This window comes from Paratractidigestivibacter sp. (assembly GCF_963660155.1).
In the GTDB taxonomy this organism is placed as follows: Bacteria; Actinomycetota; Coriobacteriia; order Coriobacteriales; family Atopobiaceae; genus Paratractidigestivibacter.
Window position 1 is genome coordinate 110,852 of record NZ_CAVKWG010000048.1, and the last position, 57,671, is coordinate 168,522.

Below are 57,671 nucleotides of genomic sequence, written 5' to 3' on the forward strand. Positions count from 1 at the left end.
GCCGGTGGCCATCCACCTCGACCACGGCGACGGCTTCGACCGCTGCGTCCAGGCCATGCACGCCGGCTACACCTCCGTCATGATCGACGGCTCCCACGACACCTTCGAGGACAACATCGCGCTGACCGCCTCCGTGACCAAGGTCGCCGCTCCGCTGAACATCCCCGTCGAGGCCGAGCTCGGCAAGGTCGGCGGCAAGGAGGACGACGGCCCGGCCGTCGAGGGCGAGAACCCCTACACCGACCCGGACGAGGCCGAGGAGTTCGTGGCCCGCACCAACTGCAGCTCCCTTGCCGTCGGCGTCGGCACCGCGCACGGCGTCTACGTGGGCACCCCGCACATCGAGCAGGAGGTCCTGAAGGCCATCCGCAGCCGCCTCGAGATCCCCCTGGTCCTGCACGGCACTTCCGGCGTGCCCGACGACCAGGTCGCCGAGGCCATCAAGAACGGCATCTGCAAGGTCAACTACGCCACCGAGCTGCGCCAGGCCTTCATGAAGGGCTTCATGGGCCACATGGCCGCCAACCCCGGCTGCTTCGACCCCAAGAAGCCGAGCAAGCCCGGCATGGACGAGATCTACGCCGTCGTCGCCTCCCACATGGACAACCTCGGCTCCACCAACAAGGCCTAAAAGGAGCGCACGATGGACGTCACCATCTCCGACAACAAGCTCTCGGTCGGCCTCACCTCGGCCGGCGGCTCGCTCACCTCGCTCAAGCTCGGCGGCACCGAGTACCTCTGGCAGCCGGACGCCGCCGTCTGGAGCGGCCAGGCGCCGATCTGCTTCCCCATCTGCGGCGGGTTGCGCGACGGCCGCGCCACCACGGCCTCGGGCAAGAAGGTCGAGCTCGCCCGCCACGGGTTTGCCCGCAAGTCCGAGTTCGCCCTCGTGGCGAGCGACGAGACGAGCGCCACCTACCGCCTCGAGAGCAACCCCGAGACGCTCAAGCAGTACCCCTTCCCCTTCCGCCTCGACGCGACCTACAAGGTGGTCGGGGGCAAGCTGACGGTGTCCTACGCCGTTACCAACACCGGGGACGAGGACATGCCCTTCTTCATCGGCGGCCACCCCGGCTTTGCCTGCCCCGTCATGGAGGGCGAGTCCTACGACGACTACCTCATCCGCTTCGAGAAGCCCGAGACCTCGACGCTGTGCCGCGCCGTGCCCTCGACCGGCCTCATCGACGTGGGGACGCGCGAGGACTCCCCCACCGCCGGCACCGGCGAGTTGCCGCTCACCCATGAGCTCTTCGACTTCGCCGAGAAGATCTACGACGTGCTCGAGTCGCGCTCCGCGACCCTCGTAAACCGAGCCGACGACCGCGGCGTTCGCCTGGAGTTCGCCGACTTCGACTACCTCATCGTGTGGAGCAAACCCGCCGGCGACTTCGTGGCCATCGAGCCCTGGGGCGGCCTTTCCACCTGCTCGGACGAGGACGACGTCCTCGAGCACAAGCGCGGCTGCATCGTGGCCGCGCCCGGCCAGACCGTGGAGCGCAGCTTCACTATCGAGCCTTTTTAGCCGAACCGACCGCGCGGCGGGCTCATTTGGGGGAAGCCTGCCGCGGCGGCATTTAGAGAGACACGCGCCGACGATTCGCACAGGGTCGCCGACGCGTGTTTCTTTTTGCGCGCGGCCCCGTGTTACCCTTTTGCGCCCAAGGAGGGATATGAACAAACGATCGCTCGCCATAGTCCGCTCGCTCTGTGAAGGGGACGAGCTCACGCTCGACTCGCTCGCCGGCGCCCACGGCGTCTCGACGCGCACCATCCGCAAGGACCTCGACGCCATCGACGGCGCTCTGCGCGCCCGCGGCCTCGCCGGCATCATGCTCGAACGCGGCGGCCGCGTCGTCTGCGTCGACAGCCCCCTGCCGCTGCTCGAGTCCGACGAGGGCGAGAAGCCCGGGTCGTTCCACCTCGAGCAAGAGGCGCGCATTCTGCTAGCCGCCGCCCTCGTGGCAGGTGCCATGCAGCCCATCACCTTGGGCGACATCGCCGAGAAGCTCATGGTGAGTCGCGGCACCGTGATCAACGACCTCGACGAGATTAAGCAGGTGCTGGCGAACCACCGCCTCGAGACAGTCTCGCAGTCCGGGCGCGGGCTGCACGCCGAAGGCCGCGAGTACGACCGCCGCCGCATCGCGCTGCACGCCTTTCGCGCAGCCACCCCTTCCGAGCGGCGCTTCATTGAGCGCGAGCTCGATCTTCTGCACCCCGACTCCGACGCCATCGAAAAGATCTTCCTCGAGCAGCAGTATGCGCACGACCAGGTGCTCACCGACGTGTGCGAGGCCGACACCCTGGCCTTCGTCCGCATCAGCCTGGCGCGTATGGCAAAGGGTCGCCTCATCAGCTCCGAGGAGGGCCCGCGCCCGCCGGCGACCTCGCGCTACGTGCCCCTCGCGAGCGACCTCGTGGACCTCTTCGCCCAATACCTGCACGTGGAGACCACCGCGGCCGAGAAGGACGCCCTCTGCTACCGCCTGCGCCACCAGCAGTTCGCGCACCGCGGGGGCGAGAACGTGGATGCGGCCCGCATCCAGCTCCTCACCAGGAGATTCATCACCCAGCTCTCGCGCGAGCTCGGCATCGACCTCACCGACGACTTCACGTTCTTCGAGAGCCTCTCGACGCATCTCGGCAGCGTCCTTCAGCCCGTGCCCGTGGACTACCCCGGCACCGACGCCGTCGAGGAGGTCATGGCGGCAAACCCGGCCATCACCGCCGCGACCCGCACCTGCGACGCCCAGATCCGCGAGCAGGCCGGCCGCGACCTCACCGAAATCGAGCTGGGTTTCATCGTCTTGCACGTCTGCGCCGCCATAGAGCGCAAGAAGAGCCGCCAGGCTCCCCTGCGCGTCGTCGTGGCCTGCAACTCCGGCGTCGGCACCTCTCAGCTGCTCACGGTGCGCCTCCAGGCGCGCTTCAACATCACCGTGGTGCGCACCTGCACGGTCCGCGAGGCTATGTCGGTGGACACCAACGACGCGGACCTCATCGTGACGACGGTGCCGCTCAAGGGCTCGCCGGTCACGAGCGTCGTGGTCTCGCCGATGCTCAGCGATGCCGAGGCTCTGCGCGTCGGCGAGAAGCTCGCGGAGCTGCGCGCCAAGCGGGGCGCGGCGGCGCCCGCCAAGCAGGTGAAGCCCACGGCCCAAGAGCTCATCAGCCGCATCGGCGCCACGGTCTACGACCTCGCGCCCGACCAGGCCCCGCCGCTCATGCGCTCCATAAACCACCTGGTCACCGAATACTTCGCCGAGTTCGAGGAAGGCCACGACGTGCCCGCGGCCCTGGCCGCCTTCGAGCTCTTGCCGCCCTCGCATATCCGCCTCGACGTGGAGTGCACCGACTGGAGAGACGCCGTGCGCAGAAGCGCCGATGTGCTGCTCAAGGGCGGCTACATCGAGGAGCGCTACATCGACGCCATCGTACGCAACATCGAGGAGAACGGCCCCTACGTGGTGCTCACCCCCGGCTTCGCCATGCCCCACGAGGGCACGGACGCCGGCCCCCTCATGTGCGGCCTCTCGATGATTCGCCTCGCCCACCCCGTGGAGTTCGGCGAGCCCGACCTCGACCCGGTCGAGTTCGTCTGCTGCCTTTCGGCCGTGGACCACAGCTCGCACCTGCGCGCGCTCTTCAACCTGGTGAACCTCATGCGTCGCGAGGAGGTGCGCGCCGAGCTCCATGCGGCGGCCACCCCCGAAGAGTTCGCGGGCATCATCGAGCGGCTCGAGCTCGACATCAAGGAGGGCTGAGAAGGGCGCGAGGGGCCTCTCGCGAACGGTAGGGACATCTTCGGCAAACGGCGGGTATCCAAGCGCGGATGCCTGCCGTATTTTTATAAAATCGCAGGTCAGAACACAGGCACAATCGGCGTCACAAATCCGTGAACCACGCTGAACTGTTCTGCGGGGACGCCCGCCCATACCATTGAATCATCGAAAGGGGCGGCCACAGGGGCGGCCCCGAAGACCCAAAGAAAGGAGGGTGCAATGATTTGGGAAGAGCTCAACGAGAAGATCGTCATGCTCGGCCTCGAGGCCAATTCCAACGAGGAGGTCCTCGAGGCAGTGGGTGGTCGTCTCATCGAGGAGGGCTACGGCAAGGCCAACTACGTCCAGGGCCTGAAGGAGCGCGAAGTCGAGTTCCCGACCGGCCTCGACATCGACGGCGTCGGCGTGGCCATCCCGCACACAAGCGTCGACTACGTGGAGAAGGGGGCCATCGCCATCGCCACCTTGGCCGAGCCCGTGGAGTTCGAGGAGATGGGCATGCCCGAGGGCAGCATGGTCAACGTGAGCCTTGTGTTCATGCTCGCCGTCACCGACCCGCACGCCCACCTCGAGGACCTGCAGCGCATCATCGCCATCGTGCAGGACAAGAAGGTCCTCTCGCGCATCACCGCGTCCACCGACGTCCAGGAAGTAATCGAGATCATCAAAGAGAAGGAGCTCTCGCTATGAAGAAGAAGGTAATCGTGGCCTGCGGCGGCGCCGTCGCCACCTCCACCATCGCCGCCAACGCCGTCAAGGAGCTCGGCAAGAAGAACGGCATCGACATCGAGATCTGCCAGTGCCGCATCTCCGAGATCGAGTCCAACCTCGACAACGCCGCCCTCATCGTCCCGACCTCCCGCGTCAAGCGCGACTACGGCATCCCCTGCATCACCGGCATGCCATTTGTCTCCGGCGTCGGCGTCGAGAAGACCGAGAAGGCCATGCTCGAGGTCCTGCAGGCCTAAAAGAAACGGGGCACGTGCTGCAACACGAGCCCCGCAAGAGCCCACCGGCTCACCGAACCACAAGCTTCGACTTATAGGAAAGAGGAACCGATATGTGGACTGCCATCGCTGGCGGAATTCAATATATCATCGACATGGGCGCTTCCGTCATGCTGCCCATCTTCGTTGCCATTCTCTCCATCATCGTGGGCGTCAAGCCCGGTAAGGCCATCCGCTCCGGCCTGATCTTGGGCGTCGGCTTCGTCGGCCTCTCGCTCATCGTCAACCTCATGAACGACCAGCTCGGGCCCGCCGCCGAAGCAATGAGCCAGCGCTTCGGCCTGTCTCTGTCCATCGTCGACATCGGCTAGCCGGGCATGTCGCCCATCACCTGGGCCTCCGAGCTCGCCATCATCGCCATCCCGCTCGCCATCGCCATCAACGTCGTGATGCTGCTCACCAAGCTCACCCGCGTCGTGAACATCGACATCTGGAACATCTGGCACATGGCCTTCACCGGCGTCATGGCCTACGCCGTCACCGGCAACATCTGGATCGGCGTCCTCGGCACCGCTGTGCACGCCGTCATCGCCTACAAGCTCGGCGACCTGATGGCCCCCATGATGGTCGACTACTACGAGCTCGACGGCCTCACCGTGCCCCACGGCACCTCAAGCTACCTGGCCCCCGTCGCCGCCGTCGTCGACTTCATCATCGACAAGATCCCCGGCCTCAACAAGATCGACTTCAACGCCGATACCCTGCAGGAGAAGGTCGGCGTCCTCGGCGAGCCCGTCGTCATCGGCTTCATCCTCGGCGCTGCCATCGGCTTCCTCGGCGGCTACGCCCCCGACCAGGCCCTGCCCCTGGGCATCAACATGTCGGCCGTCATGGTCCTCATGCCCAAGGTCGTCAAGTGCATCATGGACGGCCTCATGCCCCTCTCCGAGCGCGCCAAGAAGATCATGAACGAGAAGTTCTCCGGTGAGTCCTTCTACATCGGCATGGACCCGGCTATCCTCCTCGGCGACTCCCAGGTCGTCACTGCCGGCCTCATCTTCATCCCCATCACGCTGCTCATCGCCGTGCTGGTCCCCGGCAACCGCGTCCTTCCCTTCGCCGACCTCGCCACCATCGGCTTCTTCATCGCCGGCGCCGTGGCCGTCCACAAGGGCAACCTGTTCCGCACCCTGATCTCCGGCATCCTGATCATGACCCTCACCATCTGGATCGCCAACCAGACCGTGGACTGGGTCACCGCCATCGGCGTGACCACGGGCTCCATCCAGGCCGGCTCCGTCATCGCCGCGCTCGACCAGGGCGGCTGCCCCATCTCCTACGTCTTCACGCAGCTCTTCACGATGCAGAACGTGACCGGTCTCGTGGTTATCGGCGTGCTCTACGCCATCTGCATGGTCTTCTACGTGAACCTCTCCAAGAAGCGCGCCGCCGCCCTCGAGGCCGAGGACGACGAGGAGTAGCGTCTCTCGCAAGCGCTTTCCCAGCACCTCTCCGGGGGCCGGTTGCATCCCTTGCCGGCCGGCCCCCTCTTTACACCAAAACAAACAAACAAAGCCCAGCTCAGAAGCACCGTCTTTGCGCGGCGCTCGGCGAAGCCTTACCCAAACCAAGGAGTTCAAGCCATGTGTGAGAATTGCGACAAGATGTGGGCCGGCGTCGTGCACGCCAAGGACGACATCCGCTACGAGCAGATCGACAAGCCCACGCCCAAGCCCGGCGAGGTCCTGATCAAGGTCAAGTACACCGGCATCTGCGGCTCCGACGTGCCCCGCGTTCTGGGAGACGCCTGTCACTTCTTCCCGAACGTCCTCGGCCACGAGTTCTCGGGCACCGTCGAGGCCCTGGGCGAGGGCGTCGAGTCCCTCGAGGTCGGCGACCGCGTCGCCGGCGTGCCGCTGGTCCCCTGCAGTGAGTGCGAAGACTGCAAGCGCGGCAACTTCAGCCTGTGCAAGCACTACGTCTTCATCGGCTCGCGCGTCTATGGCAGCTTCGCCGAATATGTTTGTGTGCCCGAGGCCAACGCCGTCAAGTTCGGCGACGACGTGACCTTCGAGCAGGGCGCCCTCTTCGAGCCCACCACCGTGGCCCTGCACGGCTTCGAGCGCCTCGACTTCCAGGGCGGCTCCACTGTGGCCGTCCTCGGCGGCGGCACCATCGGCATCCTCACCGCCATGTGGGCCAAGGCCTTCGGCGCCCGTGAGGTCACCGTCGTCGACATCCTGCCCGAGCGCCTCGAGTTCGCCAAGAAGATGGGCGCCACGAGCGCGCTCAACTCCATGGACGCCGACTTCAAGGAGCAGGCGCTCGCCCTCACCGACGGCCGCGGCTACGATTACGTGCTCGAGACCGCCGGCGCCGGCGCCACGATGAAGATGACCTTCGACCTCGTGGCCAACCGCGGCCAGGTGTGCTTGATCGGAACGCCCAAGAAGGAGCTCACCTTCTCCGTGGATGAGTGGGAGTGCCTGAACCGCAAGGAGTTCACGCTCACCGGCTCCTGGATGAGCTACTCGGCGCCTTTCCCCGGCCACGAGTGGACGCTTACCGCCAAGGCCTACGCCAACGGCATGCTCAAGTACGACCCGGGCCTGATCTTCGAGACCTACCCGCTGTCCAAGATCGACGAGGCCTTCGACGCTTACCGCACCCCGGGCAAGGTCAAGGGCAAGATCCTCATCGATTCTGAGGCTTAAGGCTCTGAGCTGCGCCGCGTTTGTCACAGGCGAAGCCTTTGATCGGACCACCCCTGCTATCGGCCCCGTCGCTGGCATGGCGGCGACGGGGCCCTTCTTCGTAGATAAGGACCGAAGATGATCACCACCGTTACCCTCAACGCGTCCATCGACAAGATGTACAAGCTGACGTGTGAATTCGAGACCGGCACCGTTATGCGCGTTGCCGAAGTCTCCAACAGCGCGGGCGGCAAGGGCCTGAACTCCGCGCGCGCCATCGCGACCTGCGGCGAGGACGTCTGCGCCACGGGATTTATCGGCGGCAACAACGGCAAGACCGTCTACGAGCTCGCGGAAGCCGACGGCCTAGCCTGCGACTTCGTAACCGTCGCCACCGAGACCCGCTGCTGCATCAACGCCATCGACGCCGCCGGCGTGTCCACCGAGCTGCTCGAGCCCGGCCAGCCCGTGAGCGAGGCCGAGGTCGCGGCCATGGAGGCCAAGATGGCCGAGCTCGCGAAGAAGAGCGACGTCGTCACCATCTCCGGCAGCGCGCCCGCGGGCTGCCCGGACAACATCTATCGCCGCCTCGTCGCGGCGGTAAAGGACGCCGGCAAGCCCGTCATCCTCGACACCTCGGGCAAGCTGCTGCTCGGCAGCCTTGCGGCGGCGCCCACGATGATCAAGCCGAATACCGATGAGATCCAGGTCATCCTCGGTCACAAGCCGAAGGGCGTCGAAGAGGTCGCTGCGGCCGCCCAGCAGGTCCGCGAGCAGCACGGCATCGAGTACGTGGTGGTCTCTCTCGGCGGCGACGGCTCCGTGATGGCGGCCGCCGACGGCACCTATCGCGTGACCCCAGCCAAGATCGAGTGCTTAAACCCGGTCGGCTCCGGCGACACCATGGTCGGCGCCTTCGCCGTGGCCATGAAGCGGGGCATGGGCTGCGAGGACATGCTGCGCTTCGCCTCCGCCTGCGCGACCGCCAACTGTCTCTCCCCCTACACCGGTCGCTTCGATATGTCCGTCGCCGAGGGCCTCATGGCCCAGACCCAGGTCGACAAGATCGCCTAAATAGGGCAGAGGGACAGTCCCTTTGTCTAATGCATGTTCGGTTCGGCTTCGGGTCTGCGGGCGGGGCCGCGCCGCAAAGAAAACGCGTCCGCTTGGTGCGATTGGGACCAAGCGGACGCGTTTTCTTTGCAGGGGACATAGGCTTGTCACCAATACAACGGGCCCTCTGCCCGCCTGCAGTTTGGGGACAGTCCCCTTTTTGCACACGAACCGCCGCTTCAAGCAACTCGCCCAATGGTTCGGCGACGGGGCCGAAGCGAACATACACGTGCAAAAAGGGGACTGTCCCCAAACTGCAGGCGCCCATAAGCCCCCGTGACAAGCAGCTTGACAAGAAAAGAGCAGGTCATCGACCCTAAAGTCATGACCTGCTCTTTGAATGGCAAGATGGGGTGGCTGGGAGCCTAGGGGCGCTGGCCCATGCCGCCCTCGAGGGTAACGGTCTCGCCGTTCATGTACTTGAAGTCGGGACCGCAGAGCTGGACCACGACGCGGCCGATCTCCTTCTCGACGTCGCCGTAGTGGCCGGCGGGCGGCATGTGGACGTTGGCCTTGAAGGCCTCGGGATAGGCGGCCTCGAAGTTCTCGAGCTGAGCGGTCCAAGCCAGCGGGCAGACGATGTTGACGTTGACGCCGTCCTTGCCCCACTCGTTGGCGGCGACGCGGGTAAGTCCGCGGATGCCCTCCTTGGCGGCGGCGTAGGAGCACTGGCCGTAGTTGCCGAAGAGGCCGGCGCCGGAGGCGAAGTTGACCACGGAGCCCTTGGTCTCCTTGAGGTGCGGGTAGGCCTTCTGCATGTACAGGAAGGTGGCATAGAGGCCGGAGTAGATGGCCAGGTTGAACTGGTCCATGGTGTGCTGCTCGATGGTCACGCCGGAAGCAGAGGCCTGGGCGTTGTTCACCACGGCGTCGATGCGGCCGAACTCGGCGATGGCCTTGTCGATGACGTTCTGGACAACGGCCTCGTTGTCCTGGCCGGCAGAGACGTCGGCCTGGACCGGCAGGACCTTGATGCCGTACTCGGCCTCGAGCGAAGCCTTGGCGTCCTCGAGCTTCTGGACGTTGCGGCCGGTGATGACGAGGTTCGCGCCCTCCTTGGCGAAGGCGATGTCGATGCCGTAGCCGATGGAGCCGGCGCTGCCGTCCTTCAGGGTGGCCTTGCCGCCGCCGGTGACGATTACGGTCTTGCCGTCGAACATACCCATGATTGTCTCCTTTTGACGAATGGGTTACTCAGCGAAACACAACGTAACAGTATCTACCCAAACAAGGCGCAGCGTGTCGGCGCGTGAGCGCAAAGATCTCGCGGGGGTCAGCAAGCGGCGGCTCGACGGTCCTCTCTTTGTCGCTTGCGCTCGTCTCTGGCCTCATGGCGCTCGATGGCCGCCTCGGCAGCCGAGAAACGACAGCCGCAATAGTTCTGCCGATACATCTCGAGCTCGCGGCTCTTGCGCGTGGCCTCGGGATAGAAGGGCCGGAAGTCCCGCCAGACAGGCTCGAGGCCGTGCGCGGCGGCAGTCTTCGCCAGAAGCTCCCCGCAGTCCTCGAAGAGCTGGTAGGGCGAGACCGCGAGCGTCGTCGAGATGCACGAGAAGCCGCGATCGGCCGCCGCGCGGCAGGCCTCGGCGAGCCGCAGCGCATAGCAGGCGCGGCAGCGCGCGCGGCGATCGAAGCCGTGCGGGGCGACGCCGCTCTCCCATGCCTCGCGGTCGTCTCCCGCGACGATCACATCCACATGCGCCACGTCGTCGGCCCAAGCCCGAAGCGTCGCCAGACGCAGGTCGTGCTCGGCTGCGGGCTGGATGTTGGGGTTCGTCCATATGATGGTGGGCTCGAAGCCCTGCTCGCGCAGAAGACGCAGGGGCTCGAGCGAGCAGGGGCCGCAGCACGCATGTAGCGCCAAGGGCCTGAGCTGGCCTTTATTTGCGCAAAAAGCGCCCATTCCCTACTGCTCGCCGCCCTGCGGGTTCGGCGTCACGTGGGCCGCGATGCTCTGCTCGTAGAAGCTGGAGGCCGCGTTGAAGTCGCCGGGCAGCACGACCGAGGACGACCCCTTGGCGGCGAAGGCCTCCATCATGCTCACCCACTGCGTGTACTCGAAGAGGCGGTTGGCCTCGGCGCTCGAGAGCTCGGAGCCCTTAATGGTATCGATGGACTCCTTGATGCCGCGGGCGATGGCGATGCGCTGGTCAGCGATGCCCTTGCCCTCGGCGGCCATGGCCTCGGCCTTGGCCTGCGCCGCGATGACGGTCTTTGCGCGGGCGGCGTTGGCATCGTTCTGGGCGGAGGCGAGGTTGTTCTTGGAGGCCACGATGCGGTTCATGGACTCCTGGACCTCCTTGGGCAGGCGGATCGAGGTGATGAGGGTCGTCACCAGGACGTAGCCGTAATCCAGCATCTTCTTTGCCACGACTTCGTCGATGGCGGTGGCGATGGCGTCCTTCTCGGAGAAGACCTCGTCGAGCGTGCGGTTGGGGATCTGGCTGCGCAGGGCGTCCGCCAGGTAATCCTTCATCTGCGCCACGGGATCGGTGAGGGTGTAGAAGCTCTTCCAGATGCCCGACTCCTCGCCGCCGTTCACGTTGGCCTGGTCAACGTGGTACTGGATGGAGACGTCGAGCTCGATAGTCACGTTGTCCTGGGTCTTGGCATCGAAGGTCATGTGCTCGTCCTCGGTCATGAGGTCGATGTCGTGGGTGGCGTCGATGAAGGGGACCTTCACGTGGAAACCGGGCCCGGCGATGCCGGTGAAGCGGCCGAGCCTCTCGACGATGGCGACATGCTGCTGGCGCACCACGTAACCGGTGGAGAGCACGACCCACGCGACGAGGACGACGAGGACGACGGGGATGATGATTCCTAACATATGCGGCGCCTTTCTACTCGGCACATATCGCGCACGGGGCGTGCGCTAGAAATGACTTTACCGTACGCGCCGGACAACAATCGCGAAGGCGGCAGAATCGCGCGTTCCCGCAGGCGAGCGGTTCGGCGCAGCCCTTTTAAGCCTCGCGCGAGAACTGCTCGAGGATGCGAGCGGCAGACCTCGTCATCTCGCGCGAGAAGCCCGAGTTCCACTTGCGCTCGCAGAAGGCGGAGATGTCGGCCTGCTTCTCGGCGAGCTGAGCCACCAACCCCTCGTCGGCGACGTCCTCGTACGCGTCCACGAAGACGACCTGCTCGAGCGCCCAGCGCATGGGTTTCTTACGGCGCATCTGCGCTTCCGTCGGCCGGCCGAAGACCACGACCGACACGGGCAAGACCCAGCGGGGGCAGCCGAGGATCCGCGCCTGCTCCTCGCACTTCTCGAGGATGTCGCCGATGTAGCAGGAGCCGATGCCGAGCGACTCGGCCGCCACCACGGCGTTCTGCGCGCAGATCATCGTGTCCTCCATGGCAAGAAGGAAGTCGCCGACGCCCGGCTCGCGCGGCGCGCACCCGGCGGCCGTAAAGCCGCGGTACCAGCGGCGCACATCGGCACAGAACGCGAGCACGAGCGGCGCCTTGGCTATGAACGGCTGATGGTCGCAGCTCTTGGCGAGCGCAGCCTTCTTGGCGGCGTCGCGCACGACGATGATGCTGTAGAGCTGCTGGTTTCCGGCCGTGGGCGCCTGGCAGGCGGCCTCGAGGATCGAGCGCTCCTCCTCGGCCGACACAGGCTCGTCGGTAAAGGCGCGCACCGACTTGCGGGCGCGCAACTGCTCGATGACCCCGCTCATTGCAAGTTACTCCTCTTTTAGCAGGTCGATGCCGTAATCTGTGTCGCGCACGTGGGTGCACGAGCGCTCGCGGAGAACCTCTGCGGCCATCAGCGCGTCGCCGGCGCAGCCCGACGCGTGGAGAGCTGCCTCGGCCACGGCAAGCGCCGGGCACCCGGCGGACGCGCAGCCGCAGGCGAGCGCCAGCGTGACCAGCACGAGGGGCGAGAGCAGCACGGCGAGCGCCGCGCCGCGCCCCATGAGCGCCCCGTGCGCGTTCGTGGCCACGCACCACGACCTCGCCTCGAAGCTCACGCGGCAGCCGGCAACCAGCAGCTTAAAGGCCGCGGCGTGCACGAGCTCATGCGCCGGCAGCACCGTCAGCGCGAGCGCGACCAGCGCGGCGAGCCACGCAAGCGAGGGCCTCTCGGCCGCGCCCGCGGCAAACAGCAGCGCGACGGCTGCCGCCCCGGCCGCCAGCGGCACGAGGCTCGCGTGCACCATCCGGCGCTGCAGCGACTTGTCGCCCAGGATGTCGATTTTCGCGAGCTCCGTCACGGGTCATCCGCCTCTGATATAGGATACTAGGGACGTTTGCGAACGTACCACAAAGGAGCTTGCACATGAGCGAGACCCGCCCCAGCTTCCCCGCGCGCGCCGTCATCACCGGCGGCATGCCCTACGGCAACAAGAACCTGCACTTCGGCCACATCGGCGGCGTCTTCGTGCCCGCCGACTTCTTCGCCCGGTTCCTCCGCGACCGCATCGGCAAGAGGAACGTGCTTTTTGTCTCCGGCACCGACTGCTACGGCTCCCCCATCATGGAGGGCTACCGCAAGAAGGTCGAGAACGAGGGGTACGAGGGCACCATCTACGACTACGTGGGCAAAAACCACGCTGCCCAGAAGGCCGCCCTCGACGCCTACGGGATCAGCCTGGACATCTTCGAGGGCTCCGGCCTCGAGCCCGCGCGCAGCTACCACCACAGCCTCACGGACGACCTGCTGCGGCGCCTCCACGAGAAGGGCTACCTCGTGAAGCGCTCCACGCGCCAGTTCTTTGACTCCGAGGCGGGCACCTTCTTGAACGGGCGGCAGGTCATCGGCCGCTGCCCCGTGCGCGGCTGCAAATCCGAGAAGGCCTACGCCGACGAGTGCGACCTCGGCCACCAGTTCGACCCCGAGGAGCTCATCGCCCCCGTCTCGCAGCTCACCGGCACCACTCCTGAGCTGCGCCCCGTTGACAACTGGTACTTCGACCTTCCGACCTTCCGCCCCGAGCTCGAGGCCCTCATGGACGAGTGGGACGCCGACCCGCAGGTGCGCGCCATCGTGACCAAGACCGTGCGCGAGTCGCTCGTCGACCCCGTGATCTATGTGCAGACCAAGTTCCGCGAGGCCTTCGACGCCGTCGAGGAGACGCTTCCCGCCCACACCCTGACCGAGGCCGAGGGCAACCAGCAGTCGTTCTCGGTGACCTTTGCCGATTGGGAGGCCCGCGACCGCGCCCGCGAGGTGCTCGACGCCGGCGGCGTGCGCTTCCGCACCGGCAAGTGCCTCTTGCCCTTCCGCATCACCGGCAACATCGAGTGGGGCGTGCCCGCGCCTGAGCTCGAGGGCACCCGCGACCTCACCGTCTGGTGCTGGCCCGAGAGCCTGTGGGCGCCCATCAGCTTCACGCAGGCGGCCCTCGGCGAGGACGAGAAGGCCGGCGGCGAGCGCTACTCCAGCTACGACTGGCGCGACTGGTGGTGCGCCGACGACGCACGCGTTTATCAGTTCATCGGCCAGGACAACATCTACTTCTACTGCGTGGCCCAGCCGGCCATGTGGGAGGCGCTGGACTGGGGTCTTTTCCAGGACACGCCGGTGGCCAACTACCACATCCTCTTCATGAACAAGAAGGCGAGCTCGTCGGGCGCCATCAAGCCGCCCATGGCCTCCGAGCTGCTCGACTTCTACACCCCCGAGCAGCTGCGCGCCCACTGGCTCTCGCTCGGACTCGACCAGAAGGCCGTCTCCTTCAACCCCAAGGCCTTCGACACGAGCGTCAGCCACGTGGACAAGAAGACCGGCGAGGAGATCCTCGTCAAGGACGACCCGCGCATCGTGGACCCCGCCCTCAAGGAGTCGGCCTTCCTCACCAACATCTTCAACCGCCTGGCCCGCAGCTGCTTCTACGGCGCGAACAACGTGTGCGGCGCGCATCTCCCCGCCGCCGCGCCGCACGCCGAGGTCGTCGAGGCCTGCCGCAAGGCGACGCTCGACTTCGAGGCCGCGGCCCACAAGTTCGACGCCCACGGGGCGCTTCTCATCGCCGAGGAGTTCTGCCGCGCCGAGAACAAGCGCTGGGACGACGCGAGCAAGGCCGCCAAGGGCGACGACGCCGCCTACGCGCAGGCGCTGGCCGATGCCTTTGCCGCGCTGCGCACGGTGACGCTGCTCATGCACCCCGCCGTTCCGTTCGGCTGCGAGAAGATCTGCGAGCACATGGGCTTCGACGCCGACGTGTTCTTTAGCTGGGAGCACGCCTTCGAGGGGCCGGCCGAGCTCGCCGCGCGTGCCGGGCAGACGCCCGCCGAGCACGCCATCGTGCCGCTGCCGCCGCGCTTCGACTTCTTCGAGAAGCACCCCTCGCAGGTCAAGGGCAAGTAGCAACCGAGAAATTCCCGCCGGGGCCGCAAGGCCCCGGCATTGTATGGAGGTACCAATGTCAGTCACTCCCCCGCCGGTACACGTGCCGCGCCCCTACGCGCGCCCGACCGCGAACCTCGTCGCCCGCGTCGACGTCCCCACCGAGGACGGGGCGAGCATAGCGGCTTTCGTCTACGCGCCGCACGGCGTGCGCGACGTGCCCGGCACGCCCTTCGGCATCGACTCCGCGTTCCCGCCCGTGCTGATGCTCCACGGCAACGGCGAGGAGCACGGCATCTTCGGGCCCGTCATCGACGCCGTCGTGGCTACGGGGCGCTCCGTCGTGGCCATCGACTCGCGCGCGCAGGGAGAGTCCACGCGCGGCGAGGCGCCGCTCACCTACGAGCTCATGGCAGCCGATGCACGCGAGGTCATGAGCCGTTTGGGCGTGTGGGACTGCCACGTGCTCGGCTTCTCCGACGGCGCCATCCTGGGGCTGCTCCTTGCCCGCGACTGGGGCGAGCACGTGCTCTCCGTCACCGCCTCGGGCGCGAACCTCACGCCCGCGGGCCTTCCGCAGGAGGACACGGACTTCATGGCCGAGGCCGCGGCGGCAAACGCCGCCTGGGCAGCCGAGGGCTGGGAAGGCGAGGTCGACGAGGAGGGCAACGCCGTCCCCTCCCCCGCCGAGGCGGCAAGAATCGCGGAGTTGCTGCAGCTCATGGTCGACCAGCCGCAGATAGACGCGGCGTCGCTCGGGGGCATCTCTTGCCCCGTCACGGTGATGGCCGGCGAGTTCGACTGCATCCTTCCCGAGGAGACCGAGCGCATCGCCGAGGCCATCGGAGGGGCCCAGACCTACATCGTGCCCGAGGCCGGACACACCATCCCCAAGGAAGCGCCCGAGGTCATGTCCAAGGTGCTCTTGGAGACCATCGGGCAAAACGACGCGCGGCATCCCACGCACGAGGTAAACGCCCCCTCCGACGTGCTCGTCGTTCCCATCGACGACTCATGGGCCGATGCTGTGGAGGACCTTTACGCCCACGTGTGCGCAGAACCCGGCACGAGCGGCTGGGCGCAAGGTCTCTGGCCGCCCGAGGGCCTTGCGGCCGAGCTTCTTTGCGCCGGCAAGACCCTCGCCGCGCTCGACCCGGCGACGGCCGAGGTGCTGGGCGCCGTTTCCGTCGACTTCGACGACGACATGGGCGACGGGTGGCTCGCGGGCCACGGCCGCGGGCAGGGCGGCCCCGATTGGGAGCCGAGGCCGACCGGCGAGGTTGCCTGCTATCACCTGCTCGCCGTCGACCCCGCCGCGCGCGGGCGCCACGTGGCGCGGGCGCTTCTTGCCGCCGCGGGGCAGCGCGCCCGCGACCTCGGCGCGAGCGTCGTCCGCATCAACACGAGCGTCGCGAACGTCGGGGCCAACAACCTCTACGCCGGCGCCGGCCTCACGCGCCACAAACCGATCTGGCTTCCCTACGAGGGCCTCGACCTGCCCGGATACACCAACCTCTGGGAACTCGCCCTTTAGAGCGAAGTGGACAAAGGGACTGTCTCTTTGTCCACTTCTGCGGTGCATGTTCGCAAATCGCGAGCAATACCAATGTCCGGCGGACGCCAATTGGTATTGCTCGCGATTTGTGAACATTCAGGCCAAAATGTTCCAAAAACCCGAGCAATCCCAATGGTCGTTGTTCAAGCATTGGTATTGCTCGAGATTTGCGAACACCTCACGCCGCGTATTCGGGACACTGACCACGCTGTTTGCCGGAAGCGGACAAAGGGACTGTCCCTTTGTCCGCTTCTGCTCGCGCTACTCGAAGACCGCGACGACACGCGCGGGAAGGCCGGTTGCCCCCTCGATGCGCGGCCAGCTCGCGAAGACGATCGCGCCCGTGGCCGGCACCTTGTCCAGGTTGTCCATGACCTCGACCTGGATGTGGCCGTTGTCGAGGACCCAGCGCTCGCAGGCGAGGTCGTCGGCCTCAACGGCCAAGTAACTCGCGTCGGTGTCGAAGGTCTCGTGGCCGTTCGCCTTGATGCCGCGCTCGTTGTAGAGGAACTGCAGCGCCGGCAGCGACCAACCGGGTGCGTGCTCGCCGCCCTCTTCGTCGAAATTGTTGAGGGCGTCGTTATCGGGCCAGCGCTTGCTCCAATCGGTGCGCAGCGCGACGAAGGCGCCCTCGGGGATGCGGCCATGCTCGGCCTCCCAGGCCTCGATATCGGCGACCGTGACCGCGGTGTCCGGGCCTTCGGCCGCGATCTTTCCCGTGAGGTCGATCACGACGAGCGGGAACGCCATGTAGTCGGTGCCGTACGCCTCGGCGCCCGCCTTGCCCGGCGAGAAGTGGCTCGGGAAGTCGACGTGCGTGCCGAACTGGCCCGGGAACTTATAGGTCTGGATGCGACACGAGAGAATCTCCTCCTCGTAGTCGAACACGGTGTTGCAGAGCTCAACCACACCGTCGGGCATACCGCCCCAGTACGGGCTCTCGTTGGTCAGAGGGTGGGAAAGCTCCACCCAGTGGCACTTCTTCAGCTTGTCAAGGTCTTCCCAAAGGCTCATAGCGGGCTCCTTATCGCCGGGCGCTTTTCTCGTTGACCAAGAGAATACAAGCAACAGCCGCCGCCGACCATCCGAATTCAAGACCTGCACCTGCGACAGTCCCTTTTGCAGGTCCAATGCAGGTCCAATGCAGGTCCCAATGCAGGTCCAGGTCGCGTAGGAAGCGACCTGCAAAAGGGACTGTCCCCAATGCAGGTCAGAAAGAAACGGTGATGGTCGTGCCCTCGCCGAGCTCGGACTCGAGGCTCACGTCGGCGTCGTGGAAGTTCGCAGCGTGCTTGACGATGGCGAGCCCCAGGCCCGTTCCGCCCATGTCGCGGCTGCGGCCTTTATCGACGCGGTAAAAGCGCTCGAAAACCTTCTCCTGCGATTCGGGCGGGATGCCGATGCCGGTGTCGCTCACGCGAAGAGTCGGTCGCCCGTCGATGGGCAGCACCCACACGAAGACGCGCCCGCCCTCCCGGTTGTAGCGGATCGCGTTCTCGACGAGGTTCTTCACGAGCTCGTCGAGCAGGTGCGCATTGCCCTCGATGTGCGTGCTCACGCCCTCGCACTTGAGCTTGACGCCGGATTTCTTTGCCTTGCGCTCGAGGCGCGAGCAGACGTCTTGGGCGACGCTCAGCAGGTCGACGCGCTCGAGCGGGCCGAAGAGCGACGAGCGCTCGCCGGCGCGCTCCGTCTCGTCGAGCTTCGAGAGCATGAGGATGTCGTTTACCAGCATCGAGAGGCGCTGCGCGTCTTTGTAGATCCTGCCGGCGAAATCCTGCACGTCGTCGGGCCTGCAGATGCCGTCGCGGATCAGCTCCGAGGCACCCGAGATCGCGGCGATGGGGGTCTTGAGCTCGTGGGTCACGTTGCTCGTGAACTCGCGGCGCATGTCGTTGGCGTCCTGGATGGCGCTCATACGGTCGACGAGCTGCTTGTGCTGGTCGTTCAGGCGGTTGACCAGGGGATCGAGCTCCTCGTAGGGGGCGTCGGCTTCCTCTGCCGCCGGGTCTATCTCGAGAATCGGCCGCGTGATGCCGGCCGAAAGGGCGCGCGCGACGAACCAGCTCACGCCCACGATGGCGCAGGCCAAGCACGTGAGCAGCAAGATGTCGCTCGAGAGAAACGACACGACGCTCGCCCGCTCGACCGAGATGCGCAGGACGTCGCCGGACCCCAGCCGCTGCGCATTGTAGAGGCTCACGTAGCCGAGCGTCTCGGAGCTGCGGTCGGATTGGCCGCGGCCCACGGCCAGGGCTGCCGCGACCTCGGGGCGGTCTGAGTGATTTGGCAGCGTGGAGGCCTCGGCCGAGCTGTCGTAGAGGACCCGACCGTCGGGCGCCACGAGCGTCGCGCGCAGCTCGCCCAAAGAGAGGCTCGCCAGCACGGAGGGGTCGTCCTCGGTCTGGTCGAGCAGCGAGCAGAGCGTCTCGCACTCCCCTGCCAGCTGCGAGTGCTCGTCGGCGAGAAACGCGTTCTGGAACACGAACGCCGAGGCAGCCGTGACCACGACGGCCACGACGGCGCAGGCGCACACAAACGCCAAGAAGACCTGGCCCGAGAGCGAGGTCTTCTTGGCTTTACCGGATTTGTTGAATAAACCCCAGGTCAACGGCACTCCTTAACCGCGCACGCGGTAGCCGACGCCGCGAACCGTCTCGATGAGGTCGCTCGCGTTGCCGAGCTTGGCGCGGACCTGCTGCACGTGGACGTCCACCGTGCGGCTTCCGCCGTCGAAGTCCCAGCCCCAGACGCGCTGCAGCAGCGACTCTCGCGAGAAGACGACGCCCGGGGACTTCATGAGGAAGCTCAAGAGGTCGAACTCGCGCATGGTGAGCGAGAGCTCGCGGCCGTCGAGCGTGGCCTCGCGTCGCTCGGGCCACACGCACACCGGGCCGACCGTGACCGACTCGGACTCCTCGCTCGCCGGCTCGCGGCCCGCGCGGCGCAGCAGGGCGCGCGTGCGGCTCACCATCTCCATCATGCCGAACGGCTTGGAGAGATAATCGTCGGCGCCGCCGTCAAGTGCGCGGACCTTGTCGAGCTCGGTGTCCTTGGCGGTGAGCATCATGACGGGCACGTTGGAGATGCCTGGGGTCTTGCGGATGCGGGCAAGGATATCGAGGCCGTCCGCGTCGGGGAGCATGATGTCGAGAAGCACCGCGTCGGGCTTTCGCTCGGCGCAGACGCGTCGGAACTCGACGTCGTCGGCGCAGCCGACGGCCTCGATGCCGCCCTGACCTAGGGCATAAACCGAGAGCTCGCGGATGTTCTTGTCGTCCTCGACGTAGATGACCAACGGTGACGCTCCCATAAAACCAACCGATCCTTACTTACTCGAGCCCCGCTGCCTGACTGGGCTTCTCCTCGACCTTGTGCTCGCCGGTCACGCGGAAGATTGCCCACGCGGCGACGCGCTTGGCAAGGTCGCCGATGCGCTCGAAGTACTTGGCCACCATAAGGAGCTCGGGCAGGTACTTTGCGGACGACTTGCCGTCGCGGATCAGTTTGACGAGCTTCTCCTCGACGCTGTTATACAAAGAGTTTACCTTCTCGTCGGCCTCGACGACTTTGGCCGCGAGGTCCACATCGGAATTGGCGAAGGCGTCGACGGCGTCGCTGACCATCTGGGCGGCCTGTTCGCTCATTGCCAAGATCTCTTCACAGATCTTGCCGGCGACCTTGTCGGGGACCTCCTCGACGAGGAAGACGACGTCGCGGGTCATGCCGTCGATGTGGGAGAGGTCCGAGACGATGCGGAAGGCGCCGGAAACGAAGCGCAGGTCATCGCCGATAAGCGGCTGCTGGAGCAGCATCGCGTCGAGACACTGGTCCTCGATGGACTGGCGAAGACGGTCCTCTTCCTTGCGGCCGTTGACGACGCCCTCTTGGGCGCCGTGATCGCCCGCGGCGGCGAGGCCGGCGGCACGGATGTCGGCGGCGCACTTCTCCTTGAGGCGGATGATGAGCCCCTGGATGTCGTCGAGCTGGTGGGCGAACTTGGTGCGGGTCTGCATAACCATATCAGCTGAACCTTCCTGAGAGATATTCCTGCGTACGGGTCTGTTTGGGGTTCGCGAAGAGCTCGCGCGTCGGCGCGGCTTCGATGAGCTCGCCCAGGTAGAAGAAGCAGGTCTTGTCCGCCACGCGGGTGGCCTGCTGCATGTTGTGGGTGACGACGACCACGGTGTGGTCCTGCGAAAGCTCGCTCATGAGCTGCTCCACCTGGACGGTTGAGATGGGGTCCAGGGCGCTTGTCGGCTCATCCATGAGAAGCACCTCTGGGTTGGTGGCAAGGGCGCGAGCGATGCACAGGCGCTGTTGCTGGCCGCCGGAAAGCCCGAGGCCGGACTGGTCGAGCTTGTCCTTGACCTCGTCCCAGAGGGCGGCGCGGGTGAGGCAGCGCTCGAGGATCTCGTCGCCCTCGGCGCGGCTGAGGCGCTTCATACGGGCGGGGCCATAGAGCACGTTGTCGCGGATGCTCATGGGAAACGGGTTGGGGTGCTGGAAGACCATGCCCACGTGCACGCGCAGGGCGTTCGAGTCCATCTTGAAGATGTCTTGCCCACGGAATTCGATGGTGCCCTCGGTGCGGACGCTCTCGACGAAGTCGCACATGCGGTTGAAGGTACGGAGCAAGGTGGACTTGCCGCAGCCCGAGGGGCCGATGAAGGCGGCGCAGCGCCTCTCGGGGATCTGGAGGTCGATGTGCTTCAAGGCCTGGAAGTCGTCGTACCAGAGGTTGAAATCCGAGATCTTGAGGGCAACGTCGGCCTGCGCAAGCTCGCGGTAGTCCGACCGGGCGAATTCTTTTTCCATCTGGGTCTCCATTAACCGAACCTGCCCGTCAGGTAGTCGACGAGGCGCTGGTCCTTTGGTACGCGGAAGATCTGGCGGGTCTCGCCCGCCTCCACCATGTCGCCTACGTAGAAGAAGGCGGTGCGGTCGGAGACGCGCGTGGCCTGCTCCATGTTGTGGGTGACGATGACGCAGCAGATGCCGGACTCGGCAATATCGCGGATCGTCTCCTCCACGGCGAAGGTCGAGATGGGGTCAAGCGCCGAGCAGGGCTCGTCGAAGAGCAGGACGTCAGGTCTCATCGCCAGGGTGCGCGCGATGCAAAGGCGCTGCTGCTGGCCGCCGGAAAGCGCGTAGGCGCTGCGGTCGAGCTTGTCATTGACCTCGTCCCAGAGTGCCGCCTGGCGCAGGCTCTTCTCGACGAGCTCGTCGGCCTCAGCCCTGTCCGCCACGCGGCCGTGGCGCCTGGGCGCAAACAGGATGTTCTCGCGGATGGACTTGCGGAAGGGTGTGGGCTGCTGGAAGACCATGCCAATAGACTTGCGCAGCTCAAAGAGGTTCTCTTCGCAGGTGTTTATGTCGTGGTCGTGGTAGACGATCTGCCCCTCGACGACGCACTTGGGGATCTCGCGGTTCATGAGGTTCAGGCACCGCAGGAAGGTGGACTTGCCGCAGCCCGAGGGGCCGATGAGGGCGGTCACGGTGCCCTCGTCGAACGAGAGGCTCGTGGGGTGCAGGGACTCCTTGGTGTAGTCGTACCTGACCGAGACGTCGCGGGTCTCGAGCAGGTGCGACGAGACGACGGTCGGCGCGGCCGGGGTGCCGGCGGGTTCGTTGTTCATCATTTCCTCGCTCATTCGCTCGTCATCTTCTTTGCCAGGAACTTGCCGAGAAGACGCGCGAGCACGTTGAAGAGAAGCACGCAGATGATGAGGACCGCGGCGGTGCCCCAGACGATCTCGTCGTTGCCGGGGGTGGGCTCCATCTTGAGCTTCCAGATGTGGACGGCAAGGGTCTCTGCGGGACGGAAGATGTTGAAGGGGTTGCGGGAGCTCGAGAGGCTCGCGGCGAAGTTTAGGTTAACGGCGGCCGAGCCCGAGGTGAAGATCAGTGCCGCGGCCTCGCCGAAGACGCGGCCGGCGGAGATGACCACGCCGGTGACGATGGCGGGCATGGCAGCCGGGAGCAGCACGTGGATCGTGGCCTCCCAGCGCGTGAGGCCCATGGCGAGGGCGGCGTCGCGCTGGCTGCGGAGCACGTCCTGCAGCGCCTGCTGGATGACACGCACGAGGATGGGGATGTTGAACATCGTGAGCGCCATGGCGCCGGCGATGATCGAGATGCCCCAGCCGAGCGTGACCACAAAGAAGAGGCTGCCAAACATGCCAACGACGATGGAGGGCAGGCTGGAGAGGGTCTCGATGGCCGTGGAGGCGGCCTTGGTCACCCAGTTGTCGGGTGCGTACTCCACGAGGAAGATGGCGGCGCCGAGGCTGATGGGGACCGAGATCAGCAGGGTGATGGTCAGCATGTAGAAGCTGTCGAAGAGCTCTGAGCTGATGCCGGGGTTCTCCTTGGCCGTGGGGCTCGTGGTCAGAAAGCCAGGGGTGAGCGCGCGGCCGAGGCCCTTGATCAGGATGTAGGCCACGATGGCGGCCAGAAGCCCCAGGACGAAGACGACGATGACGGTGAGGATGCCCGTGGCCACGCGGTCGGCGCGTCCGATGCGGCGCGCGTGGGCGTCGAGGTCGACGGCAAGGCCGCCTTGCTCGACGCAGGCCGCCTTGGAGGTAGTGTTCTTCTCACTAGCCACGGTCCTTGCCTCCCTTGCTGCCGATGACGTGGATGATCAGGATGAAGAAGAGCGACATGCCCATGAGGAGCAGGCCCAGAGCCCACAGGGCGTGGTACTGCGCAGATCCGGTGGTGGCGTTTGAGAAGCCCGAGGTGAGGGCCGTCGTGAGCGTGGCCGCGGGCGAAAGAAGGCCCGCGGGCATGATCTTCTCGACGCCGCCGATGACCATCTGGACGGCGAGGGTCTCGCCGAAGGCGCGGGTCATGCCCATGATGACGGCGGTCATGAGGGAGGGCGTCGCGGACTTCAGGACGACGTGCCAGACGGTCTGCCAGCGGGTGCAGCCGAGGGCATAGGATCCCTCGCGGTACTGGTTGGGAACGGCGGCGAGCGCGTCGATAGAAAGCGTGGTCACCGTGGGCAAGATCATGACGGCGAGCACGATGGCGCCGGAGAGGATGCCCGCGCCCGTGCCCGCGGCGTCGCCGAAGATGGCTCGCATGGCGGCGTTCACCACAGTGAGGCCGATGAGGCCGTAGACCACCGACGGGATGCCGACGAGAAGCTCGACCAGCGGCTGGAAGACCTTGCGGCCGAAGCTCGGCTGGACCTCGACGACGAAGATGGCCGAGCCCAGCGCGACCGGCAGCACGAAGAGCGTGGAGAGCGCCATGACGCCGAAGGACGTGACGATGAGGGGCAGCGCGCCGTACTTGCCCTCGGAGGGCACCCAACTCGTGCCGGTGAGGAACGAGCCGAAATCGATGCCGTCGACGAAGAACGCGGAGAGGCCCTGCTGGGCGACCATGAAGATCAGCGTCACGACGATGATCGCCACGAGGACGACGCACGCGCCGGTGAGGCCCAGGCCCACGTTCTCGAGCCGGCGCTTCGGCAACAGCTGCTTTGCCATTGAACGACCTTTCTCGGGTTTGCAGAAAGCGAGGCGGGCGCCGGATTGTAAGGAACCCGGCGCTCACCTCGAAGGAAGGGAGGGTTACTTGGAGGAGACGGTGCCGTCGGCGTCCTTCTTGACCTTCATGTCGGAGACGGGGATGAAGCCCTCCTCCTCGACGAGCTTGCCCTGGACGGCATCGGACATCATGTAGTCGATGAAGGCCTGGGTGGCGGCGTCGGCGTCCTTGGCGGTGTACATGTGCTCGTAGGCCCAGATGGTGAAGTCGCCGGAGCAGACGTTTTCGGCGGTGGGGGCAACGCCCGCGACCTTCAGGGCCCTGAACTTGGCGTCGTCGAAGTAGGAGAAGGCCAGGTAGGAGATGGAGCCCTCGGTGGTCTGAATCTTCTCGACGACGGTGCCGGAGGACTCCTCCTCGGCCACGGGGGCAAAGGTATCCGGAGCTTTCTCGCCCGCGAGGACCGCGGCCTCGAAGGTGGCACGGGTGCCGGAGCCGGCCTTGCGCTCGATGACCTGGATCTTGCCGGCGGTACCGCCGACCTCGGACCAGTCGGTGATGGTGCCGGTGAAGATGCCCTTGAGCTGCTCGAGAGTCAGGTCGTCGACGTCGACCTTGGGGTTGACGATCGGGCCCATGCCCACGACGGCCACGGTGTTGTCGACGAGGTTGGCGGCGGTGTCGGCATCGAGCTTCTCCTCGGCAAAGACGTCGGAGCGACCGATCTGGGCCTTGCCGTCCTTGACGTCAGACAGGCCCTGGCCGGAGCCGCCGCCGGTGATGGCCACGGTGACGTCGGGGTACTCGTTCTCGAACTCGAGGGCAGCGGCCTCGACGAGGCCCTGGAACGAGGTGGCACCGGAGCAGTTGACGGTGCCGGAGCTGGAAGCGCTGGAGCCGGAGCCACCGCAGCCGACGAGACCGAGGCCGGCGACCGCCACGGCGGAGGCGCCGAAGCCGGCGAGGAACTGACGACGAGAGAGGCTATCGAGCTTGGACATGGATCTCCTTCCGAAGTGTTGCCGGGTGCCGCCTTGGCCAGGCGCACAGGCTCTATCAAGGAAGCATCCTAGGAGCCGTCCAGAGCTTACAAACCAGCATTCATCAACCCTTACGGCGGCTTGATTCAGCCTTACATGGCGTTAACAAACCATCGGGATTCGCTTACCTCAGGCTAATATGTGCCACCTGACCTGCAGCCTTACAAAGAGACACGTCTCGAGCACGTTTTGTAAGCCGCCTTACATTTAGACGCTCTGCAGCATGCCCCTCTTCAACATGCGCCCCGAATCTTCGCCATCCAGCAACGCTCGTTCATGTTGAGCCCCGAATTCGCTGAATCCAGCAACTCGACATCGCAATGCGCCCCGAATTCTCGCCATCCAGCAATGCGACGTTGCTGAATGACGTGAATTCGGGGCTCGCGGAACCAGTGCGTTGCTAGATGACGTGAATTCGGGGCCCGTTCCGGTCAAACCACGTTACCAATGCGCGCGAGCTCCTTGTAAAGCTCGACATGCTCGCGCTTCCTGCGCAGCGCGTCCTCTGCAGAACGGTGCCGACGCGGATAGCCCGCCTCCTCGCGCACCTTCTCAACGAGGTACTCCATATAGTTGATGTTGCGGTATATCTCGCGGTTTACGCGGTACTCGCCGATACCCATAGCCTTGAGCTCGTTGCCGCGAACGGTATCGGAGAGCACGCCCTCGCGCGTCATATGGCACTCTTCGCCGTCGTACTCGATCGCGACCGGGCTCGCATCGGAGCCGGGCCAAGGCGCGATGAGGATATCCGGCTTGCGAATGCCCCGATCGTTGGTACTCGCCCCCAAGCGCTCGACCTCAAGCGGCTTGTTCATAGAGAGGAGCTTGAGGCCGAAGCCCTTCTTGGCGGCGGGCAGGCAGAGGCGAAGAACAAGCTTCGTTTCCATCGGCGAGGCAGATTCCGCGACGGCAAGCTTCAGCGCCTTCTCGAGGGCACGCGACCCCTTCACTCCCCCGACTTCACGTAAGAACACGGTGAGACGGGCGGGGTCAGTAAGCGGTTTTGCGCGCTGCGCCATCCCGCCTTGATAGCCAGGGGCAACCGAGTAGGTGCCCATCATCTCACAAAGAAGCACCGTGAGCTCGAGCTCCGACAGCGAGCCCGCCAACTCGAGCGCAGTAAGCTCCGGACCGGAGCACCACAAGCCTTCACGCACTTGGAAAACCGAGCCGGACGGAATCCGCGCACCCCAAACCCTCGAGACATATGCAGGTCGCCTTCTGGCGCCCGAAGGATTCGAGGTGATGGTTTCCAACGGCTCGCCGGCTCGTCGCAGGGCCGAGGAGCCGCGCACAAGGTCTCGGGCCGTGTAAGCGTCCATCGGCTCGTTGGGCGCAAGCGTCGTCTCGAGGTTCCTCGCTCGCGACGAGAAGTCGAGCGCGGGGTCGCGAAGAAGTCGCAAGGCAGTTGTATGTGAAATCAAGGCATCCATAGGGGGAGCATAGGCAGTTACCGCACGAGATCAGCTCTCACCTGCGATGTTTTCAAAATTGTCTTACCGAATTCTTACCGAATTCTTCCCGGTTTTCAATAATGCCCAGCAAGGCGCCTCGCGGAAGATACCGGTAAGAATTCCCCGTTCAGACCCCAGCAATCATTCGCGGGGCATAGGGCTCCGCTCACCCGGAGCTCTCCACAGCGGCGACGCATTATTCGTGACGAGAGGGATTTCTTACCGAGGGGCCTGTCGATACACGTCGGGGCGCATCGTGGGGCACGCGAGCCGACGCCCGTCGGCCGGCCGGCGTCGGCGCATTATGAAGATTATTCGGTACCTTACGAATAATCGTTAGGTACCTTGTAATCAGCAAATCACGGCCGTAGTATTACCAAGACAAAACACTGCTAAACACATTTGAGGGGAGGTTGAAGATGAACTTATCAGACGAACAAATCGCAGCTAGCAGGGCCAACGAGACCGTCGAACAGCGCATCTTGCACTCGTTCGGCTACTTCGGCCACTACATGTTCGTCAAGCGCGGCGGCCTCGGCGGCAAGCAGCACGTCCTCAAGACGCTCTACGGCGTCGAGCACGGGCGAATCGCGCAAAAAGAGCTGCTGGCCATGACGAGCACCACATCGGCGTCGCTTTCCGAGGTCCTCGCCAAACTCGAGCGCGAGGGGCTCATCGAGCGCGGCCGCTCCGAGACGGACAAGCGCCAGCTCGAGATCAAGCTCACGCCCGAGGGCACCCAGATGGCGAGCGACCTTATCCGCGAGGAGGAGGACTTCGAGGCCGGCGCCCTGAGCGTCCTTTCGCCCGACGAGCGCGCGCAGCTGATCGGCTTGCTCGACCGCATCTTCGACGACTGGAGAGAGAAAGACAAACAAGAAAAGGAGGCATGCCCGTGCAGCAAGAACTAAACGCAAAGGAGAAGGTCAGCTACGGCCCCATCCTGAAGCGCCTCGGCCAGAGCATCCGCGAATACAAGAAGTACACCGTGGCCACGCCGCTGCTGGTCCTGGGCGAGGTCGTCTGCGAGATGGCCATCCCCTTCCTCACCGCGGCCCTCATCGAGAACATCCAGGCCGGCGCAACCGTCGAGGAGCTCCTGCGCCCCTCCGCCATCTTGGTCGCGCTCGCGCTCATCTCGCTCGCCTTCGGCGTCGCCGCAGGCGTGACCTGCAGCTACGCCAGCTGCGGCTTCGCGAAGAACCTGCGCCGGGACCTCTTCTACAACATCCAGCGCTTCAGCTTCGCCAACATCGACAAGTTCAGCTCGAGCTCGCTCGTCACCCGCCTCACCACCGATATCACCAACGTCCAGCAGGCGTTCATGATGATCATCCGCATCGCCGTGCGCTCGCCTCTGTGCCTGGTCTTCGCCTTTATCATGGCCACGGTCATGGGCGGCCCGCTCGCCCTCGTCTACCTGGTCGTCCTTCCGCTCCTGGGCATCGGCCTCTTCTGGATCATCGGCAAGGTGCACCCCATCTTCACGAGCGTCTTCCACAAGTACGACGCCTTAAACGAGTCCGTCGAGGAGAACATCACCGGCATGCGCGTCGTCAAGAGCTACGTGCGCGAGGGCTACGAGAAGAACAAGTTCGCTCGCGCCGCGCAGGACGTCTGCCGCGACTTCACCCGCGCCGAGAAGCTGCTGGCCTTCAACAACCCGATGATGATGCTCGCCATCGACCTCACCTGGGTCGTCATTATCTACTTCGGCTCCCAGGTCATCATCACCTCGGGCGGCATCACCTTCAACGTGGGCCAGCTCTCCGCCATCTTTACCTACGGCTTCCAGATCCTCATGAGCCTCATGCAGCTCTCGATGATCTTCGTGATGGTGACCATGGCCGACGAGTCCGCCCGACGCATCGACGAGGTCCTCACCGCCGAGCCGACGATCAAGGCGCCGGCCAACGCCGTCAAGACCGTGGCCGACGGCTCCATCGACTTCGACCACGTGGGCTTCAAGTACTCCGAGCGCGCCGAGCGCGAGGCCCTCTCCAACATCGACCTGCACATCAAGAGCGGCGAGACCATCGGCATCATCGGCGGCACCGGCTCCTCGAAGTCCACGCTGGTAAACCTCATCGCCCGCCTCTACGACGTGACCTCCGGCACCGTCCGCGTCGGCGGCGTCGACGTGCGCGACTACGACCTCGAGTGCCTGCGCACCAACGTGGCCATGGTCCTGCAGAAGAACATCCTGTTCTCCGGCACCATCGCCGAGAACCTGCGCTGGGGCGACGAGGACGCCATCGACGAGGAAGTCCACGAGGCCGCGCGCCTGGCCTGCGCCGACGAGTTCGTCGACGGCTTCCCGAAGGGCTACGACTCCTGGATCGAGCAGGGCGGCTCCAACGTCTCCGGCGGCCAGAAGCAGCGCCTGTGCATCGCCCGCGCCCTGCTTCGCCGCCCGAAGGTCCTGATCCTCGACGACTCCACCTCCGCCGTCGACACCAAGACCGACGCAAAGATCCGCGAGGGCCTGGCCTCCTACCTGCCCGACACCACCAAGATCATCATCGCCCAGCGCACCGCCTCGGTTGAGGACGCCGACCGCATCGTCGTCATGGACGGCGGCCGCATCGCCGACGTGGGCAACCACGCCGAGCTCATGGGGCGCTGCGACATCTACCGCGAGACCTACACCTCGCAGAACAAGATGACCGAGGACGAGGCAGCCGCCATGGACGCCGCGGCCGCGAAGGGAGGCGATGGCCTTGAGTAACGAGAAGAAGAACATGCCCAAGCGCGCCCAGATCAACCCGGCCTCGGCCGCTCGCCTCATCAAGACCCTGTTCTCGTTCTATCCGCGCCTGCTACCGGCCGTCGTCGTGTGCCTGCTCATCGCGGCCATCACGAGCTGCTTCGGCGCCGTGTTCCTGCAGAGCGCGCTCTCGGTCATCACCGAGTTCACGCAGACCGGCGACTGGGGCGACGCCCAGCCCAAGATCTTCCAGGTCGTCTCGACGCTCGCCCTCGTCTACATCGTGGGCCTCGCCGCGGCAACCTTCTGGAACCGCGCCATGGCGACGGTCACGCAGGGCTCGCTCGAGCAGCTGCGCGAGAAGGTCTTCAACCGTATGCAGGACCTGCCCATCAGCTACTTCGACACCCATCAGCGCGGCGACATCATGTCGCACTACACCAACGACATCGACGCCCTGCGCCAGATGATCTCGCAGTCGCTGCCGAACCTGCTGCAGACCTGCGTCGTGCTCGTCACCGTCTTCATCATCATGCTGTACTACTCGGTGTGGATGTGCGCCGTCATCGTCGGCGGCGTGGTGGTCATGAGCATCCTCACCAAGGTCATCGGCAGCATGTCGGCCAAGTACTTCGTGGCCCAGCAACGCGAGCTCGGCCAGGTCGAGGGCAACATCGAGGAGATCATGAACGGCCAGAAGGTCGTCAAGGCCTTCTGCCACGAGGAGGCCGCCAAGGTCGACTTCGACAAGATCAACGAGCATCTCTACGAGGTTTCCCAGCAGGCCAACATGTACGGCAACATCCTGGGCCCCGTCCTCATGAACCTCGGCAACCTCGTCTACGTCATCGTGGCGCTGGCGGGCGGTGTGCTGCTCGCCTCGGGCGTGCCGAACCTGAGCCTATCGGGCCTGCCGCTCTCCATCGCGGTCGTCGTGCCGTTCCTCAACATGACCAAACAGTTCTGCGGCCAGATCGGCCAGATCTCCATGCAGATCAACGCCGTGGTCATGGGTCTTGCCGGCGCCGAGCGCATCTTCGCCCTCATCGACGAGGAGACCGAGGAGGACCACGGCTACGTGACCCTCGTCAACACCAAGTACGACGAGCGCGGCAACCTGGTCGAGTGCGACGAGCGCACGACCGACTGGGCCTGGAAGCACCCGCACGAGGACGGCACCGTGACCTACACCCCGCTCGCCGGCGACGTGCGCATGGAGGGCGTGGACTTCGGCTACACCCCTGACCACCAGGTGCTCTATGACGTGTCCGTCTACGCGAAGCCCGGCCAGAAAGTCGCATTCGTCGGCGCCACGGGCGCGGGCAAGACCACGATCACGAACCTGATCAACCGCTTCTACGACATCGCCGACGGAAAGATCCGCTACGACGGCATCAACATCAACAAGATCAAGAAGGGCGACCTGCGCCGCTCGCTGGGCGTCGTCCTGCAGGACGTGAACCTCTTCACCGGCACCGTCATGGACAACATCCGCTACGGCAAGCTCGACGCCACCGACGAGGAGTGCGTCGTCGCGGCCAAGCTCTCCGGCGCCGACGACTTCATCCGCCGCTTGCCGCAAGGCTACCAGACGATGCTCTCCGGCAACGGCGCCCAGCTCTCCCAGGGCCAGCGGCAGCTCATCTCCATCGCCCGCGCGGCCGTGGCCGACCCGCCCGCGATGATCCTCGACGAGGCCACGAGCTCCATCGACACCCGCACCGAGGCCATCGTGCAGCGCGGCATGGACGCCCTCATGACCGGGCGCACCACGTTCGTCATCGCGCACCGCCTCTCGACCGTGCGCAACTCCGACGTGATCATCTGCCTCGACCACGGCCACGTGATAGAGCGCGGCAACCACGACGAGCTCATCGCCAAAAAGGGCTATTACTACCAGCTCTACACCGGCGCCTTCGAGCTCGAGTAAAGGCTGCCCGCCCAGCGTCCTCGCACAGAGAAGCCCCCTGCGCCGCCTTTCGGTGCAGGGGGCTTTTGCATAAGCCGTGAGGAGTTGTCAGCGTCAGCGTCTCTTCTTGCGGCGGCCCTCCGAAAGGATCTCGTGCGCCACGTAGAGGCCGATGACCAGCGCGATGACGAAACCCGCGAAGCCGATGATCGGGATGCCGAAGATGACCGGCTGGATGCGCGCATAGTAGATGACCGAGGAGCCGATGAAGAGGCCCGCGGCGATGATACCCAGCGTGAGGCGGTCGACGATGTGGCCGAGGTCCCCGAAAGGGTCCTCTGTGCCGGCGATGTCCAGGTTCATGCGGAGCTGGCCGCGCGTGAGCATATGCATGGCGTGGCCGGCCTCGCTCGCCGCCATGAGCAGGCCGTGGCTCGCGGCAGCGCCCTCGCGCGCGTAGCGCTTGGCCTCCCGCGCGGCAAGGTCGCTCATGCTCTCGTGGGCGCGAAGGTGCCTGCGGATGATGTCGACCATAGAGGCGTTGGGCAGAAGGTTATCGACCACGCCCTCGAGCGTGACGAGCGCGCGGGCGAGCATGGTCACGCTGCCCGGCATCTCGATGCCGTTCTTGCGCGCCATGTTGAGAAGCGAATTGACGAAGGCGCCGATGTCGAGCTCGGAGAGATCGGCCGCGCCGTAGTTGGCAATGATGGCGTCGAGCTCGCCCAAAAGGTGCGCGTGGTCGATCTCGGTCGGATCGCTCGAGCTGAAGCGCAGAAGGCCCTCCTCGAGCGCCGCGGAGTCGCGCGTCGCCACGGCCATGACCATGTCGGAGACGGCCGCGCGGTCGCCGGCGGAAAGACGGCCCATGATGCCGAGGTCGAGGTAGACGATCTTGCCCTCGGACACCACGAGGTTGCCCGGGTGCGGGTCGGCGTGGAAGAAGCCGTCGTCGAGCATCTGCGACGTGTAGTTGTCCATAAGCTTCTCGCCGATCTCGGCCACGTCGTAGCCGAGCGCGGCGAGCGTGACTGTGTCGTCGATGGCGACGCCCTCCACATAGTCCATAACGACCACGTGCCGCGTGCAGAGCTTAGGGTAAGGCTTGGGGCAAGAAAGGAACGCGCAGCCTGCGTTGTTGCGGCGAAACTCCTCGAGGTTTCTCGCCTCGACGAGGAAGTCCGTCTCCTCGCGGAAGGATTGCCAGAGCTCGTCGACGACGCTCTTGAGGTCGAGGAACTGGTCGGCGCCCATAAAGCCGCCGAGCCGGCGAGCGAGCGAGCGCATGATCGAGATGTCCTTGGCCATGACCTCCTGCACGTGCGGCCGCTGGACCTTTATGGCCACGAGCTCGCCCGTGACGAGGCGCGCCTTGTGGACCTGCGCGACCGACGCGGAGCCCAAGGGGTTGTCGTCGATGGCGTCGAAAATGTCCTCGATGGGCTCGTCGTACTCGTCGCGGAGCGCCTGCAGGACCGTCTCGCGGTCCATGGGCTCCACCTCGGTGCGCAGGCGCGAGAGCTCGCGCGTGAAGGTGGGCGGCAGGATCTCGGAGCGCATCGAGAGAATCTGGCCGGCCTTAACGAAGGTGGGGCCCAGCTCCTCGAGCATCTGGCGAAGGCCCTCGGGCGTGAGGCCGTGAAAGATGTCGTAGCGCCGGACGATGGCCATGATCTCGCCTATGCGGCGCATGCGGCTCGAGCGGGTGAGGTCGTACTTGGACGTGTCCTTGGCGCGACCGCCGAACAGGCCGATCGTGTCCGGGCCATCGTCGTCGAGCCCTTGGCTCACCTCCTCGTACCAGGTATTGAGGATGCGGTCATAGTCGGGCCGACGGCCGCCGGCGAAGTCGTCAGCGGCCGTCGGCCCGGCCTGGTCTTTGATGTCCTCGGATGCCACGTGCGGAAGCGCTACTCGACGTCGTCGGCCTCGACGGCGTCGTCGACCGCGTCGGCCACGGCATCGGCAACGTCGGCGGCCTTTTCCTCGGCCGTGTCGAAGACGTCCTCCGCCTTCTCCTTGGCAGCCTCGGCCTCGATGGCGGCGCTCATCTCGGCGACCTTGGCGGCGTAGGCAACGCGTTCCTCGGGCGTCATACCCTGGAGCTTGCTCTTAAGGGCGGCGTCGGAGGCGTTGCCGACGGCGGCGTCGAAGCTCTCCTTAGCCTTGCGGGTGAGCTCGGTGTTGAGGGCGCGGCCCTGCTCGACGGTGAGCTCGCCCCTCTTGACAAACTCATCGACGACCTTCTGGGACTTCTCGGCGGTGGTGGCGACGGCGCCAACGCTCGCGAGGAAGACCTTGTAGAGGCTGTCGCCCACATCGATACCGGCCATGTGCGGCTCCTTCCATGGAAGCAACTCGACTGATTCGCGGGCCAGGCCCGCATATGGTCTCACTTTACCCGTTACGCCAGCGGCGGATTCATACGTATCCGCAGGCGGCGAGAATTTCGGCGGCCCTGGCGGCGTGCCCGCTTTTTTCGGTTGTGGCCACGGGCGCCGGCCTTGAGCCCGGTAATTTTCGGTTGTGGCCCCGAGCCATAGTCACAACCGAAAGAAAGAGGGCAAGCAGCGCCGATCCGCGAGCGCGCCGCAAGGACGCCGCCTACCTTAGCCGAGAAGAACGCGCCGCAGCTCATCGACCGTGTCGACGATTGCAGCGCAGCCGGCCCCCTCGAGCTCGGAGCGCGGCGCGGTCCCGCCGTAGAGGACGCCCACGCAATCCGCGCCGAACCCGGCGGCGGCCTCGGCGTCGAAGCGGCGGTCGCCGACCATGACGGCGGCGGCGGGGCCCACGCCGAGCGTGCCCAGCACCCGCCCGAGCGCCTGCTCTTTCGAGTCGCCGTAGTCGTTTAGTTTGCCCATAGGGCAATCGAAGAGCTCGAGGACGCCGTTATCCTCAAGGCCGCGCGCGAGGAGCTCGTTGCGCTTGGAGGACGCCGCGCCGATCATCTTGCCTGCCTCCTTGAGGTCTTGCAGCAGCTCCGCCACGCCGTCGAAAAGGGGCCAGCCGGCCGGGCCGAGGCCCTTATAGATGGCCCGGTACTCGGCGGTGACCTCGGCCGCTTCCTCTTCCGAGAGCCCGTAGACCATCGAGAACGCCTGCGGGAAGGGCGGGCCCACGAGCCTGCGCAGGTCGCCCAGCTCCTCATCCGCCCAGCCGTGCGAATGCATGACGGTGCGCGCGGTGGAGACGATGCCCGAGATCGTGTCGGCGAGCGTCCCGTCGAAGTCGAACACCACGAGGTCCTTTGCGCTGAGGTCAGACACGGCGGCTCCTTTCCAAGCGGGTAACGATGCGAGCATATCAAACGGGGGCGTTGCCGCCCGCGGTAGAATAGGGGCAAAACCATCCAGCAACCTCTGTGAGGAGAAGCACATGCACGCCTCCCCCTTCGCCTGCCTGCGACCGAACCCCGAGCACGCCGCCGAGTTCGCCTCGCTGCCCTACGACGTCTTCGACCGCAAGGAGGCCGCCGAATTCGTGGCGAAAAACCCCAAGAGCTTCCTCGCCATCGACCGCCCCGAGACCGCCTTTGAGCCCGGCCACGACATGTACGCCGACGACGTCTACACAGCTGCCCGCCGCATCCTCGAGGAGCGCGCCGCGGACGGCACTTTGATGCGCGACCCCAACAAGTGCTACTACCTCTACCGCCTCGAGCAGGGCGGCCGCTCCCAGACGGGCATCGTGGCCGCGTGCTCGCTCGACGACTATATGGACGGGACCATCAAGCGCCACGAGCTCACCCGCCGCGATAAGGAGGACGACCGCGTGCGCCACATCGAGGCGACCGGCTGCCAGACGGGCCCGATCTTCCTCTCCTACCGCGACGAGCCTGCCCTGGCTTTCCTGGTGTCCTCCGCCTGCGCCGCCGAGCCGCTCTACGACTTCACCGACGCCGAGGGCGTGCGCCAGACCGTGTGGCGCGTCGGGCGCCCCGAGGCCGTCGAGGCCTTCGAGCTCATGCTGGGCCGGATGCCCTGCGCCTACATCGCCGACGGGCACCACCGCGCGGCCTCGGCCGCCCGCGTCTGCCGCAGCATGCGCGAGGAGGCGGGCGACTCCCTCACCGGCGAGGAGCCCTTCAACTACCTGCTGTGCGTTCTTTTCCCGGCAAGCGAGCTCACGGTGCTTCCGTACAACCGCGTGGTGGCCGATGCGAACGGCCTTTCCGCCGACGAGCTCCTGGACGCCGTGCGTGCCGCGAACTTCGAGGTGGGCGAGGCGCAGCCGGAGCCCGTGGAACCCGCCGAGAAGGGCCAGGCGGGCATGTACGCGAACGGCTGCTGGCGCCTGCTCACCTGGAAGGGCGACGCCGAGCGCGACGCCGATCCCGTGGCCTCGCTCGACGCCTCCCGCCTGCAGAACAACGTGCTCGGGCCCGTGCTCGGCATCGGCGACCCGCGCACCGACGCGCGCATCAGCTTCGTCGGCGGAAACGCCGGCGCCGCGGAGCTCGAGCGCCGAGCGGGCGAGGGCGGCGTCGCCTTCAACCTGTACGCGACCTCCGTGGAGGACCTCATGGGCGTGGCCGACGCCGGCCTGCTCATGCCGCCCAAGTCGACCTGGTTCGAGCCGAAGCTCCGAAGCGGCCTCTTCATTCGCAAGATCTTTGAGCCCCGCACCGAGTTTTGTGCTTAAGGCACACAAATAAACACGAGGTAGATTATGCCGAACGGCCCCGCAAACAACCACGAGCGATCGGAGCTCGGCAGGCAGTTCGCCGCAACCGTGGGCGACGTGCGCAAATCGTCGGGCACAACGTCCCGCACAGGCCTTTCGTTCGACGTCGATAAGCTCGGGCGCGAGGCCGCCGCGGCAGACGACCCCTTCGCGTTTCTCGCCGCCTTCGCCGTCCAGGCCCGCGCGGACGAGTCGGCGAGCGCGCTCGAGCTGCGCCTCGCCGAGCGCCTCGAGGAGGCCGGCATCCTTGCGGAGGACGTCGGCATGCCCGAGGCCCATGTGGTGCGCCCCAAGACGAGCGGCCTTTTTTACGTACGCGTCGACGAGCCGGAGCTCCCCTACCTCGCCAAGCTGCGCATCATCGGCATCGAGGCGGCGCTGAACGGCGCGCTTCTGTGCCAGGCGATCCTCGGCGACCCCGAGCGCGCCTCGCGCGAGGACGTGGTCAAGGCCGAGCAGCGCGTCGCCCGCTCCGTGGTCGCGCAAGGGGCCGTCCCCTTGGCCGAGCTTGAGGGAGAGGAGCCCTGCGGCGAGTGGCACGACCGCCACGCCATCGCCGCCGGCATCGAGTGCCTGCGCCTCCCCTACCGCCTGCAGGCGCGCTTCCGCGTGAACGCCGCGCGGGGCGTCGCGGCCATCGAGTGCGACCTCATCGCGCCCCGGCTCATGCCGCGCGAGGCCTACGTGGACGGACTCGGCGTCGTCGAGACGACCGCGGCCATGCGCCGCCGCTCCGCCACCGACTACAACCTGCGCGTCCTTATCCTCATGGCGGCCTACGTGTTCACCTGCACCGAGGACATCGACCGCGTCTACGTCGCCGGCGTCCGCGACACCGCGTCGAGCCACGCCTGCTACGCTTCGGCCTGCGTCGAGCGCGCCGACATCGAGGGGCTCGACCTCTCCGCGATAGAGCCCGTCTCTTTCCTGCGCTTCCTTTGCGCGACGCTGGACGAGGCGGACGGCGAGCTCGCCCCCGTGCAGCAGGGCTTCTCGCTCAACGAGGCGCTATTTTGCCCCAAGGAGCGCTTCGTGCGCCCTGAACTCGAGCAGCGCAGGCTCAGGCCCTCGCGAGGCGCGGCCCTCGGCTGCCGCTATGCGGAGGGCATCGCCGTCGACGAGCGCGCGAAGCTGCGCGAGGCCGCCCGCGTGGCGGCGTCGCGCATGGGCCCATCGACGGCCGACAACGTGAGGATGCTCCTCTCGCTCGCCGGCGAGCTCGACGAGCCTTCCCTCGAGAACCCCGCCAAGCAGGTGGCCTCGGCGCTTATCGACGGGCGGCTGGACGAGGGCGACCCCGAGGCCGTGGCAGAGGCTTTCTTGGGCTCCGACGAGCTCTCGGCCGCCGTCAAGCGCGCTCAGAAGCTGTTCTTCAGGGGAGACCCCGCGGGCTGCGCCGCCGAGCTCGCGGCCGCGCTCGCGCCCATCGAGGCGGAAGGGGCCTATCGCGACGGACCGGGCGTCGCATGGCGCGTCTTCGACGGCTACGCCGACCGCGTGCTGTACAACCGCCTCTTCTCGGCGCACGACGGCGAGGTGCGCCTCGCGCCCAGGTCCTACCTCGATGCGCTCACCCTGCTCAGCACGGCGGACCTTCTCATGGGACGCGCCGACGCCGCCTGCGAGATCGCGCGGCAAGCCGCCCACCTGGCGCCCCTCTCCACGCAGGCCGCGATCAACTACAGCCACTGCCTCGAGGAGACGGGCGACATCGAGGCCGCCGTCGAGGAGTGCGCGCGCCTGCTTCGATGCGCCAGCGACACGCAGAGCATCGGGTTCGCCTACATCCACATGGCGGGGCTTCACTATAAGCTTGGCCGGATGCAGGCGTCCCAGGCGTGCTACCAGCTGGCCAGGCAGGTGCTTCCCGGCCAGCTCATCGACGCCGCGCAGCAGATCGCGGCGCTTTTGGGCGCCAAGCCCGCAGTGTCGCTCTCGACCGATAAGGCGCTTGCCATCGCCCGCGCCCACCGCATCCCCGTGGCCCCCAGCAACGACGTGGCCGAGGTCATCTACGAGGCGGCCGCCGCAGCCTGCGACGAGAACCTCTTCCGACCTGCGCGCGAGCTCGTCTACCTGCTCGTCGCCCTCACCCGCGACGACATCTACCACGGCGTGCTGCGCTCGCTCGAGGACGAGCCTGACTACTGAGGCGGCCCGCAGCCTACCTTGGCGGCCCCGCGATATGCCCGCACCGCGCAACAAGCCCGCCCACGACCTGATTTTGGAGAGAGACCCATGAGCAACCCAGTGAGCCTTTGGCCCGCGAGCTTCGACTACGCCATCTTCGACTTCGACGGCACCTTGAGCGCCACCGAGCAGCTCTGGGAAAAGGTGGACCGCGCCTTCTTCTCGTCCCGCGGCATCGAGTACACGCCGGCCGTCCACCAGACGCTGGCGACGCTCGGCTTCACCGGAGGCGCCCACTGGGTCCGCGAGGAGTTCTGCGTGCTCGACTCGGTCAAGGACATCTGCGACGAGTGGAACCGTATGGGCGCCGCGCTCTACGCGAGCGAGACGGTGCTTAGGCCGGGAGCCGAGGACTACCTGCGGGCCCTGCGCGCGGCCGGCGTGCCGCTGGCCCTCGCGACGACGAACGACCCGCAGGTACTGGCCTCGATGGAGCCGCGCGTGCGGGTACGTGAGCTCTTTGACGCCGTCGTGTGCGGCAAAGAGGTCGGCAAATCGAAGGATCACCCCGACATCTACCTCGAGGCCGCCCGCCGCATCGGCGCCGACCCCGCGCGGACCATCGTCTTCGAGGACATCGTGGCCGGCACGAGAAGCGCCAAGTCCGCCGGTTTCATCACCTGCGCCGTGGGCTGCACCGACCCCCTGCAGCCCGTCGAGACGCTGCGCGCCGAGGCCGACCTGTGGCTCGAGGGTTGGGACGAGATCCCGCTCGGCTAAACCTTCCAAATAGGAACGGAACACAGCAACGTAGCGCCCGCATAGAAAGAGTTGAGCAGCGGGCACCCAGGCGAGCGAAGCGAGCGCAGCCCGCGGAGCAATTCTTTCTAAGCGGGCGCCCCGCGCGGCGAGGGGTTAATCCGCGTGCTCCGCCGGCACGGTGCCGGCTGCCCGGCCCGCCGCGCCCGCCATTGGCGACAAACCTCCGTCGCCCGCAAAGAAAACGGCCCGACTTGGTCCGTTCGCAAAAATAACGCGCCCACTTGGTCCGTTTGCAAAGAAAACGGCTCGACTTGGTCCCAATCCGACCAACTGGGCGCGTTTTCTCGGCGCCGCGGCCCAAATCGGACCAACTGGGCGCGTTTTCTTGGCGCCGCGGCCCAAATCGGACCAAGCGGTGGGTTTTTCTTTGTGGCACGGCCCCTCTCAGCGAGCAAGGCGGCCGCTTAGAAAGAGTTGCGCAGCGAGCACCCAAGCGAGCGAAATGAGCGCAGCCCGCGGAGCAATTCTATCTAAGCGGGAGCCCTACGCTGCGAGGGGTTAATCCGCGAGCTCCGTCGGCCAGGTGCAGTCCTCGGGCATCGTCGCATAGCCGCTCGCGATGTCGGCGGGGATGGAGGAGTCGCTTCTCATGAGCTCGCCCACGGTCACGAACTTATAGCCCTCGGCCTGCAGCGTCTCGATGATCTGCGGGAGCGCCTCCACGTCTTGCGAGCGGTCACCGCCGCCGTCGTGCATGAGGATGATCGCGCCCGTGAAGGCCCCGCTCGTCGACTTGCTCACGATGGAGTCCGAGCCGGCGCGCCGCCAGTCCTCCGAGTCGAGGTTCCAAAGCACGCTCAGGCTGGCGAGGCCGCCCGACTTGAGCCACGTTGACTCCTTGAAGTCGCCGTACGGCGGGCGGAAGGACGTGGTCTGGACGCCGGCCGTAGACTCGATGAGGCCAAAGGCGTTCGAGAACTCGGACTGCAGCGAGGAGGCGTCGAGGGTCGTGAGCTGCTGGTGCTGATGGGTGTGGCTCATCAGCTCGTTGCCGGATTCCACGATCTTCTTGCAGAGCTCCGGGTACTCCTTGATGTTCTCGCCGAGGTTGAAGAACGTCGCGTGGATGCCGTACTGGTTGAGGATCTCGATGTACTTCTCGGTATAGGTCTCGGCCGGGCCGTCGTCGAAGGTGAGGGCGATTAGCTTTTGGCTCGAGTCGTCCGGCTTGATCTGGTGCACGGTGACGACGCAGTTCTGGGTCTCCTGGATCCAATCGCCGTCGGCCGTCTCGCCCGACACCTTGCCGTGGCGCACCTCGCGCTTGCCCACGCGCGGCCACTGCGAGATGTAGGTGATGTTGCCCCAGGCATCGCCGCCCATCTCGAGCTTGGGCTGCTCCTCGACGACCTCCACGTCGTAGTCCTCGTACTTGTCCGCCCCGTCGCGGATGGTGAGGTCGTCGCCGTCGGAGGCGCGGTAGTCGTCGAGCTTGTCGGAGGCGATGTCGGTGCCGTTGACGGAGGCGGAGTACGCGTAGCCCTCCCCTTCCGAGAGCACGTTGCCACCCACGGTGATGAGGTTGCCCGACGTAGTGGAGACGTGCTTCTCCTTGATGATGGTGGCGAGGTTGCTGCCGACCTTAACGCTGGTGGCGGACCCGTTGAGCTTGATGTTGATGGAGCGCGTGTTCCACCAGAAGAGACCGCCGCCGATTATGGCGACGACGACGAGGATGCCGACGAGGGTAGAGGGCGTGAGCGGCTCGAAGCGCAGGTTGACGAACGGCAGATGGAAAGAGCCGCCGCCAGAAGAGCCGCGGCGAGCGCCCGAGGCGCCGCTTCGCTCCGCGCGTGGTCGGGAGGTGCGCTGACGGGACGAGTAGGCGCCGACGCCGGCCGAGCGCGAGGCGGCGGTGTTCGCGTAGCCGCGGCGCTCGGGCCGCGCGCCACCCTCAGGGGCCGAGGCGGCGCCCGCGGACGAGGCGGCGGCGCGGTCGTCCGCGGCCGTGGTGCGCGAATAGGCGCCCGGCAGGACCGAGCGCCCGTTATCGGAGTTCACGTAGCGGCTGGCGGCAGGGTTGTCGCGGCTCAGGTGCGGGTGCGTGGCCTTGCGACGACGCGGGTGCGCGGAGCCGGAAGAGGCGCCGTCTGAGGTGCTGTAGCGATCGCCGTAGCGGCTGCGGTATTCTTCCCCGCTCGGGTCGAAGAGGGTGCTGGGGCGGCCGTTGCCTCGGTTCGTGCCTTGGGACATCAAATGCTCCGTTTATGGTCAAGAGCCGCGGCGCTGATGCGTCGCGGCCGATAGGTGCGGGTCTGTGCGCGGCGAAGACCTAAGCCTCGTCGGCGAACTCCTCGGGGACGACGTCGGGGTCGCAGCCGAAGGACTCGGCGACCGCCTTTGCCTGCGCGAGGCGGATATGGGAGAGGTCCTCGTCGCCGCGCTGCTTGTACACTCCGGCAAGCTGCGTGAGCGAGTAGCACACGTAGGAGGCCACCGAGTCGCCGATCCCCGAGAGCACCATCATGGTGACGAGGGAGTCCGGGGCAAGCGAGAGCGCCGTGGTGTAGTCGAGCTCGAGCAGGTCGCCTATCTGGTGCTCGACCTCCTGGCAGGCCTCGGGGTCGAGGTCCTTCTTGGCACGGTGGAGGGACTCCTTGACGGCCTCCGCGAACTGAGAGATGAGCTCGAGAATGTAGTCGCGCTGCAGCATGGCGAATCCTTTCGGCGGTTCAGTCGTGTCCACAAGCGATTGTATACCCACGCGAAGGTGCGGCGGGTACCCGGCGTGCGGGCCGCCGTCAGTCGCCGGGAAACTCGAGCCCCAGGTGGTCGAAAGCGGCCACGGTGGCCTGGCGCCCCTGCGGAGTGCGGACGATAAGACCGCGCTGCAGCAGGTAGGGCTCGTAGACGTCCTCGAGCGTGCTCGGGTCCTCCGCCACAGCCGAGGCCACGGTGGTGAGGCCGACGGGCCGGCCGCGGAACGTCTCGCAGAGGGCGCGCAGGATCTTGACGTCCATCCAGTCGAGGCCGAGCGCATCTATCTCGAAGAACTCGAGCGCCTCGGCGGCGACCTCCCAGGTGATGTCTCCCGAGGCCTTGACGCACGCGTAGTCGCGCACGCGCTTGAGCAGGCGGTTCGCCAGGCGCGGGGTGCCGCGCGAGCGTGAAGCGATCTCGAGCGCGCCCTGCTTGTCGATCATGACGCCCAGGATCGTGGCCGAGCGCGTGACGATGACGGCGAGCTCCTCGGGCGAGTAATAGTCGAGGCGGTAGCTGATGCCGAAGCGGTCGCGCAGGGGCCCGGTAAGAAGGCCCGTGCGGGTCGTCGCGCCCACCAGCGTGAAGCGCGGCACGTCGATGCGGATGGAGCGCGCGGCCGGCCCCTTGCCGATGACGATGTCGAGAAAAAAATCCTCCATGGCGGGATAGAGGATCTCCTCGATCTGGTGGTTTAAGCGGTGGATCTCGTCGACGAAGAGCACGTCGCCCTCCTCGAGGTTCGTGAGGATGGCCGCGAGGTCGCCCGCGCGCTCGATGGCGGGACCGGAGGTCGTGTGGAGCTTCGCGCCCATCTCGTTGGCGACGATGCCCGCGAGCGTGGTCTTGCCGAGGCCCGGGGGACCCGAGAAGATGACGTGGTCAAGGGGCTCGTTTCGGCTTTTGGCGGCCTCGATGAGCACCTTAAGGTTGGCGCGCACGCGCTCTTGGCCGCAGTACTCCTCCAGGGTCCGGGGGCGAAGGCCGCGGTCCTGCTCCAGGTCCTCGCCCGTGAGCTCGCCCGTGACGGCGCGATGGCCGGGAATGTTCGAGACCGATGGGGCGCCGAAGAGGTCCTTGTCGCTCGCCTCCCACATCATCGACCACTCCCCAGGCGCTTGAGGGCAAAGGCAAGCGTCGCCTCGATGGTAGCGGCACCGGCGGCCTCATGCCCCTCGAGCGCGAGCTCGCACTCCTGCGGGGTGAAGCCCATGGAGAGGAGCGCCTCGGTAGCCTCTGAGTCCACCGAGGCCAGCGAAGAGGCGCCGGCTCCGGCCAGCGGCAGCGCGCCCGGCGCCGTGGCCGAAAGCCCGACGAGGCCCCTCAGCTCGGTGTTCTTGGAGAAAATGTCCGAGAGCTCGACCAGGAGGCGCGACGCCTTCTTCTTGCCGACGCCCGGGACCTTGGCCATGCGGGCGGCGTCCTCGGTGGCCACGACCGTGGCGAGCTGGTCCGCCGTGAAGGTGGAAAGGACCGCGAGCGCGAGCTTGGGCCCCACACCGCTGATGGCGCGGAGCTGGTCGAAGAGCGCGCGCTCCTCGCGCGTGGCGAACCCGTAGAGCTCTTGGGCGTCCTCGCGCACGATGAGGCGCGCAAGGACGGTGACGCCGGCGGCCCCGGCCTGGGGCAGCGCCGCGGCCGTGGTGGACGAGCAGCCGAGCTCGTAGCCGACCCCGTTGACGTCGATGACGATGTGGCTGGGCAGGACCTCTATGAGCGTGCCCGTGAGCTGGACGATCATTGCAGCGCCCTCCTGGAGTCGGTGAGCTGGACGGTTCGCCTGAGGTTGGCGTGGCAAACGGCGGCGGCGAGCGCGTCGGCGGCGTGGTCGGGGTGAGGCTCGTGGTCGAGCGAAAGGATACTGCGCACCATGTACATGACCTGATGCTTATCGGCGGCTCCGGTGCCGACGACCGCCTGCTTGATTTGCATCGGGGTGTACTCGCCCACCGTGAGGCCAGCCTTGGCGCAGGCCACGATGGCGACGCCGCGGGCCTGCGCGGTGGCCACGGCGCTCTTCACGTTCTCGCCGAAATAAACGTTCTCGATGGCGAGCTCGGTCGGCCCGAACTTATCGATAACGGCTCTGAGCTCGTCATATATGCGGCCCAAGCGAGAATCGATGGCTTCATGGGCTTGGGTGCCAACGCAGCCGTACGCGCGGGCGCGGCAGAGCGACCCCCGCGTCTCGACGACGCCCCAGCCCGTGTGGGCAAGGCCCGGGTCCACGCCGAGGATAATCATGCACACCTCTTTTCCGCGCTACGCTGAGGTTGATAATAGAACGGTCGTTCTATCCTATCACAGCGAGGGCGAGGCGGGTCCGTCAGTTATCGGAGAAGAGCCAGCCTTCCCAGAAAGGCCCTGCGTCGCGGCGACTGCCGTCGTCCGCGCCGTCCCGGGGGCTCTCCCCCTCGTCGCCGAAGAGGCCGCCCAGACCGGCTCCGTCGCCTTCGCCGCCGAGCATCGAGAGCAGGTCGATCGCCTCTTGGGCGCGCTCCCGCCCCACGTCATGCCCGCCGGTAGCACCGTCCTTGTCTCCGCCCTCGGCGGCCTCGGAGGCCATCGCCTTGGCGACCCTGCGGATAACGGCCTCCAGGTCGAGCTCCTCGTCGCTCGAGCGCACCCGGTCGCGCCACTTGAGGCCGAGGGGGCCGCGCGCCTCCGCGACGGTCTTGGAGCTCATGGTCGGCGCGAGCACGCTGCCGGAGAGCCTGCTCATCGCGTCTCTTGCCTGCGCCACGACGTTGCGCCCGAGCTCGGCATCGCCGCACTCGACCGCGACCTCGGTGAGCGGCCGCTCCCACTCGATGTAGCCCGAGAGAATGAAGTCAAGGGTCTCCACGCGCTGCTCATCGGTGCCGCGGACGCCGCGGGCGACCTCCTCGACGTCGAACGATGCCCTGGCAGATGCCGGTATAACGGGCGAGATCGTGTTGCGGAGGCGCGAGAGCGCGAGCACGTCGGAGCGATAGATGTCGCCGAAAGGCAGGACGCCCGTGAGGTCGCGGGCCGGCGCCGACCCGAGCGCGATCGCCGTCTTGTCCGCCGGCCCGAGAAGCACGTGGCTGTTTCTGCGCGCTTCGGCGCCCACGCGCGCCCAAGCGAGGTCGCGTGCAAGCTCCGGGTCGCCGTCGGCGCCGAGCGCGGCGGCTTCGAGCTCGTCAGCGCAAAGCCGCAGGTTCTTGACCAACCTGCGGGACGCCTCGTCGGTCGCCTTGTCGCCCCAAGCCAAGATCGTGGGATGCACGTGCGTGGGGCCGAGCGCGTCAACGGCAACGACGCAGGCAAGCATGGGCGAGAGGCGCCCGTCGACCACTATGGAGACGTCCGTCGCGCCGAGCGAGCCCACGATTCCTGCAAGCCCCTCGCACAGGGCGCCCCAAGCGGTCACGGCAGGGTCGAACACGGGCATGGCCAGCGGGTTCTTGAGGGGGCCCTCATCGCCGGGGTCGACGTCGACCACCATAAGCGCCTCCTCGAGAACCGGCGCCGCCGCAGCGAGCTCACCCCAAGGCGCCAGCGCGAAGCTCGCGCCCGGGTAGACCTCAGAGCCGCAGAAACCAACGCCGCCCGCGCCGATGACCCATGCGCCCATCGCGTCGGCATCCGCCTTGAACCGCGACTCCGCGACGCTCGCCCCCAGCGAGCTCGCCTCGTCGTCCAGCCCGAAACCATAGGTCGAGCAGAACAGCACAGCGTCGACCGGGTACTCATAGGCCACGTAGTCGTCAAGCTCCTCGTAGGTGAGCGCGACGCCTATCTTTGCCCCGCAGACCTCCAGCAAGGGCTGGGTAAGCGAAGGGTGGGCGCCGTCGTCGGGCAGGTCCGTTCCCTCAGAGGACGAGGCCATTGCGCGCATCTTGCCGAGCAGGCGCAGCGGCACTGCGCGGCCCTCCTTGAGGAAGACGACCTCCATGGCCCCGTCCAAAGACGCCGGGAGGACCACCGGCAGCAGGGTCGGGCACGCGACCTCGTCCGCGAGCTTGGACACGCAGGCAAGCTCGTCGGCAAAGAACCCCTCGCGGTCGCCGCCCGCGAGGGGCTCGGGCGAGCAGAGCGCGCACGAGGGCAGCACGAGCAGGTCGGCGCCGTCGCGCACGGCGTCGACCGAAAGAGAGGCGATGCGCGCCCGCGCGGCGTCGAGGTCGCCCATAAAGGAGCGGATCTGTGCGACGGCTATCTTCATGAGCTTCTCCTCAAATAAACGAACTGCAGGTATTCATAGGCAACAACAGGACGCGACGGTACGCTTTGCCGCGGCGGGGGTCCGCGGGCCTCGGACAGGCGGGCCTCGGGCGCCCCTTAAGCCACGAGGACCTTGCCCGCGCGCCCGACCGCGTCGGATACCTCCGCCATCAGCACCATGTTTCGCGCGTCGACGGTCGTGGGCAGCTCCATGCGCATGACGTCGCCCGTGGCCGACTCGACGCGCACCTCCACGTGGTCGAGCCCGGGGTAGGTGGCCAGGATCCGACCGAGGTCGTCCATGCGCGAGCGCGTGAGGCTGCTCGCCGGCAGGTTGATCTCGAGCACCTTCGGGCGGTTCGTGTGCTCGTTCAGCACGAGCGGCTCGACCTCCATGCAGATGATCTGGTTGCCGCGGTCGCTTCTCTCCAGTTTACCGGAGACCTTGACGAAGACGTCGCCCGAGGTGTCGCCCGTCTCGGGGTCCACCTCGCCGGCGAGCGTCGAGGCGCATTTCTTGAAGAGCTTCGGGAAGATAACGAGCGTGACCTCGCCTTCCATGTCCTCCAGCGTGACGATGGCCATGGGGTCGCCGTTCTTGGTGGTCTTCTTCTGCACCGCCGAGACCATGCCCGCGAAGCGCAGCACCTTGCCCTCGGGAACCTTGAACTGCTCATGGACGCCGCCGGCCGAGTCGGTGACCTCGTCGGAGACCTCGATGTCGGCCAGGCTGTAGTCGCGCGCCTTGGCGAGGGCGTAGGCGTACGGGCGCAGCGGGTGGTCCGAGACGTAGAGGCCGAGCACGTCGTGCTCGCGGGAGAGCTTGACCGAGCGGTCCCACTCCACGCCGTCGGGGGCGGGGTTGTCCTCGGTAAATCCCGCGCCCTCCACGTCGGCGAACATGTCGAACATCGAGACCTGGCCCGTGGCGCGGACCTTCTGCTTGCGCGTGGCCGCGTCGATGATGTTCTCGGGGTTGTTCTTGTCGACGAGGCGCATGAGCTGCATGCGGGTGTAGCCCGTGGAGTCGAAGGCTCCCGAGCAGATAAGGGCCTCGACCACGCGCCGGTTGGCCGCGCCGGAGTCCATGCGGTTAACGAAGTCGAAGATGTCGCGGAAGTTGCCCGACGCCTCGCGCTCCTGCATGATGGCCTCGCCCACGGCCTCGCCCACGCCGCGGATGCCGGCGAAGCCGAAGCGCACGCCCTCGGAGGTGGCGGTGAAGTCGCGGCCGGACTCGTTGATGTCGGGCGGCAGGATCGAGACGCCCTCGCGCGTGTAGGCCGTGACGTAGTGGACGATCTTCTCGGTCTTGCCCATGTAGGACGTGAGGACCGAGGCCATGTACTCCTTGGGGAAGTAGGCCTTGAGCCAGGCCGTCTGCATGACGAGGATGGCATAGCCCGCCGAGTGCGACTTGTTGAAGGCGTAGGACGCGAACTCCAGGACGTCGTCCCAGATGCGCTGGGCCGTCTCCTTCTTGTAGCCGTTCTCCACAGCGCCGTTCATCCAGTGGTCGTAGATGGTCTCGTCGGCGCCGTTGCCCTCCCAGTGGAAGACCTGGTCGGTCAGCATCTTGATCTTCTTCTTGGCAACGGGCTTTCGGATGCGCGAGTCCGACTCGCCCGGGCTGAAGTTCGACATCTTCATCGAGATCTGCATGACCTGCTCCTGGTAGACCATGGTGCCGTAGGTCTCGTCCAGGATGTCGGAGAGGCGGTCGTCGTAGAAGGCGACGGGCTCCTTGCCGTTCATGCGGTTGATGTAGCTCGTGACCATGCCGGCGCCCAAAGGGCCCGGGCGGTACAGGGCGATAAGGGCGACGACCTGGCGGTACTCCTTGGGCTGCATGCCCTTGATGGTGGCCGTCATGCCGGCGGACTCGATCTGGAAGACACCGGCGGTGTGTCCCTTTCCCATGAGCTCGAAGATCTTGGGGTCGTCGAAGGGGATCTTGTCGACGTCGATGTCCACGCAGGTCGCGCCAGGCTTGATGGTCTGCCTGACGGCGTCCGGCATGGCGTCGATGTCGGAGGCGCTCGGGTAGGCGCGGCGGATGTTCGCGAGCGCCTTGGAGATGACGGTGAGCGTGCGCAGGCCCAGGAAGTCCATCTTGAGCAGGCCCATGTCGGCGACCGAGTGGCCCTCGTACTGGGTGATCTCGACGCCGCCCTTGGTGTCGACCTTGGTGGGCACGTGGTCGTTCACGGGCGTGGGGGCGATGAGGACGGCGCAGGCGTGGACGCCCTCGCCTCGGTGCAGGCCCTCGATGGAGAGCGCAGCGTCGATGATGCGGCGGGCGTCGTCGTCCTTATTGTAGGCCTCCTCGAAGTCCGGGGAGTACATGTCCTCCTTGCCCTCAGTCTTGCTGAGGACGAACTTGAGCTTGGCCTTGGGGTCGCCCGAGATCATCTTCGAGAGCTTCTGGCCCTGCCAGACGGGGAAGCCGAGGACGCGCGCGGCGTCATTGATGGCCTGCTTGGCCTTGATGGTCGAGTAGGTGATGACGTGGCAGACGCGCTCGGGGCCGTAGAGCTCGCGCACGTGCTGCACGACCTCCAGGCGCCGCTCATCGTCGAAGTCCATATCGATATCGGGCATCTCGGAGCGCTGCGGCGAGAGGAATCGCTCGAACATGAGGCCGTTCGAGAGCGGGTCGAACGTGGTGATGTCCATTGCGTAGGCGACGAGGGCGCCCGCGGCCGAGCCGCGGCCGGGGCCGACGCCGATGCCGTTTTGCTTTGCCCACTGGACGTACTCCTGCACGATGAGGAAGTAGTCGGCAAATCCCTTGTCGCAGATGATGTTGTACTCGTGGTTCAGACGGTCGAGGACGTTCCAGCCGCCGATCTCGACGTTTTTCCAGTCCTCGCCGTAGCGGATAGCCAGGCCCTTCTCGCATTCCTCGCGGAAGCGCTGCTCGGAGGTCTCGCCCTCACGAAGGCCCGGGAACTTGGGCAGGTACATGCTCGACCAGTCGAGCTCGTAGTTGCACTTGGCCGCTACCTCGAGGGTGTTGTCGATGACCTCGGGCGCCCACGAGAAGAGCTCGCGCATCTCGCCCTCGCTCTTGATGTAGAACTCGGTGCCGGTCATGCGCTTGCGGTTGACGTCGTCGACCTGCGAGGCGGTGCCGATGCACGAGAGGATGTCCTGCGTGGGGGCGTCCTCGCGGGTGAGGTAGTGGTTGTCGTTGGTGGCGATGACCTTGATGCCGAGCTCGTGGCCCAGGCGCAGGATCTGCTCGGAGAGCGTGCGGTCGTTGAAACCGCCCCAGGCGGGGTCCTCGAGGCCGTGGTCCTGGACCTCGAGGTAGAAGTCGTCGCCGAAGATCTCTTGGAAGGTGAGCGCCCACTCCTTGGCCTTCTCGGGCTGGCCGGCGAAGTACATGCGCGGGATGATGCCCGAGACGCACGCGGAGCTGCAGATGATGCCCTCGTGGTAGCGGCGCAGCATGTCGAGCGTGGTGCGCGGGTAGTAGTAGAACATGTCGCCGGAGCCGGCCTCGCTCATCATCTTCATGAGGTTGACGTAGCCGGTCTCGTCCTTGGCGAGCAGCAGCAGGTGGTAGCGGTGCTGCTTGGTGCCCTTCTCGATGCAGTCATCGGTGATGAAGTAGGCCTCGCAGCCGAAGATCGGCTTGATGAGGAGCTCGGGGCGGTTCGCGCGAACGGCCTCGACGTCGTGGCCCGAGGACTCCCAGACGGCCACGTCGGACGCCCACTGGGCGTGGACGCGGTCGTGGATGTCCGCGTTGTCGGCGTCGGGCGCCGGCTCCTCGAGCTCCCAGCCCTTGGCGAAGCACTCGACGTCGTGCTTCCACTGCTTCATGTCGTTCTGGCCGTCGTTGTACTTGCGGCACTCGAGGTCGAAGTCGGGCACGCCGAACATGTAGCCGTGGTCGGTGAGCGCGATGGCGGGCATCTTGAGGTCGACGGCGCGCTTGACCATGTCGGGGATGCGCGTGGCGGCGTCGAGGATGCTGAAGTCGGAGTGGTTATGGAGGTGAACGAAGGCCATGCGGTCGGCGCCCTTCTTTTGTCGAGGTGTTAGCCATACAAGTTTAGCGCAGCCGCGAGCATTCCCTTGACCTGCAAAAGGGACTGTCCCTTTTGCAGGCCGCTAGGAGGCGGACCTCACGGCGTCGACGATGGCGCGGGCCATGACGTCGGCCGCGAGGGTGCCGGCCACGTTGACGTCGGCCGCCACCTTGCAGGTGGAGGCGGCGTAGATGGTGTCGCCGTCGGCCAGGGTCCCCACCGGGTTGATGCAGCGGGCAAAGGCGTTGCGGGCCATGGAGGCGATCTTGCTCATCTCGGCCTTGGAGAAGTCGCCATTGGTCACGATGGCGCCGATGGTCGTGTTGCCCGTGAATATGTCGGTGCGCCGCGCGATCCCGTAGAGCACAGAGCGCGTGTCGACAAAGCCCGCGCCGCCCTTGCCCCGAAGACCCGCGAGCACCTCGCCCGTCTCAGGGTCGCGCACGTCGCCGAGGGCGTTCACTGCAACGACGGCCGCCACCTTGAGCTCGCCCACCTGGGCCGCGAACATGCCGAGCCCGGAGTTGGACGAGCGCCCCATGCCGCAGATCTTGCCGACGGTGGCGCCGCAGCCGGCGCCGTAATCGCCGCTTATCGGTTCGTTAGCCTCGGCGTCGACGCAGGCGGCGTAGCCCATGGCGGCGTCGGGCCGCACGTCGGCGCGGCCGACACCCAGGTCGTAGAGGCAAGAGCCCAGCACGAGCGGAACGCGGGCGAAGCCCGTGTCGTAGCCGGCGCCGCGCTCCTCCAGATAGCGCATGACGCCGTCCGCCGCGGCGAGGCCGAAGGCGGAGCCGCCGGAAAGAACGATGGCGTTCGCGGGGCTATCGGCGGTCGTCGGGTCGGCGAGGTGCGTCTCGCGCGCGGCCGGGCCGCCTCCCGAGACGTCGATGCCGACCTTCGCCCCCTCGTCGAAGATGAGCACCGTCACGCCCGTCTTGGCCTCGGCGTCCTGGGCGTTGCCGATGCGGAGGCCCTCGACGTCGGTTATCGGTATCTCGGTGAAAAGCGCCTGCTGCTCCATGATCTTCCTGCTTTCTCTGTGGGCTATGCGCTACGCGCCGAAGCGATAGCGGACAACGAGGGGCTGGGCGGGGTCCTTCTCGTCTACGCGCTCGACGCAGACGAAGGCGCACTCCACTTGTGCAAAGCCTTGGTGCAAGAGCACATCGGCATAGAGCTCGGCCTGCATGGCGTGGCGCTCGCGCACCTCGCCCTCGCTCAGGTCGCGGTCGCCCGTCTTGTAGTCGATGACCAGCGCCTCATTCGACCCCTCATCGGTACAGAGCAGGTCGATCGCGCCTTCCAGGTACTCGCCGAACTCGCACTCGCGCTTAACGAAGAAGGGCTGCTCGGGCAGCAGACGACCATGGGAGAGCGCCTCGGCGCGGATATCGCTGCCCCGCCACAGGTCAAGCGCCGCCTCAAGGCGGGAGCGCTGGCGCGCCGAGAGGTGCCAGGTGGCCTGCGCCGCGCGCACCCGCCCCTCGGCGACGTCGCCGCCGCAGAGCACCATAGCCTGCGCAAGCTGGTGGAACGCCGAACCCAGGTGCGTGGCCCGGTCGGGGTCGGCGCACTCGGGCGCGGCGTCGGCGTCGTCGGCGTCGAGCACGCTCGCGGGGATGGCAACGTCGGGGGCGAGAAGGTCAGCCGGCCGCAGGCCACGCTCGTGCTCGGTCCCGCTCTCCTGTGCCCGCTCGCGCGCGTCATGGGCAACCTTGCGGCTCGCGGCGTCGAGCGCGCGGCGCGCCGAGGTGTAGCTGTAGGTGCCCTCGCGCGAGGACCAGAACCCGACCTCGCCCGCGGGTGCCTCGAGGTCATAGATGGCATAAGGCGGCTCCGCGGCGTCGCGGTCGCAGAAGAGCTTGCCGTCGCGCGCGGGCAGCTCGCCGTCGAAGCCCTCGAGCGTTCCCGCGGAGTCGGCGAGCACGAGGTCCTTGCGCGCGCTCCTCGACCCCTCGGCCTTGATGCCCTGGATGCTCACGAGGCGCATCACCGCGGACGCCGAGCCGCCGTAGTCGAGCAGGCGCTCGCCGGGCGTGGGCTCGTCGTCGCCCACGAGCGCGCGGATCGCACCCGAGGCGAGCCGCGTCGCGCCCTTGTCGGTCATGGGCACGGCGAGCACCAGGGCCTCCCTCGCGCGCGTCACGCCCACGTAGAGCAGACGCACCTTCTCGGCGTCGTCGGCTTCCCTGCCCTCGAGCTGCAGCTCCCTCACGAAGTCCGCGAGAGTCTGCCTTCCGATACCGGCCTCGGGATCGTCGTCGTCCAGGCAGGACTTCGTGGCGAGCGCGCAAAGCACGGACCCGTCGGCGAGCTCGCGCGAGAGCACGCCGACGGGGACCTTGGCGTCGCCCCAGCACTCGGCCACGGCGACGATGGGGAACTCGAGGCCCTTCGACGCGTGGATGGTCATGACGCGCACAGCGTCGCCCCTGCCGCCCGAGAGCACGGCCGGGTGCGCCTTGGCCACATCGAGCCAGCGGTCGAGCTCGTCGGCCGCCCTCGCGGGCCCGAGGCCGAGGTCGCGCGTGAGCTCGCGCAGGTAGCGCACGGCCGCGAGCAGGTTCGCCGCCTGCGAGGCCCCCTCGGCGCCGCGGCCCTCGAGGCGCAGCAGCCACCCGGACTCCACGAGCGCCGCCTGCACGACGTCGGCGAGGTCCCAGGAGCCGAGGCGCGAGAAGGCGCGCAGCAAGACGTCGCGAGCGCGAACCAGGCGCTCGGAGGCCTCGACGCCGGGGGCCATCTCGAACTCGAGCAGGCCCGCGTCGATGCGCCTCTTGCCGTATGCCCCAACCTTCTCCTGCCAACCGGTGCCGAGTGCGCAGAAATCCTCGGCGTCCAGGCGAAACATATCGCTGGAGAGCAGCGAGAAGAGCCCCTCGTCGGTGGCGTGCGGGTTCGCCAGCGTGTGCACGAGCACGCGAACGACCTCGACCTCGGCGAGCGACGAGAAGGTCGAGCCGCCGGTGACGACGCACTTGAGGCCGCGCTCGCGCAGGGCGTCCACGTACTCGGCGGCATTCGTCGTGGTGCCCAGGAGCAGCGCCATGTCGTCGGGGTCCTCACCGGCGGCGGCGTAGGCGGCCAGGCGGTCGGCGACCTGTGCCGAAAGCGCGGCCACTCGGTTGCCCGCGGCGGAGGCCCGGGCAACCTCGACGTAAACGCGCGGCAGCTCAGAGGCCTTGTAGCCGTCGTTTCGCTTGTCGTTGGGGGCAAGCGACATGAAGTTCCTGAGCAGACCGCGGCGGGGCTCGGCGTCGTCGAAGAGGGTATCGACGAACGAGAGGATGTCGGCGTGGCTGCGGTAGTTGACGTCGAGCCTTCTGTGGTCGGCATCGTCGACGTTCGCCCCGCGGTCCTCGAAGACGCGCACGTCGGCGCCGCGGAACCGGTAGATCGATTGCTGGGCGTCGCCCACCGTGCAGAGCCTCTCACCGCCGCCCGAGAGCAGGCCCACGAGCTCGACCTGGCGCGGGTCGGTGTCCTGGAACTCATCGACCATCACGAGCCTGAACTGCTCGGCATAGCGCCGGGCGATGTCGGGGTGGTCGCGCAGGGCCGTCAGGCAGCGGGCGATGAGGTCGTCGTTGTCCAGGTAGGAGTTGGCGAGCTTCAGGGCCTCGTAGGCCTCCGAGAGCTCGCGGGCGAGCGCGACGACGGTCGGAAGGTGCTCGGCGAGCACGTTGAGCCTCGCCTCGGCTCTGAGCCTGCGGATAGTCGCCTGAAGCTCCTTGGCCTGGTCCTTGGGGGCGCTGTTGGCCTTGGGCCCGTTGCCGAACGTCTCGAGGACGCGGCACGCCTCGGCCTCGGTGCGCTCGCTCGGCGCAAGCTCGCAGAAGCCTCGCAGGGGGTCGACGAGCTCCTCGGCCTCCAAAACGGCCTTCTCGGATTTGCAGACGCGGCGCTTCTCGAGAAGGAACCCCTCGTAGTCGTCGAGCAGGCCGGGCAGGCTGGCGGCCATGGGCTCGCCCGCCACGGGAAACAGCGAGTCGAAGCCGCGAGAGGAGCGCTTGGCGAGGCCGACGACGTCCCAAGCGAGGCCGGCCGCGCTGATGCCGCCGCGGCCCGCGACGGCGCGCTTGGGGAAGAGCGCACCCACGGCGGATGCCAGGGCGCGCACGGCGGGCTCGTCGGCGCGGCGCGTAAAGACCAGCTCCTGCGCGAGCGCGCGGTAGGCGTCGCCCAGGTTGTCGGGGAGCATCCTGAACTCCGGGTCGAGCCCGAGGTCGAGCGCATGGCGGCGAAGGATGCGCGAGCACATGCCGTGGATCGTCGAGATCCACGCGTCGTCGACGGTGAGCGCCTGCTGCTCGAGGCCGTTCTCGCGCAGCGTGCAGCGCACGCGCTCCTTAATCTCGAGCGCCGCGTCGTTGGTGAAGGTGATGATGAGCGCCTGGTCGAGGGAGTCGATAAAGGCTCCCCCATCGGCGGCCGAGCCCTCCGAGAGCGCCCAGGCGATGCGGCGCGTGAGGGTGAACGTCTTGCCGGAGCCGGCGCCCGCCTCAACGAACAGCGGCCGCTCGAGCGTCTCGGCGATGGCGCGTTGGGCGCCGTTCAGGCTGGAAAGGTCGATGGGCATGCGCTACCTCGCCCCCATTCTCTTCTCGCAGTGGAGGACCGGGCAATAGGAGCAGGCGTCGGCGTCGACGGGGTCCGCCTCGATCTTGCCCTCCAGCAAATCGGCGATCTTCTCGGCGACCATGGCCTCGATGTGGTCGAGGTAGTCCCAGAACTCCTGCGTGCCCCCGCCGGGGCCGCTGATGCCCATGGAGGCGCGGCGCGACTCGGGCGCAGGGCGGTCGACGCAGCCGAGCACGCGGTCCACCTGGCTCTCGACGCAGGCGCCCGCCAGCGCGTGGTTGCCCTTGGTGCACAAGAACAGGGCGCCCACGAGTTGGATTTCGGGGTGCATACGGCGCACGACCTGCGCGTATATGAGCGATTGCACATGGCGCGGCAACACATCTGGGTCGAAGTCGCCGCGGAACGCGTCGTAGTCGGCGAAGCGCGAGGGCGAGCGGTGCTTGTAGTCCACGATGAGGGCGCGGCCGGCTGCGTCCACGTCCATGCGGTCGATCTTTCCGTTGAGCCACACGCCGGCGTAGCCCACCGGCTCGTCGTGCGGGCCGCCGAAGCCCCACTCGAGGAAGCGCGGCTCGTAGCCGAGCAGGATGCCGGCCTGGTAATCCATGGTGCTGAGAAGATCCGCCTTCATGCGCGAGATCTCCTCCCTGTCGGCGGCGAAGTGCGGCACGAGCAGCTGCTCGTTGCGGCTGACCCTCTTGCGGGCGAGCATCTGGTGGCGCAGGTGATTGTCGAACTCCTCCTCCACGATTCTCTTCGCGCGCTCGACGTTGGCGGCCGTGACCCGGCTGCCGCTGACCCTCGCCTCCGGGTGAAGGGTGAGGTCGGGCACCTCTCCCGCCATATCGGCCTCGCAGAGCGCCTCCTCAATGAGCCGCAGGTGGGAGAGCTCGAGCACGCGGTGCACGAACGTGCCCTGCTCGACCGCGCCGAAGCCGGCGTCGATGCCCTCGAGGCGCAGGCGCCTGAGCGAGAACCATTTGTACGGGCACTCCAGGTACGACTCGATCTGCGACGCCGAGAGCGACGGCAAGCCGCCCGCGAGCTCCTTTTGGCCGTTGTTGGGCACGAGGATGAAGGGGCGCGCCGAGGCGGGCAGCGCACCCGTCGCGCTCGGCTGGTCGGAGGTCGAGGCGGAAGGGGCCGCGGCCTGGGCCAGGAGGTTCTCGGCAAGAAGCCCCTCGGGCCGCCCGGAAGTAGGCAGGCCAAAGATCTTGTGGGGCTTCGTCGAGCCGGGGATCCCGTAGGCGCCGTAGAGCTCGCAGAGCATGACCGAGGGGAACGTCTCGTTGGCGTCGGCGTCGTTCACGCAGCGCTCGGCCACGAGGTTTCGGCGCGCGACGGAGACGGTGCGGTGAAACGATCGCCGCGCGCAGGCGAGCTTGTCGTCGCGCGGCTCCACCCCTAGGGCCTCCAGGACCTCCGAGAGGGCGTCGTCGCTTCTGCCGACGGCGCTCTCGGTCGCGGTGAGGCCGCACGCAAAGACCGCGTCGGCGCTCGCGGCAGGAAGGCCGGCCACGTAGGAAGCGTCGGCGATGAGCACCTCGCAGGCCGCGTCTTCGCAGGTGAGCGCAGGCGTTACGACAAGCGAGATGCACGAGAGCTCACTCACCGCGCGCTCCACCAGCTCACCCAGCGAGATGGCGCCGTCGGCCAGGGGCGCGGCGGTGTAGCCGAGCTGGCCCAGGGCGCCGGCGACCATCATGGCCGCGCGCAGGACGCCGGCGGCTTCCTGCCGCTCGAGCTCCGTCGCGGCGGCGCCGGACAGCGCGGCGCGCGAGTCGGAATCGTCGCGGTACGGCCCCAATAGCTTGCTCGCGCAGGACCCGATGCGCCCGAGCATGAGCTCGGCCGTAGCCCGCGCGACGACCGGCGAGGTCTTCTTGGCATCCATGAGCTGGGCAAGAACGTCTTGCGGCGTGAGCAGGCGGTTGCCGCGCCATGCGCGGTCGATCTCCCAGGCTCGGCCCTCGGGAAGCCCCGCCATGTCGTGCATGAGGAAGTCAATGAGCGCCTTCGGCGGCCACCAGGACATGTCCCCCAAGCGCACGGCCTCGCCCTCCTCGCAGGGCACGCGGGCGGGCCATGACTCGGAAAGCGCCTTGAGCTGCGCGACTTGGTGCAGGTACCCGAAGAAGACGCGCCCCGCGGGCAGCTCGCTTATAGGCTCGGTGAGGCGTGCCCGCACGCTCATGCCGCGGGCGGCGAGCTTCGGGGCGAGGCCTCGCCAGGCGGCGCGCGCATCGGCCGCGGACACCACGATGCTGCGCGCGCCCGACCCGGCGAGCTCGGCCGCGCGCTGCGCGACGATCTCCCACTCGGCCGCGGGGCCGGCGGGGTGCAGCAGCTCGACCGCCCCCTCCGAGGCGACGTCCTCGCCCGAGCGGAAAAGGCGGCCGAGGAGCCGCTCGAGCTCCCCTGCCCGCCCGGACTCGCCCGAGCGGCGGTCGAGCTCCGCCTCGCAAGCGATGCCCCGGCCCTCGGCGTCCGCGACCAGGCGATCTCGCGCCCGCGCGCACTCGTCGCCGGCAGGCCCCTCCGGCGCGAACGCCAGGACGGTAACCTCGCCCGCGTCGGCGAGGCCGCAGAGCAGCTCACGCTCGGCGCGGCGAAGCGACGAGAACCCGCATGCGAAGACGGGCGCCGCCGCAGACCCGCTCGCCGCAAGGGCTCGCGGCGCCTCGGCCATGACCTCGGAGCGCTCCATCAGCCCCTTCTCGCGAAGCAGCGCTCGATAAGCGCCGACGACGCGCAGCGCCGCCGTCTCGGCGGCCGAGAGGCCGGCCGCGCGCGCGGCCTCGTCATCGGGCTCGCCGTCCTTGCCGAGCGGAAGCCACGGGAGCGCGCGGGCGGCCATGCGCCCCAGCGTATCGATGGTGCCGGGGTTCTCCCAGAGCCCCTCGCGAAGCCCCTCGGGCACGTACTCGACGGCCCTGCGGACAAGAAGGCGCCTCGTCACGGCGTCGACCGGCTCGCGGCCGTCCCCCCACAGACGCCACACGTCGCTCGCCCAGACGGTCGGCGTCGAGACCGTCACGCCGACCGCGGGCCCGCCGTGGTCGGCGAGCTCCTTTTGCACCCTCGACCCATACTCGAACGAAGGGACGAGCAGAACCGCGCTCCCAAAGGAATCGACGGCGCGGCGAAGCTCCTCGCGCAGGCGTGCGGGGGCGGTCTCTTCATCGGATATGGTCACGACACGTAGCGCCATGGCGCCTCCCGCGGCTCTTGAATCAGCTGTTTCTTGCCTCTACATGGTAACGCGCGCGCCGGACAACAATTCACGGCCGCGCGCGGCGAAGCATCAACGGCCCTATTCGCCCTCAAGGCGCCCGAGCACGAGGCGATAGCCGCCCCGCTCGCCGTTCAGACACTTCGAGACGCGGCTCACCGTGGTGGACGAGGCCCCGGTGGCGCGGCTCACGTCCATGTAGGAATGGCCCTCCTGGAGCATCGCCGCCACCTCGAGGCGCTGGGAAAGGTCGTCTATCTCGCGCGCGGTGCAGAGGTCGCCCAA

At 66.9% G+C, this 57,671-nt stretch carries 44 protein-coding genes and 1 pseudogene (2 of these 45 running past the window's edge); 16 read left to right on the top strand and 29 right to left on the bottom strand.

Going from position 1 to position 57,671, the window contains the following annotated elements; genetic code table 11:
• The 8 genes and pseudogenes from U5709_RS09540 to U5709_RS09575 all read left to right on the top strand — a co-directional run.
• Positions 1-631, top strand: partial view of a class II fructose-bisphosphate aldolase gene (locus U5709_RS09540; protein WP_321973280.1) — the 3' portion only. The gene continues 221 nt to the left of window position 1, outside the view; 631 of the gene's 852 nt are visible here — the last part of the coding sequence; the start codon falls outside the window, past its left edge; the stop codon is at positions 629-631.
• 12 nt (positions 632-643) lie between these two features.
• Positions 644-1,522 (top strand): aldose 1-epimerase family protein, encoded by an 879-nt coding sequence (locus tag U5709_RS09545; RefSeq protein ID WP_321971760.1) that lies wholly within the window; start codon positions 644-646, stop codon positions 1,520-1,522.
• Positions 1,523-1,670: 148 nt separating this feature from the next.
• The gene (locus tag U5709_RS09550; RefSeq protein WP_321973281.1) at positions 1,671-3,764 is read left to right on the top strand and encodes a BglG family transcription antiterminator; all 2,094 of its coding nucleotides are present in this window, start codon (positions 1,671-1,673) and stop codon (positions 3,762-3,764) included.
• Between the two features lie 237 nt (positions 3,765-4,001).
• The gene (locus tag U5709_RS09555; protein ID WP_321973282.1) at positions 4,002-4,472 is read left to right on the top strand and encodes a PTS sugar transporter subunit IIA; all 471 of its coding nucleotides are present in this window, start codon (positions 4,002-4,004) and stop codon (positions 4,470-4,472) included.
• Positions 4,469-4,750, top strand: a complete 282-nt coding sequence (gatB, locus tag U5709_RS09560; RefSeq protein WP_321971763.1) for a PTS galactitol transporter subunit IIB — start codon at positions 4,469-4,471, stop codon at positions 4,748-4,750. Before U5709_RS09555 ends, gatB begins: the two co-directional genes overlap by 4 nt.
• 134 nt (positions 4,751-4,884) lie before the next feature.
• A pseudogene (locus U5709_RS09565) lies at positions 4,885-6,210 on the top strand (PTS galactitol transporter subunit IIC).
• A gap of 162 nt (positions 6,211-6,372) precedes the next feature.
• Positions 6,373-7,443, top strand: a complete 1,071-nt coding sequence (locus U5709_RS09570) for a galactitol-1-phosphate 5-dehydrogenase (RefSeq protein WP_321973283.1) — start codon at positions 6,373-6,375, stop codon at positions 7,441-7,443.
• Between the two features lie 117 nt (positions 7,444-7,560).
• Positions 7,561-8,496: a 1-phosphofructokinase family hexose kinase gene (locus U5709_RS09575; protein ID WP_321971766.1), complete on the top strand. Its 936-nt coding sequence runs from the start codon at positions 7,561-7,563 to the stop codon at positions 8,494-8,496.
• 404 nt (positions 8,497-8,900) lie between these two features.
• Here U5709_RS09575 and U5709_RS09580 read toward each other — a convergent pair whose 3' ends face one another.
• The 5 genes from U5709_RS09580 to U5709_RS09600 all read right to left on the bottom strand — a co-directional run bounded on the left by U5709_RS09580 (position 8,901) and on the right by U5709_RS09600 (position 12,752).
• Positions 8,901-9,701, bottom strand: coding sequence for an SDR family oxidoreductase (locus U5709_RS09580; protein ID WP_321971767.1), 801 nt, complete (start codon positions 9,699-9,701; stop codon positions 8,901-8,903).
• A 107-nt stretch (positions 9,702-9,808) separates the two neighbouring features.
• Positions 9,809-10,438: an epoxyqueuosine reductase QueH gene (locus U5709_RS09585; RefSeq protein WP_321971768.1), complete on the bottom strand. Its 630-nt coding sequence runs from the start codon at positions 10,436-10,438 to the stop codon at positions 9,809-9,811.
• 3 nt (positions 10,439-10,441) lie between these two features.
• Entirely contained in the window at positions 10,442-11,362 is a 921-nt protein-coding gene (locus tag U5709_RS09590) for an SPFH domain-containing protein (RefSeq protein ID WP_321971769.1), read from the bottom strand.
• A 136-nt stretch (positions 11,363-11,498) separates the two neighbouring features.
• Positions 11,499-12,215 carry a nitroreductase family protein gene (locus tag U5709_RS09595; protein WP_321971770.1) on the bottom strand — a complete coding sequence of 239 codons (717 nt, stop codon included), beginning with the start codon at positions 12,213-12,215 and terminating at the stop codon, positions 11,499-11,501.
• A gap of 6 nt (positions 12,216-12,221) precedes the next feature.
• A complete protein-coding gene (locus U5709_RS09600; protein WP_321973284.1) occupies positions 12,222-12,752 on the bottom strand; it encodes a DUF3267 domain-containing protein in 531 nt (176 codons plus the stop codon).
• A gap of 65 nt (positions 12,753-12,817) precedes the next feature.
• On the opposite strand from U5709_RS09600, the gene U5709_RS09605 reads away from it, so the two are divergent.
• Positions 12,818-14,848 carry a class I tRNA ligase family protein gene (locus tag U5709_RS09605; RefSeq protein WP_321973285.1) on the top strand — a complete coding sequence of 677 codons (2,031 nt, stop codon included), beginning with the start codon at positions 12,818-12,820 and terminating at the stop codon, positions 14,846-14,848.
• A 55-nt stretch (positions 14,849-14,903) separates the two neighbouring features.
• Entirely contained in the window at positions 14,904-16,361 is a 1,458-nt protein-coding gene (locus tag U5709_RS09610) for an alpha/beta fold hydrolase (protein ID WP_321971773.1), read from the top strand.
• Positions 16,362-16,643: 282 nt separating this feature from the next.
• Here the strand turns inward: U5709_RS09610 and U5709_RS09615 are convergent, their stop codons facing one another.
• From U5709_RS09615 to U5709_RS09660, 10 genes are all read right to left on the bottom strand, one after another.
• A complete protein-coding gene (locus tag U5709_RS09615; RefSeq protein ID WP_321971774.1) occupies positions 16,644-17,396 on the bottom strand; it encodes a cyclase family protein in 753 nt (250 codons plus the stop codon).
• A 196-nt stretch (positions 17,397-17,592) separates the two neighbouring features.
• Positions 17,593-18,993, bottom strand: a complete 1,401-nt coding sequence (locus U5709_RS09620; RefSeq protein WP_321971775.1) for a sensor histidine kinase — start codon at positions 18,991-18,993, stop codon at positions 17,593-17,595.
• Positions 18,994-19,002: 9 nt separating this feature from the next.
• Positions 19,003-19,695: a response regulator transcription factor gene (locus U5709_RS09625; protein WP_321971776.1), complete on the bottom strand. Its 693-nt coding sequence runs from the start codon at positions 19,693-19,695 to the stop codon at positions 19,003-19,005.
• A 19-nt stretch (positions 19,696-19,714) separates the two neighbouring features.
• On the bottom strand, positions 19,715-20,404 hold the full coding sequence (locus U5709_RS09630) for a phosphate signaling complex PhoU family protein (protein WP_321971777.1): 690 nt from the start codon (positions 20,402-20,404) through the stop codon (positions 19,715-19,717).
• Position 20,405: 1 nt separating this feature from the next.
• A complete protein-coding gene (pstB, locus tag U5709_RS09635) occupies positions 20,406-21,200 on the bottom strand; it encodes a phosphate ABC transporter ATP-binding protein PstB (protein WP_321971778.1) in 795 nt (264 codons plus the stop codon).
• Between the two features lie 11 nt (positions 21,201-21,211).
• The gene (locus U5709_RS09640; protein WP_415913457.1) at positions 21,212-22,036 is read right to left on the bottom strand and encodes a phosphate ABC transporter ATP-binding protein; all 825 of its coding nucleotides are present in this window, start codon (positions 22,034-22,036) and stop codon (positions 21,212-21,214) included.
• Positions 22,033-22,992 carry a phosphate ABC transporter permease PstA gene (gene pstA / locus U5709_RS09645; RefSeq protein ID WP_321971780.1) on the bottom strand — a complete coding sequence of 320 codons (960 nt, stop codon included), beginning with the start codon at positions 22,990-22,992 and terminating at the stop codon, positions 22,033-22,035. The genes U5709_RS09640 and pstA overlap by 4 nt, the downstream gene beginning before the upstream one ends.
• Complete coding sequence (pstC, locus tag U5709_RS09650) at positions 22,985-23,887, bottom strand: phosphate ABC transporter permease subunit PstC (RefSeq protein ID WP_321973286.1); 903 nt, start codon at positions 23,885-23,887, stop codon at positions 22,985-22,987. The genes pstA and pstC overlap by 8 nt, the downstream gene beginning before the upstream one ends.
• Before the next feature lie 84 nt (positions 23,888-23,971).
• Positions 23,972-24,889 (bottom strand): phosphate ABC transporter substrate-binding protein, encoded by a 918-nt coding sequence (locus tag U5709_RS09655; protein ID WP_321973287.1) that lies wholly within the window; start codon positions 24,887-24,889, stop codon positions 23,972-23,974.
• A 470-nt stretch (positions 24,890-25,359) separates the two neighbouring features.
• Positions 25,360-26,040: a hypothetical protein gene (locus U5709_RS09660; protein WP_321973288.1), complete on the bottom strand. Its 681-nt coding sequence runs from the start codon at positions 26,038-26,040 to the stop codon at positions 25,360-25,362.
• Positions 26,041-26,804: 764 nt separating this feature from the next.
• On the opposite strand from U5709_RS09660, the gene U5709_RS09665 reads away from it, so the two are divergent.
• From U5709_RS09665 to U5709_RS09675, 3 genes are read left to right on the top strand one after another with little or no spacing between them, the layout of a single operon-like run.
• Positions 26,805-27,296, top strand: a complete 492-nt coding sequence (locus tag U5709_RS09665; RefSeq protein WP_321973289.1) for a MarR family winged helix-turn-helix transcriptional regulator — start codon at positions 26,805-26,807, stop codon at positions 27,294-27,296.
• On the top strand, positions 27,275-29,113 hold the full coding sequence (locus U5709_RS09670) for an ABC transporter ATP-binding protein (RefSeq protein WP_415913458.1): 1,839 nt from the start codon (positions 27,275-27,277) through the stop codon (positions 29,111-29,113). Before U5709_RS09665 ends, U5709_RS09670 begins: the two co-directional genes overlap by 22 nt.
• 13 nt (positions 29,114-29,126) lie before the next feature.
• Positions 29,127-31,022 carry an ABC transporter ATP-binding protein gene (locus U5709_RS09675; RefSeq protein ID WP_322154036.1) on the top strand — a complete coding sequence of 632 codons (1,896 nt, stop codon included), beginning with the start codon at positions 29,127-29,129 and terminating at the stop codon, positions 31,020-31,022.
• A 93-nt stretch (positions 31,023-31,115) separates the two neighbouring features.
• Here the strand turns inward: U5709_RS09675 and U5709_RS09680 are convergent, their stop codons facing one another.
• The 3 genes from U5709_RS09680 to U5709_RS09690 form a co-directional block, all read right to left on the bottom strand.
• Entirely contained in the window at positions 31,116-32,900 is a 1,785-nt protein-coding gene (locus U5709_RS09680) for an ABC1 kinase family protein (protein ID WP_321971786.1), read from the bottom strand.
• An 11-nt stretch (positions 32,901-32,911) separates the two neighbouring features.
• Positions 32,912-33,334 (bottom strand): hypothetical protein, encoded by a 423-nt coding sequence (locus U5709_RS09685; RefSeq protein ID WP_321973290.1) that lies wholly within the window; start codon positions 33,332-33,334, stop codon positions 32,912-32,914.
• Positions 33,335-33,610: 276 nt separating this feature from the next.
• Complete coding sequence (locus U5709_RS09690; protein ID WP_321973291.1) at positions 33,611-34,270, bottom strand: HAD family hydrolase; 660 nt, start codon at positions 34,268-34,270, stop codon at positions 33,611-33,613.
• A 109-nt stretch (positions 34,271-34,379) separates the two neighbouring features.
• On the opposite strand from U5709_RS09690, the gene U5709_RS09695 reads away from it, so the two are divergent.
• From U5709_RS09695 to U5709_RS09705, 3 genes are all read left to right on the top strand, one after another.
• A complete protein-coding gene (locus U5709_RS09695; protein ID WP_321971789.1) occupies positions 34,380-35,645 on the top strand; it encodes a DUF1015 domain-containing protein in 1,266 nt (421 codons plus the stop codon).
• Positions 35,646-35,672: 27 nt separating this feature from the next.
• The gene (locus tag U5709_RS09700; RefSeq protein ID WP_321971790.1) at positions 35,673-37,838 is read left to right on the top strand and encodes a hypothetical protein; all 2,166 of its coding nucleotides are present in this window, start codon (positions 35,673-35,675) and stop codon (positions 37,836-37,838) included.
• A gap of 87 nt (positions 37,839-37,925) precedes the next feature.
• Positions 37,926-38,597, top strand: a complete 672-nt coding sequence (locus U5709_RS09705) for an HAD family phosphatase (protein WP_321973292.1) — start codon at positions 37,926-37,928, stop codon at positions 38,595-38,597.
• A gap of 540 nt (positions 38,598-39,137) precedes the next feature.
• On the opposite strand, the gene U5709_RS09710 is transcribed toward U5709_RS09705, so the two are convergent.
• The 11 genes from U5709_RS09710 to U5709_RS09760 all read right to left on the bottom strand — a co-directional run.
• On the bottom strand, positions 39,138-40,832 hold the full coding sequence (locus U5709_RS09710; RefSeq protein WP_321973293.1) for a polysaccharide deacetylase family protein: 1,695 nt from the start codon (positions 40,830-40,832) through the stop codon (positions 39,138-39,140).
• 79 nt (positions 40,833-40,911) lie between these two features.
• Complete coding sequence (locus tag U5709_RS09715; protein WP_321971793.1) at positions 40,912-41,292, bottom strand: hypothetical protein; 381 nt, start codon at positions 41,290-41,292, stop codon at positions 40,912-40,914.
• An 88-nt stretch (positions 41,293-41,380) separates the two neighbouring features.
• Positions 41,381-42,436 carry a Holliday junction branch migration DNA helicase RuvB gene (gene ruvB / locus U5709_RS09720; RefSeq protein WP_321971804.1) on the bottom strand — a complete coding sequence of 352 codons (1,056 nt, stop codon included), beginning with the start codon at positions 42,434-42,436 and terminating at the stop codon, positions 41,381-41,383.
• Positions 42,436-43,080 (bottom strand): Holliday junction branch migration protein RuvA, encoded by a 645-nt coding sequence (ruvA, locus tag U5709_RS09725; RefSeq protein WP_321971794.1) that lies wholly within the window; start codon positions 43,078-43,080, stop codon positions 42,436-42,438. Before ruvA ends, ruvB begins: the two co-directional genes overlap by 1 nt.
• Positions 43,077-43,583 carry a crossover junction endodeoxyribonuclease RuvC gene (gene ruvC / locus U5709_RS09730; RefSeq protein WP_321971795.1) on the bottom strand — a complete coding sequence of 169 codons (507 nt, stop codon included), beginning with the start codon at positions 43,581-43,583 and terminating at the stop codon, positions 43,077-43,079. Before ruvC ends, ruvA begins: the two co-directional genes overlap by 4 nt.
• Before the next feature lie 82 nt (positions 43,584-43,665).
• Positions 43,666-45,528, bottom strand: coding sequence for a nitrilase-related carbon-nitrogen hydrolase (locus U5709_RS09735; protein ID WP_321971796.1), 1,863 nt, complete (start codon positions 45,526-45,528; stop codon positions 43,666-43,668).
• A gap of 116 nt (positions 45,529-45,644) precedes the next feature.
• Complete coding sequence (dnaE, locus tag U5709_RS09740) at positions 45,645-49,547, bottom strand: DNA polymerase III subunit alpha (protein ID WP_321971797.1); 3,903 nt, start codon at positions 49,545-49,547, stop codon at positions 45,645-45,647.
• A gap of 102 nt (positions 49,548-49,649) precedes the next feature.
• Positions 49,650-50,591: a P1 family peptidase gene (locus U5709_RS09745; protein WP_321971798.1), complete on the bottom strand. Its 942-nt coding sequence runs from the start codon at positions 50,589-50,591 to the stop codon at positions 49,650-49,652.
• Positions 50,592-50,621: 30 nt separating this feature from the next.
• The gene (locus U5709_RS09750) at positions 50,622-54,149 is read right to left on the bottom strand and encodes a UvrD-helicase domain-containing protein (protein WP_321973294.1); all 3,528 of its coding nucleotides are present in this window, start codon (positions 54,147-54,149) and stop codon (positions 50,622-50,624) included.
• 3 nt (positions 54,150-54,152) lie between these two features.
• Positions 54,153-57,365 carry a PD-(D/E)XK nuclease family protein gene (locus U5709_RS09755; RefSeq protein ID WP_321973295.1) on the bottom strand — a complete coding sequence of 1,071 codons (3,213 nt, stop codon included), beginning with the start codon at positions 57,363-57,365 and terminating at the stop codon, positions 54,153-54,155.
• Positions 57,366-57,467: 102 nt separating this feature from the next.
• On the bottom strand, positions 57,468-57,671 hold the 3' portion of the coding sequence (locus U5709_RS09760; protein ID WP_321971801.1) for a YerC/YecD family TrpR-related protein. The gene runs 75 nt beyond the window's last position; only the last 204 of its 279 coding nucleotides appear in the window; the start codon falls outside the window, past its right edge — the gene reads right to left on this strand; it ends in the stop codon at positions 57,468-57,470.

Excerpts from the sequence above, each read along its gene's own strand:
- U5709_RS09610 (WP_321971773.1), top strand. The coding sequence starts at position 14,904 with ATGTCAGTCACTCCCCCGCCGGTACACGTGCCGCGCCCCTACGCGCGC.
- U5709_RS09640 (WP_415913457.1), bottom strand. The coding sequence starts at position 22,036 with ATGAGCGAGGAAATGATGAACAACGAACCCGCCGGCACCCCGGCCGCG.
- U5709_RS09710 (WP_321973293.1), bottom strand. The coding sequence starts at position 40,832 with ATGTCCCAAGGCACGAACCGAGGCAACGGCCGCCCCAGCACCCTCTTC.
- dnaE (WP_321971797.1), bottom strand. The coding sequence starts at position 49,547 with ATGGCCTTCGTTCACCTCCATAACCACTCCGACTTCAGCATCCTCGAC.
- U5709_RS09735 (WP_321971796.1), bottom strand. The coding sequence starts at position 45,528 with ATGAAGATAGCCGTCGCACAGATCCGCTCCTTTATGGGCGACCTCGAC.
- ruvA (WP_321971794.1), bottom strand. The coding sequence starts at position 43,080 with ATGATCGTCCAGCTCACGGGCACGCTCATAGAGGTCCTGCCCAGCCAC.
- U5709_RS09670 (WP_415913458.1), top strand. The coding sequence starts at position 27,275 with ATGCCCGTGCAGCAAGAACTAAACGCAAAGGAGAAGGTCAGCTACGGC.
- U5709_RS09580 (WP_321971767.1), bottom strand. The coding sequence starts at position 9,701 with ATGGGTATGTTCGACGGCAAGACCGTAATCGTCACCGGCGGCGGCAAG.
- U5709_RS09605 (WP_321973285.1), top strand. The coding sequence starts at position 12,818 with ATGAGCGAGACCCGCCCCAGCTTCCCCGCGCGCGCCGTCATCACCGGC.
- U5709_RS09545 (WP_321971760.1), top strand. The coding sequence starts at position 644 with ATGGACGTCACCATCTCCGACAACAAGCTCTCGGTCGGCCTCACCTCG.
- ruvC (WP_321971795.1), bottom strand. The coding sequence starts at position 43,583 with ATGATTATCCTCGGCGTGGACCCGGGCCTTGCCCACACGGGCTGGGGC.
- U5709_RS09570 (WP_321973283.1), top strand. The coding sequence starts at position 6,373 with ATGTGTGAGAATTGCGACAAGATGTGGGCCGGCGTCGTGCACGCCAAG.
- U5709_RS09590 (WP_321971769.1), bottom strand. The coding sequence starts at position 11,362 with ATGTTAGGAATCATCATCCCCGTCGTCCTCGTCGTCCTCGTCGCGTGG.
- U5709_RS09555 (WP_321973282.1), top strand. The coding sequence starts at position 4,002 with ATGATTTGGGAAGAGCTCAACGAGAAGATCGTCATGCTCGGCCTCGAG.
- pstC (WP_321973286.1), bottom strand. The coding sequence starts at position 23,887 with ATGGCAAAGCAGCTGTTGCCGAAGCGCCGGCTCGAGAACGTGGGCCTG.
- U5709_RS09715 (WP_321971793.1), bottom strand. The coding sequence starts at position 41,292 with ATGCTGCAGCGCGACTACATTCTCGAGCTCATCTCTCAGTTCGCGGAG.
- U5709_RS09575 (WP_321971766.1), top strand. The coding sequence starts at position 7,561 with ATGATCACCACCGTTACCCTCAACGCGTCCATCGACAAGATGTACAAG.
- U5709_RS09745 (WP_321971798.1), bottom strand. The coding sequence starts at position 50,591 with ATGGAGCAGCAGGCGCTTTTCACCGAGATACCGATAACCGACGTCGAG.
- U5709_RS09685 (WP_321973290.1), bottom strand. The coding sequence starts at position 33,334 with ATGGCCGGTATCGATGTGGGCGACAGCCTCTACAAGGTCTTCCTCGCG.
- U5709_RS09595 (WP_321971770.1), bottom strand. The coding sequence starts at position 12,215 with ATGAGCGGGGTCATCGAGCAGTTGCGCGCCCGCAAGTCGGTGCGCGCC.
- ruvB (WP_321971804.1), bottom strand. The coding sequence starts at position 42,436 with ATGTGGGAGGCGAGCGACAAGGACCTCTTCGGCGCCCCATCGGTCTCG.
- U5709_RS09585 (WP_321971768.1), bottom strand. The coding sequence starts at position 10,438 with ATGGGCGCTTTTTGCGCAAATAAAGGCCAGCTCAGGCCCTTGGCGCTA.
- U5709_RS09665 (WP_321973289.1), top strand. The coding sequence starts at position 26,805 with ATGAACTTATCAGACGAACAAATCGCAGCTAGCAGGGCCAACGAGACC.
- U5709_RS09755 (WP_321973295.1), bottom strand. The coding sequence starts at position 57,365 with ATGGCGCTACGTGTCGTGACCATATCCGATGAAGAGACCGCCCCCGCA.
- U5709_RS09750 (WP_321973294.1), bottom strand. The coding sequence starts at position 54,149 with ATGCCCATCGACCTTTCCAGCCTGAACGGCGCCCAACGCGCCATCGCC.
- pstB (WP_321971778.1), bottom strand. The coding sequence starts at position 21,200 with ATGGAAAAAGAATTCGCCCGGTCGGACTACCGCGAGCTTGCGCAGGCC.
- gatB (WP_321971763.1), top strand. The coding sequence starts at position 4,469 with ATGAAGAAGAAGGTAATCGTGGCCTGCGGCGGCGCCGTCGCCACCTCC.
- U5709_RS09625 (WP_321971776.1), bottom strand. The coding sequence starts at position 19,695 with ATGGGAGCGTCACCGTTGGTCATCTACGTCGAGGACGACAAGAACATC.
- U5709_RS09655 (WP_321973287.1), bottom strand. The coding sequence starts at position 24,889 with ATGTCCAAGCTCGATAGCCTCTCTCGTCGTCAGTTCCTCGCCGGCTTC.
- U5709_RS09705 (WP_321973292.1), top strand. The coding sequence starts at position 37,926 with ATGAGCAACCCAGTGAGCCTTTGGCCCGCGAGCTTCGACTACGCCATC.
- U5709_RS09700 (WP_321971790.1), top strand. The coding sequence starts at position 35,673 with ATGCCGAACGGCCCCGCAAACAACCACGAGCGATCGGAGCTCGGCAGG.
- U5709_RS09675 (WP_322154036.1), top strand. The coding sequence starts at position 29,127 with ATGCCCAAGCGCGCCCAGATCAACCCGGCCTCGGCCGCTCGCCTCATC.
- U5709_RS09630 (WP_321971777.1), bottom strand. The coding sequence starts at position 20,404 with ATGGTTATGCAGACCCGCACCAAGTTCGCCCACCAGCTCGACGACATC.
- U5709_RS09695 (WP_321971789.1), top strand. The coding sequence starts at position 34,380 with ATGCACGCCTCCCCCTTCGCCTGCCTGCGACCGAACCCCGAGCACGCC.
- U5709_RS09550 (WP_321973281.1), top strand. The coding sequence starts at position 1,671 with ATGAACAAACGATCGCTCGCCATAGTCCGCTCGCTCTGTGAAGGGGAC.
- U5709_RS09615 (WP_321971774.1), bottom strand. The coding sequence starts at position 17,396 with ATGAGCCTTTGGGAAGACCTTGACAAGCTGAAGAAGTGCCACTGGGTG.